Genomic DNA, 57,671 nt, shown 5'->3' with positions numbered 1-57,671 from the left:
TCTCGACCGGGACTCGCTCTGGCTCACCTTTCTCGACTCCTTTCCCACCGGCACCAATCTGCGGTTCCGTGAGCGATCCGAGTACGACTGCTCGACCTGCCGCGGTTTCATCAAGCACTTCGGCAACGTCGTCGAGATCCACGACGGGCGGGTCCGTACCGTCTGGTCCGGGGTGTCGGCATCCGACCCGGTCTTCTCCGTCGTCGCCGCCGCTCTGGACGAGTTCGTTCTTTCGCTGCCGTTGTCCACCATCTTCCGGTCCACCCAGGCGCAGTACGGGACGAAGACCACCCGAACGTTGCGCGACGGCCAGGTCGAGGTGTGGCACCACCTGCACGGCCGGGTGGAAGAGCGGCATCGCAGCGAGGACGTCGGCGCGGCACAGGGCAACTTTGACGCCGCGGTGCAGGTCTTCCAGCGTGGCCTGGCCGAGCTGACCCGGCACGCTCTGGACACCGTCGTCGACCTCGTCGACGACAACGCCCTCTACCGCGGCGCGGAGCATCGTCGGGCGGTGACCGAGTTCCGCTCACTGCAGAACTGGTGGACCCAGGCGACCGACCAACGTGCCTTCGTCTTCGCCAACGCCATGAACCCGGCGGCCCGGCTCCGCAACACGGTGATCGGCACCCTGGTTCAGGATCTCTCCGCGGGTGTCGACCTGGAGCAGGCGGTCCGGTCGTTCGAGGCGAAGGTGGCGCCGCAGAATTACCAGCGCCCCACGGCGTTGATTACTCCGGGCATGGTCAAGGCCGCCATGAGGACCATTGCCGAGCTGGGCATCGAGGAGTCGTTGCAGCGACGGTTCGCCCGGCTGTCCGACGTGTCGGTCACCAATGTGCTGTGGGTCGACAACGACACCCAGGCGCGGATGAAGGACGGCATCGAAGGGCTGCTCATGCAGGCGGCCACCATCCGGTCGTCGGGTGCGCTCCTTCGCGGCGCCAAGCCGGAGGAGGTTCCCGTGGTCTCCTTCATGAAGGACATCCTGCCCGGCGCCGCCACCATCGACCTGTGGGTCGCCAACACCTACGAGCCGCACCTCGTCAGCCTCACCACCGGCCGGAACCCGGCTGCTCCGCGGTTGTTCAAGTGGGACAACGATTTCGGCTGGTCGTACGGCGGCAACGTCACCGACTCGATCAGGGAGAAGGTAAAGCGGGCCGGCGGCAACGTCACCGGCAAGCTGCGGGTGAGCCTGTCCTGGTTCAACCACGACGACCTAGACCTGCACGTGTACGAACCCAACGGCGACCACATCTGGTACCAGGAGAAGCGCAACAAGCTGGACGTCGACATGAACGCCAGCGGGACGCTCTCCCGCGAGCCGGTGGAGAACATCACCTGGACCGACCGTGTCTCCGACGGTGAGTACCGGATCGAGGTGAACCAGTACCGCAAGCGGGACAGCGCCCAGGTCGGCTTCGTGATCGAGACCGAGAGCGACGGGAAGATCGAGCATTACAGCCACGAGCGCGCGGTCGGCCACAAGGAGACCGTCGAGGTGGGCCGGATGACGGTTGCCGACGGGGTGATCACCGCCTTCCGGCCGGGTAAGGACGTGCATCCGGGCAGTGCGGGCAAGGAGTTGTGGGGCATCACCACCGAACAGTTCGTACCGGTGTCCACCATCATGTACTCGCCGAACTACTTCGATGACAACGAGGTCGGCAACCGGCACTACTTCTTCATCCTCAAGGGGTGCGTCAACGACCAGCCGACGCGGGGGATCTACAACGAGTTCCTCCGCAGCGATCTGCAACCGCACCGCAAGGTGTTCGAGGTTCTCGGCGACCGCACCAAGTGCGAGCCGTCTCCGGATCAGCTGTCCGGCCTCGGCTTCAGCTCCACGGTCCGCAGCTCTGTGGTCGCCAAGGCGACCATGACCGGCGGCCGGCGCCGCCTCATCAGCATCCAGTTCTGATTCCTTAACCAGATATTCCGGAGAGGCTACCGTGACCATTTTTGAGAAGGCCACACGGGAGAAGTTCCGCTATCCGTCGGCCAAGGGACTGCTGACCACGGAACAGCTGTGGGAGCTTCCGCTGACCGCCAAATCCGGCTTCAGCCTCGATGATGTGGCCAAGGCGGTCAACGCCGAGCTCAAGGCCGTCGACACCGAGTCGTTCGTGGCCACCGAGGCCAATCCGGCCAAGGCAACCTTGGAAGCCAAGCTGGAGGTCGTCAAGCACGTCATCGCCGTCCGCCTCATGGAGGACCAGGCGGCGAAGGCGGCGGCGGCCAAGAAGCTGGAGAAGGAGAAGCTGCTGGCGGTCCTGGGCCGTAAGCAGGACGCGGTCCTGGAAAACCTGACCGAGGCAGACCTACTGGCCCGGATCAACAACCTGTAGCCCGCCGACAATCAGCGTCTGCCAGCGGGCCGGCACATCGCCGAGAAGTACGGTCGCCATGCAAGACCTGTGCGGCCAGGCCGGCGCTCACGCGCGCGGGTGGGTGACCGCGGTTCGGGTCGAGTTTCCGGAGGGAGGATCCGCTTTCGTCGGCGAGTCGTTGTAGCAGCCGTTCGGTTGCGGCGCGCACTTCGGTGGCGACACCGAGCGGGGTCTCGACCGGCGCACAGGACATCGACCCAGATCTGACCCGATCCCCCCTCGCCCGCCAGCATCGTGATCGGGAACTCCGATTCGGGCCCGAGCCGCTGATAGCGGAAGCGGTTCAGGGTGACGCCCCAGAGCTGGGCGTCGGATCGTGCACACCCAGCCGCTGCCCAACCCGGCGGCACACGGCATCACCATCCCACCGGCGACAACCCCACCCACGACCCTCGCCGCCCTTCGGGACCGGGTCCAGGCACAGACCGGCGAGGACAACAAGATCAAAACAACGTGTTAATGATCTGCAATCTCTTAGTCGAGTGACCAATTCCTCAATTTCAGCGGATTAAGCATCAGCCACACGTTCGTGACACATTCGGCACTGACGTCGAAGGTGGCCATCCCATATCGCCGCTCCTCGTTTCTAAGTATGTATCCGAGGCCGTCAGCCGTGTCTCGTCGCTCAAAACGGAGAGCGGGTTGCTTACGCATCACTCCCATGAGCCACCGCGCCACATGATCCGAACCGCGAATAACCTGAGGTGCGGCATTGACGAATCCGCCGCCATCTACTCGCAGTTCGACATCTGGGGCCAATACGCGCAACAGGTCTTCAATATTCCCTCCAACCGTTGCGTCGCGGAATGCCCGAACAACTTCATCATGCTGTTGAGGAGAAACTTGTGCCCGCCTTCCTCCTCGAACGTGCCGACGTGCGGACGTCGCCAATTGCCGTACGGCTCCTGGTGAACGGCCTACAACACTAGCAATCTCGCCAAACGGCACGCCGAATACATCATGAAGTACGAACGTCACTCGCTCCGCCGGGGTCATAGACTCGAGGACCGTCAACAAAGCCATACTGACCGTATCATCGAGGGAAACGCGATCGAGCGGATCGGCGGCGATATGGCTGGAACTCGTTGGCTCCTTCGCTGTGTCCGCGAAGAGGTCAGATGGGACTGGCTCCGGTAGCCATTGTCCGACGTACGTCTCCCGTCGTGCCCGCGCGGAGCCCAGCATGTCGAGTGAGATACGGCTCGCAACTCGCATCAACCACGCAGCGGGCGTGGCAATCGCTTCGCGTTCCTCGACCTCAAGGCGATACCATCTGACGTACGTCTCTTGCACAACATCTTCAGCATCGGCCAGAGTGCCCATCATACGAAACGCCAGCGACATCAAACGACGTCGCTCGGCCGCGACGGAATCGAGAATCTGCGATTCATCGCGCTCGACTCCTCCAAACCCTACGGATTCGGCAGGAGAATCGTCCGACATTGGGCACCCTTTCCGGTCCAAGCGCGGCATGCCTCACTATCACCCGACAGTCGAGCGTTCCATCGTCCTCCTATTTTGGTTTCAGGCGAGGGGGATTCCTGAAATGGGGTACCTCACAGTGCCTACCCGGTGAGCGCCACGTGGAACCATGGCATCGGTTGCCCCTTCCGCGTCCACGGTCACAACCTCGCGGTCGTCTTCGCGATCAGCCAGCGTGGCACGGAAAAGGTCATCGTGGTAGTAGCGGTCGGGTCCAGCGATCTCGACCTCGCTTCCCGGCTCCAAAGTCGTGGCAGCCTCGGCGAGCAGCTCGATGACCTCGTCCAGCTCGACGGGCTGGATGAACGATCTGGGAGCGAAAACCTTTCCGTCCACGGTGTGTTGGTCAATGAGGATGGGAATGTAGCTCTGGAACTGAGTGGCTCGGATGATGGTTGCGGGGATCGAACCGGATCGTGCGGCCTTCTCCTGCGCTACCTTTCCGAGGTAGTACCCAATCTCAGACGCGTCTCCTTGTCCGACGCCGACGATGGAGAGCAGGACGTGATGACGCACACCTGCCCGCTTGCCCTCCGCATTCAGATTGTTGATCGCTTCCTCGAAGAACGAAATGGCCCCCTCCGCATCAAAACGGGGGGTGTTCAGGACGTTCACGATGGTGTCGACTCCGACGAGGGCCTCGGCGAGCCCCTCACCAGAGATCACGTCGATCCCGTCGTCAAGTCCTCCCGAGACCACCTCGATGCCCCTGGCCTCCAGCTTGTCGGCAAGGGGGGAGCCGACACGGCCGCGCCCACCAGCGATGAAAACCTTCATTTCTCACTCCGTTCCGGGCCACCGGTCGCCGCCCTCACCAATATGACGACGCAGGCCAGGAAAATGTCAGGCTCCGAGAGATCTTTGCTCAGAACCCCTCAGCCGCTGCTTGATATGGGTAGATCGCGGGATGCCCGCAGACCGGCGATCGGGACGTGGCGCTGGGGAGTCGCTCGCCCACAAGGCGAGGATCCGCAACGACCACCGGACGCCCGGTGAACGTTGTGGACACCGCACTAGCGGACGCGAAGCCCGGCCACCAGGAGGTCGACCAGGCGGCGTGCGTCGTAACGGGGGTCGTTGCCCGCGCCGATGCAGAGATTGCCGACGCCGCGCAGCAGCCCGTAGGCGTCCAGGTCGGGGCGGATCTCGGCGGCGGTGACGGCGGCCTCGAGGAGCTGGTCGCAGACCGGGACGAGCCGGTCGAGGAAGTAGGAGTGCAGGGTCTGGAAGGCGGCGTCGTCGGACTGCAGAGCTGCGGCAAGACCGTGCTTGGTGACCAGGAAGTCGACGAACAGGTCGATCCACTGCGCCAGGGCAGCGTACGGCGTGCCGCTCTCGGCCAGTAGGGCCGGCCCCGCCTCGGCGCACGCCTCAATCTGGTGCCGGTAGACGGCGACGATGAGGTCGGCCCGGCTGGGGAAATGGCGGTAGATCGTGCCCACGCCGACGCCCGCCCGTACGGCGATGTCCCGCACGGGGACGTCGACGCCGGAGGTGACGAACGCCGCAGCGGCAGCGTCGAGCAGGGCCTTCTCGTTGCGCCGGGCGTCGGCCCGCTTGCGCGGGACCGGTTGCTCCACGCCGCTGTCGATGTCAGCCACGTCGCGTTACCTCCGTCACTCCACCTGGCATCCGGAACATAGTTCCGTATAGTGTTTACCGGAACGATGCTCCGCTTGCTCAGCATAATGAACCGGTCGCGCTACCACCAAACCGTGGACCGCCGGACGTCTGAAGGAGAACCAGCCATGCAGTACCGCACCTTGGGTCGCACTGGCGTGCAGGTCAGCGCTCTCGTGCTCGGCGCGATGAACTTCGGCAAGATCGGCAACACCACCCAGGAGGACGCCACCGCCATCGTCGAGGCGGCGGTCGACGCGGGGATCAACCTCATCGACACCGCCGACGCCTACAGCGGCGGCCAGTCCGAGGAGATGGTCGGCAAGGCCATCGCCAGCCGCCGCGACGACGTCGTTCTGGCCACCAAGGCGACCCTGCCAATGGGCGACGAGCGCAACCAGCGGGGCGGGTCGCGCCGCTGGCTGGTCACCGCGCTGGAGAACAGCCTGCGCCGCCTCGGTGTCGACCACGTCGACCTCTACCAGATGCACCGGTGGGATCCGACGACCAGCGACGACGAGACGCTGTCGGCGCTGACGGACCTGCAGCGCGCGGGCAAGATCCGCTACTTCGGCTCCTCGACCTTCCCCGCCTACCGCATCGTGCAGGCGCAGTGGGCCGCCCACGAGGGACGTCTGAGCCGTTACGTGACCGAGCAGCCGAACTACTCGATTCTGCAGCGTGGCATCGAGACCCACGTGCTGCCCGCGACGCAGGAGTACGGCATGGGCGTGCTCGCCTGGAGCCCGCTGGCATCGGGCTGGCTATCCGGCGCGATCCGTGCCGGCCAGGACATCAGCACGAACCGCTCGGGCTTCATGCAGCAGCGCTACGACATCAGTATCCCCGCCAACCGCGCCAAGCTCGACGCCGTCGAGCAGCTCGCCACAGTCGCCGACGAGGCTGGCCTCAGCATCATCCAACTCGCGCTCGGCTTCGTGACCGCGCACCCGGGCGTGACCAGCGCGATCATCGGCCCCCGCACGATGGACCACCTCCGCTCGCAGCTCGCCGCCGCGGACACGGTGCTCTCGGCCGACGTGCTGGACGCGATCGACGCGATCGTGGCTCCCGGCGTCGACCTCGCCGCCCACGAAAAGAACGACACCCCGCCCGCTCTGCTCGAGCCGGCGCTGCGCCGCCGCTGATCACTCGGCACGTCAGTGCCCGGGTGGCAGGCGGACGTGCGCCCGGGCTCACCCGGGACGCCATCGGCAGGGCGATCGGTGCCGGCTTCGGGCACATCGCGCTCATACTGCCGGCGCCCTACCCCGCTGGCGTCGCGCGTTGGGTCGCCGATGAGCTCATCACCCCGTCCACCGCATAGCTGCCCCGGCGGGTCGGTCTGAATTGTTCTCCGACCCGAGCGGCCGGGGTTGCGTCAGACGTGCCACTCCACCTCGTCCCCGCCGAGTCGTCGGCTGAGCGAGGGCCGATCACCTCGATGGTTGTCAGGGACTCTCGGTGGATCTTCGCGCCGGTGGTGGGTCAACGTTGCCGGGTGGTCGGCGACGGCGTCGCGTCGGTCAGCACCATCGCCGAACTTGATACCACGCCGACAGCTCAGGGTTGTTTCCCCCTTCGGGGGGTACGCCGTTCCGCCACGCGGGCGCCGCCGGATCAGCCGAGCGGGTCGTGTGCGCCGCGGACGCGCCGGGGGCCGGTACGGGATGGATCAGCGAGAGGCGGGCGGGCGCGCCGGGGATGTCGGTGTGGTGGAACTGCGGGTGCACGGGGTGTCCGCCATCGGCCCGGCTGAGCTGCTGGATCGGCCACATGTGAGACAGGTGGCGGGCGACCACCGGGGTGGCTTCTACCGGCCCGGGCCGGAATTTCACGAGGGCGGCGAGGCGGACGGAGTGACGCTCGAGGCCTACCGCTGGAACAATCTGCCGGCCGGCAACGCGGTGCGAACGCTGTCGATGGTGATCCTGTTGCCCTTCATGCTGATCAACCTCGCCATCTGGATGCGTCCGGCCGCAGCCGGCTCCGACCCGGTGATCAAGGCCCTGTGCCGGTTGCTGGCACTCACCCTGACCGGGATGTACGTGCTGAGCATCGTCGGGATCGCGCTGGACGTGATCGCCTGGAAATGCATGTCCTCACCGGAGTGCCTGGCGGGACGCAGTTGGCTCTCCTGGCTCGGAGGGCGTCCCGCCGGACTGCGTCTGGCGGTGCTCGCGCTGGTGCCGGTAGCGGCGATCGCCCTGGTGTGGAGGATCACCGCTCGCCCGGCACTGCCGGCTCACGTTCCCCGCGCGGCCAACCAGCCCCTTCCGACGCACCGACTCACCGCAGTCGGCCGATGGGACAATGAGCCGCTGGTCGGTCGACTGCGCTCGATTCATGTCGCGGCGGCGTTTGCCACGCTGGACCTCAGCCTGCTCGGTGCCCGGGCGGCACAGGGTCTGTCGATCGGCACCGTCGCGCTGGCGGCAACGTCCGGACTCTTGCTGATCATGTGTGTGGTTCTGCTCTGCACCCCACCCCTGACCACGCCCACTGAACGGCGGCTCGACCGGTTGGTCCGTGTGTTGCGCACGATCGCCCTCGGTCTGACCGTGCTGGTCTGGCTCCACATTCTGACCAGCTCCGCCTCCTGGCCGGAGCGCAACGGGCTGCCCGGCTACGAGCTGACCGTCGTCGGGCTGTTCATCGGTCAGGCGGTACTGCTGGTTGTCCTAGGGGTGGCGTTGTTCTCGCACCGGGATCGACAGCCGCATGTCGCGTTCTCGCTCAGGCTCGGCGCCCTGGCGGCCTCCGTCGCCGCGATCAATCTGGCGCTCACCTTCTCCGCGGAACTGGTCTACCGGGTGTCCGACATCCTGAACAGGGGGGCGCCGACCGCACAGGCGTCGATCAGCAGCCCACCCCACGCCTGCATCTGGGCGATCCTCGGCTTCTCACTGGCCGTGCTGGTGACACTGGCCGTCGCTGGCGTGGAATCGCTGGCGACCCGACCGGGACGGATCCGGGCCGCGTCGGCAATCGTCGCTCGTGACTTCCCAAACGCGCCTACCGATGCCACACCACGGCTGCGGCAGGTACGCAGAACCATGGCCCGTGCCCGGTTCACCGAGAAGCTGGTACCGCTCGCGGTTCTCTACACCTGCCTCGCCGGAATCGGCATCGCAGCAGTCACGCTCGGCCTGCTCCCGACGCCTCCCAGCGAACTGATCCAGCGCTACGTCGGCCTCCCCGCCGGCTTCGTCAACTTCGCCATCGGCGCCGGCAGCTACCTGATCGCCGCCCTCTTCCTCGGCCTGATCATCGGCGGAATCTTCGCCTACCGCACCCCCGGATTCCGCCGGTACGTCGGCGTGCTGTGGGACCTGGGCACCTTCTGGCCCAGAGCCGCCCACCCGTTCGCGCCACCCTGCTACGCCGAACGGGCCGTCCCCGAACTGACCTGCCGCATCACCCACCTCGTCGACTCCGGAAACACTGTGGTGCTCACCGGACACAGCCACGGCTCCGCCCTACTCGCCGCGACAGTGCTCCAACTGCCGCCACGGGTCACCGACCGGATCGCGCTGCTGACCCACGGCTCGCCGCTGCGACGTCTGTACGGCCGCCTCTTTCCCGCGTACGTCAGCGACGAGGTGATCCACGAGATCGCCAACCGGGTCGACTGGCGGTGGGTGAACCTGTGGCGAGACACCGACCCCATCGGCGGCCGTGTTTTCCCGCCTCAGCAACCCGACGCGGCACCCGGGACATTCGACCGAACGCCGTCGGTGGATCGACGGCTACGCGACCCACGGGACGTCACCGCCGCGCCCGGAGACATCTTCCCGCCACCGATCAATGGACACAGCCCCTGCGAAGCCGACCGGGTGTTCGATGAGGTCGTACGTGACCTCGCCGGACGCCTCCAGTGAGCGAGCGGGCCCCCTCCGCGTCGGTTGACGCGCGGGACGTACGACTCTCCCCACTGCCCTGGCCCACTTTCAGCTCTGGTCAGGCTCGCCGGGCAAACCGCCGGCAGCAACCGGTCGCCCGCCTCAAGGCCGCACCATTCCGGACATCTGCCGGCCGATGTAGATGACTGGAGCTCGCGCAAGTCTGGCTTTGATGGTGACCTCTGCTGAGAGCTTCAGCGAAGCTACCAGCGGTGGCAATTTGGTCCCAAGGTGCGAGTCCGGTGGACAGCAGACCGAGCCGGAATTCGTCACTGTGCAACTCGGCCGGTTGCTCAAGTGCTCGGTCTGCCAAACCGCCGTGGAGGTCCTTGGCCGGCTCGCGAAGGATTTCGAGTTCGAACAGACCTTCTCATGGGCAAACAGAGCGCCACAGCGGCTACGACGACCGCCAAGACGGCGCAGGCGAGCCAGACCGTCACGTAGCCGGCCTTACCCGTCACCGGCGTTGCGACCCCGGGCACGTGGCTCGACAGGGCCGCCATGACACGGCCGCGAAGGTGGCACCGGACAAAGCGCCTCCGACCGCCCGCGCGGTGTTGAACAAGCCGGAGCTGATGCCGGCCGCGTCCGCAGGCGCCCGAGTAACCACATACGTCGAGGGCGTGGCCAGCACCACGCCATTGCCGGCCCCGATCAGGACCTGCCAGACGACGAAGGTGGCTGCGGCGTCGTGAACCAGTGCCGTCGGCATGTACCCCGCCGCAGTCAGTACCGCCCCGAGGGCCACAGCGGTCCGGCTCCCGGCCCGTTCGGTCAGCCGAGGCGCCAGCCAGGTGCCGGCGAACACGGCGAGACCGAACGCGAGCAGCGCGAGCGATGGCCAGTAGAACCTGGGTACCAATGGCGGGCCGGAAATGCCGACCGCGGTACCACGATGGGGGCTGTGCCCGGACCTAGCGTGGTGAGCATGATTCAGGTACGCGAAGTAACCAAGCGATACGGTGCGAAGACGGTCGTCGACCGCCTGTCGTTCACCGCGAAGCCCGGACAGGTCACCGGCTTCCTCGGCCCCAACGGCGCCGGCAAGTCGACGACCATGCGGATGATCGTCGGTCTCGATGCCCCGACCTCCGGCGACGTGCTGGTCAACGGCAGGCCGTACGCGTCGTCGCAGGCGCCGCTGCGCGACATCGGCGTTCTACTCGAGGCCAAGGCCGCACACCCCGGCCGGACGGCGGTCAGCCACCTTCTGGCATTGGCTCGCACGAACGGCATCCCGCGCTCGCGCGTGGACGAGGTGCTCGACCTGGCCGGCCTCTCGGCCGTCGCCCACAAGCGGGTCGGTGCGTTCTCCCTCGGCATGGGCCAGCGGCTCGGCATCGCCGCCGCGCTGCTCGGCGACCCGGCCGTGGTGATGCTCGACGAGCCGGTCAACGGCCTCGACCCCGAGGGTGTCCTCTGGGTGCGCAACCTGCTCACCGGCCTGGCCGCCGAGGGCCGCACCGTGATGCTGTCCTCGCACCTGATGAGCGAGGTGTCGCTGATCGCGGACCACCTGGTCATCATCGGCCGGGGCAGACTGCTGGCCGACACCACAGTGGCCGACTTCGTGACAGTCGAGGGCGTCCGGATCGTCACTCCCGCGCCCGACGCGCTGCGCACGACGATTGCCGGCCCGGGCATCACGGTCACCTCGACCGGCGCCGAGGAACTGCTCGTCTCCGGCACCTCCGCCCGCGTGATCGGGCTGGCCGCGGCTGCTCGCGGCATCCCGCTGTTCGAACTCACCCCGCAGAACGCCTCCCTCGAAGAGGCGTTCATGGACCTGACCCGCGACGCTGTCGAATACGAGGCCTCCCGATGAAGATCACCCCTGGCGGCGTCGTCGCCGCCGAATGGACCAAGTTCTCCTCCCTGCGCTCCACCTGGATCACGACCGGAATCTCCGTCTTCCTCCTGATCGTCTTCGGCATGATCGCCTCGGCGTCCTTCTCCGGTGAGGGTCCGACCTCGGTCGATCTGGCCCTGTCGGGCAGCGTCCTGGCCGCCCTGTCCGTCGGTGTGCTCGGCGCGTTGCTGGGGGCGAGCGAATACACCACCGGCATGATCCGGGCGACTTTGGCCGCGGTGCCGCGCCGGTTGCCGGTGCTGTGGTCAAAGGGCCTCGTGGCCGGGGCGGCCGCCTTCGTGACGATGACCATCGGCGCCTTCGCCTCTTTCGCCGTGGGGTCGGCCGTGCTCAACGAGAAGGTCGACGGTCTGGGCCTCGGTGACGAGGGCGTCGTGCGGGCCCTGTTCGGCGCCGGCCTCTATCTGGGGCTGGTCGCGGTGCTCGGCGTCGCGCTCGGCATGATCGTCCGGTCCAGCGCCGGCGCCATCGCGATCCTGTCCGGCGCGCTGCTGGTGGTGCCCGTTCTGGCCCCGCTGCTGCCGGACTCGATCGACGATGCCGTCACCCCCTACCTGCCCAGCAACGCGGGCAGCGCCGTGATGGCACTGGCTCCCACGGACGGCACGCTGGATCCGTGGGCCGGTCTCGCGGTCTTCGCCGGGTACGTGGCCGTGACGCTCGCCGCTGCCGCCTATCGGCTCAAGAAGACCGACGCGTAAGGGAGACTCGGGCGATGAGCACGCAGGGATGGCTCGTGGACCGGCAGGCACGGCTGCGGGCGTTCGACCGGTGCCACCCGTGGGTGATGGACACCCTGGTAGCCGTCCCGATCGTGCTCTTCAGCATCCCGAACATCATCGAGAAACCCCTGTCGGCGACCATCGCGACCCTGGTGCTGCTGCCACCGCTCTACTGGCGGCGGCGGTACCCGTTCCCGGCGTTCCTGGCCACCGCGACCATCGAGTTGGTCGAGGGACTGCTGGACGTCGGCGTCGGCGCCGGAGTGATCCTGCTCGTGATGCTGTTCGGGGTGGCCTCCCGCGGTTCGTGGCGGGCGCTGGCCTGGGCCTCCGGGATTGCCCTCGCGCTGCTGGTCGCCGAGATCTACCTGATCAACCCGGTGACGGAGAACCGCGTCACCACCCTGCTCCTGGCGATCGGCACGGAGGCGGCCGCGGTCGCGTCCGGCGTCGCGGTGCGCACCCGCCGGGCGTACCTCATCGCCCTGGAGGACCGGGCCGCCCGCCTCGAGATCGAACGGGATCAGCAGGCCCGCCTGGCCGTCGCTGAGGAGCGGGCCCGGGTGGCCCGCGAGATGCACGACATCGTCGGCCATCACGTGTCGGTGATCGTCGGCCTCGCCGACGGCAGCGCCGCCCTCGCCAGATCGCGGCAGGAGCAGACCGCCGAACCGCTCCGGCTGATCGGCGAGACCGGCCGCCAGGCGCTCGCGGAGCTGCGCCGGGTGCTGGGCGTGCTGCGCGAGGGTGACCCTGGTCCGCAGTTGAGACCGCAGCCCGGCATCGACGATCTCGACCGGCTGCTGCCGAGTGTGCGGGCAGCCGGGCTGCCAGTCACCTACTCCACCTCGGGCGAGCTGCACACCCTCGGCAAGGGGCTGCAGCTAGCGGTCTACCGCATCGTCCAGGAAGCGCTCACCAACACCCTCAAACACGCGGGGCGCAGCGCGTCCGCGACAGTCACTCTCGCTGCCTGCCGCGGAGAGGTACGGGTACGCGTTCACGACAACGGCCGTGCCATACCGGCCCCTCCTAGCCACGGCCTGCTCGGCATACGCGAACGCGCCGCCATGTACAGCGGGATAGTGACCGCTGGCCCGGTGGAGAACGGCTGGCTCGTTGACGTAGTCCTCAAGGAGCCCTTATGACCACCGTCCTGATCGTCGACGACCAGCAGTTGCAACGAATGGGCTTCAAGATGCTGCTCGACGGCACCCCCGGCATCACCGTGGTGGGTGAGGCCGCCACCGGCGCCGAGGCAGTGCGGAAAGTCGATCAGACCCGGCCCGATGTGGTGCTGATGGATGTGCGTATGCCCGGCATGGACGGCATCGAGGCCACCCGCCGCATAACCGCGTCCGGTTCCCGCACCCACGTGCTGATCCTGACCACATTCGATCTGGACGAATACGTCTACGCCGGACTTCGAGCCGGAGCGAGCGGCTTTCTACTCAAGGACGCGCGCCCCGAGGAACTGATCGCCGGTATTCGCGCCGTCGCGAGCGGAGACTCAGTGGTAGCCCCCAGCCTGACCCGCAAGCTGATGGACGCCTACCTGCAGGAACCGGCGCCGGCAGCATCCGAGAATCCCCGCCTGAGCACGCTGAGCGAGCGGGAGCGCGAGGTGCTCGAGGCGATCGGCCAGGGCGCCACCAACACCGAGATCGCCGAACGCTTCACGCTGACCGAGTCGACCGTGAAGAAGCACGTCGGACGAGTCCTGTTCAAGATCGGCGCCCGCGACCGGATCCAGGCAGTGATCTTCGCGTACGACAACGGCCTGGTCCAGCCTCGCTGACGGGCGGAAGGGCAGGAATGTTCCTGGTGGAATTATCTAATTCGACCACCTGCTCGACGAAGGTGCGGGGATCCGGCGCTGCGGGTAGATTCGGAACATGTCTTCCACATCTGTCACAGATGTCGAAGGGCTGCGCGCGCTGGCCCATCCCGCGCGGCTCCGGATCCTGGATCTGCTCCGCGTCCACGACCGGCTGACCGCCTCGGAATGCGCGACGCAGCTCAATCTCTCTCCCAAGTCCTGCTCGTATCACTTGCACGTGCTCGCCAAACAGGGCCTGGTGGAGCAGGGCTCTCCACTTGCCGAAGACAACCGGCAGCGACCCTGGCGACGCCGTTTCGACGAGGTACGGATGCCCCTGCCAGGAAAGACCGGTGGCGCGGACTCCGACAGCGCCCGCACGGACGCGATCGGCGCCGCGGCCCGGCACGACCTCAGGCTCTTCCTAAGCTTCCTGGCGTCACCGCAGGCCGGGAGCGACGACTGGGCATCGAGTACCACCGTGTACACCCGGACCGTCCTCATGACACCCGCCGAACTCAGAGCCTGGGGCGAGGCGGTCGAGGAAATCACCCGCGGCCACGTGGAGAAGGCGGGCCGGACCCGCCGCGACGGACGCGGCCCGGTCCGGCTGGCCGTGCGCGGCTTCGCGCAGACCGCACCAGGGACGGAGACTGCCGAATGACCGGTAACGAGACGACGGGCCTGCGCCGCTACGCCGGAGTGGTCGCGAACCGGCAGATTCTGGCGGCCCTGATCGGCGCACTCGTCGCACGGCTAGCCCAGACGATGTCACCGCTGCTCATCCTGCTGCTGGCCAACCAGCGGTACGGCGGGTTCGCCATTGCGGGCGCGGCCGCCGCCACCTACGGACTCTGCGCGAGCCTGAGCGGGCCGCTGATCGCCCGGCTGGCCGAACGCTACGGCAACCTCGTCCTACTGATCGCCGGGATCCTGAGCAGCACCGGCCTGTTAGTCATCGTCCTGCCGTGGCAGTCGTGGAACTTCTGGGCCGGTGTCGTGCTGGCCGGTGCGGCGATCCCACCGCTGAGCGCAACGCTCCGAGCCACGATCGCGACTACCATCGAGGACCCGCAGGAACGCATCGCCGCGTACGGCCTGGACACCGTGGGCACCGAAGTGCTGTTCGTACTGGGGCCTGCCCTCGTCGGGCTGGTCGTGGCCTTGAGCAGCCCGACGGCTGCCCTGGCCGGAACCGCGCTGCTCCCGGTTGCCGGTGCCACCACCCTGCTGATCCAGCAGCGTCGCGTCCCGTCGCCGGAGTCGTCGCCGGACGCACCGGAGCAGGCTGCGGACCGCCGGATGCTGATCCGGCTTTCCCCGTGGCTGGGAGTGGCGGCGGTCCAGATGGCCGCGATCGGTCTTGTGGAGGTCGCGCTGATCGCGGTCGCGGTCACGTTCAGCTCCTCGGCCGCCAGCGGGGCAGTGCTCGCGACGTGGGCGGCGGGCAGTGTCGTGGGTGGATTGTGGTACGGGTCGCGGTCCTGGCGTGCACCGGTGCGCCGGCAGGTACGGCTGCTGCTGCTCGGCAGCGCTGTCGGGTTCGCCCTGCTGCTCGCCGCCCGGTCCGCTCCGGCCCTGTACCCGCTGGCGTTCCTCGCCGGCGTGTTCATCACCCCGTCGGCAGCGGCCCTGCTGACCGATCTGAGCGAGAACCTGACAGGCGGGCATCGGCTGACCGCGTTCGCTTGGCTGGCGTCCGCGAACGGGCTGGCTGGATCCTTGGCCTACGCCGCGGGCGGAGTGCTGGTCACCGGCGCCGGGCCGTGGGCGACGATCGCCGTCGCCGCCACCCTTCCCGCGCTCGCGGCACTACTGTTCCGTGGCCGTGGCACAGGTCCCGGCCTTCCACAATGGATCCGGCCGAGTCAAGGACCACCGCCAGTTGATCGAACCGGTCAACGACACCTCAAGGGCCAACTTGACCCGGAGAAGCATGGCGGGGCGCCGACTGGTTCAGGATCCCCCGCTACACCGGGCGGCAGGTGTAGACGAGCGTGACCGACGGATGCAGGGCCAGTACAACCACGGCGACCGCCGATGAGATCCGCCCCCACATGGACTCCCACGGGCTACTACGCGGGCGTCGGCAATCTCTGCATCGGCGCGGGCAACGATCCCCGTCACGACGCACGCCGCCTGGTCCACCTCCTCGTGGCCGAGCTTCGCGTCCGCTAGGTGTTCAACCCAGAGAGGTTGGGGACGCGGCTGGTAGACGACCGGGTCGAACGCGGGCCGCGCACCTGGACGTCCAGGTCGAGGCGTTCCGCGACCGGCCTCTCAATGCCGCCCACTACCCGTTCGTGCGAATGGACGCGTTGACGATAAAGGTCCGTGAGCACGAGCGGAGGGTCAACGTCCACGCGCTCGTCGCGGTCGGGGTCAATGAACCGCAACCTGCCGCCCTCGTCTGGCGTGACCTTCTTTTCCAACCGGCTTTAGCCCGGCGATAAGGCGATCACCTTGCATAAGCGCCCCGGTGGGCCGTCCGGACTCCGACGGCCCACCGGGGGTACGACGGGTCAGAGGCGGCCGGCCGGTTCCGGGTGCGCGTCTGGCTTGATCAGCGCCGGGAGCTTGCGCTCGAATCGGTTGAAGAGATTCATCGACGGCAGGATGGGCCGGATGCCCGTGGCCTGCTGGGCGATCTGGGCGCCCCAGACCGAGGCCCGCAGGCGCTGGTTCGGCGTGCCGTGGTGGCTGGGGTCGTCGAAGAAGCAGTCGCCGACCTCGTAGAACGTCTGTTGCGCCTGGTGGATTTGGACGCCGTTGAAGTTGAGCCCGCGCGGGTGGGTGACGAAGTAGGTGCCGAAGCCGTCGGCCATCAGTTCGGTGCGGCGGGTCGCCTCGGCGCCGGTCAGCGGGCTGTCGAACAGGCCCTGTTCGAATTGAACATGGTGGGCCATCTCGTGGGCGAGGATCGCGCGCGCGCCGGCTGTTCCCAGGCCGAGTGCGCCGATCGCGGTGAGCATGCCCTCGCCGAAGACGACCTTGTCCGGGACGTCACGCAGCAACGGGTCGACCTCACCCTCGGCGGTGAAGGCGAAGGCATTCAGGGTGAAGATCGGGTTGCGTCCTCCGTCGAGCGCGGGGACGGAGCCGATGATGCCCATGATCTCGGCGGCGGCTGCTGCCGCCTGATCCTCGTCCAGTCCCCAGATGAAGGCCACCATCCGAGCTACTCGCGCGGAATCCTGCAGCATGTCGTTCTGCATGGCCATGAGCTTGACGTCGAACAGGTTGACGTCCCAGAACTGCTGTGCGTCCTTGAAGGTCCGCTTCAACGTGCTCTTGTGGCTGGCGGGCAGGCCGTAGTCCGCCTCGTTGTTGGGCTGGCCGTAGATGAGCGCGTCGTAGGCCGCGTAATCCAGGACGCCAAAGATGAGCAGGACCAGCAGGGTGTCCAGGTCGACGCCTTCGAGCAGGCCCAGTGTGTACGTGCTGAACTGGGTGTCCTGGCACTGATAGAGCGACGGATCGATCGCGTCCGTGACCAACTGTTGCGCGAGGGACGGTTTCAGGCCCATCCTCTCCCGCTTGTCGGCAAGCATGGCCTGCCAGTTTTCCGGTAGCAGCGCGGCGATGGCGGCGATGCGTGCCTGGGTCTCCGGGTCCGCGGCGGCGCGGGCGGTCGCGAAGTCGAACCGCGGCGGGGCGACGATGCCCCCGCCCACGCTGACGCTCGCGGGTGGCGCCGCGTGGACGGGCCCCGGGGTCAGTCCCAGGCCGAGGACGATTGCCGCCAGCAGTGCGGGTATCCGTCGCCTCATGCACTCTCCTCGTTGTCCTGCGAGCCTCAGGTGTTGAGGCCACGATCAACTATCCGGTAGCGGCATTGAAGCACATGGGTGTGTAATTACACACCCTCCGAGATCAGATCGCCCCGCAGTCGATGCCCATGCCACCCGGGACGCCGTCAGCTGTAGCAGGCACGGAGGTAAGGATCTTCACCGTGGCCGGCGCACATACCGCGAACTAGGTAATTCTTGCCGATGTGCAGCGGTTGCCGTCTTGGCACGATCGCGTCTACCGGGTGTGGATCTAGCGGCTCGCTCATGCCCGGCGATCCGATGGTCAGTGACCGCAGAAAGGCTTCACGATGGAGAACATCACGGACACCGACGGGGCCGGCATTGACGTGTCGGCCCCGGTGGTCAGCCGCCACAGCGTCACGGTGACCGCGTCGGCGGACGTCGTGTGGCGGATCCTCACCGACATCGACGCATGGACGACCTGGCTGCCAGACATCGCGTACGCACGCGTGGAAACACCCGGTCCGCTCGCGCCGGGCTCCGTGTTCCGCTGGGCGGCCGCGGGCATGGAGATCGAGTCGACGATCGTTCAGGTACGGCTGCGGGAACGCCTCGTGTGGCGGGGATACGGTGACGGACCAAACGGGGTCCTCGGCGTCCACGTCTGGGCTCTCACTCCAGCCGGCGACGGTGTGGAGGTGTCGACCGAGGAGTCCTTCGCCGGCCCGCCTGTCGACGCCGACCCCGCGCCGTTCCAGGAGGGCCTCGACACGACCCTCGCCGGGTGGCTGGAACGACTCAAGGGTGCCGCCGAGGCGGTGACCGCATCGTGAAGAACCGTGTTTTCGCTGCCGCCGCGACGGCAGTGGTTGTGGCCGGCCTCGTGGGCGCCGCAGGTGCGCCGGCTCGGGCCGAGGTCGGGCGTGATGTCGGCTCCGACCGCGCGACGGTGCGCTGTGCGGGACGGACTGTCGACACCGAGGCGAAGATTCGCTATCGGACGGAGACGACGATCGACGCTCCGCTACGGACCGTCTGGAAGTTGCAGACCGACGTGGAACGCTGGCCGTCGTGGCAGACGCCCGTTTCATCCAGCAAGCGGCTCGATCGTGGCCCACTGCGTCCCGGTTCGTCGTTCCGATGGACGACACCGGTCCTCGAGACCGCGCTGAATCCCGCCACGACCCTCGTCGTCACGTCCACCGTCCGGCAGCTTCAGCAGCAGAGGTGCCTTCGGTGGGACGGCCCGGCGATCGGTGCGGGGCTGCGCATCGACGAGGGGGTGCACGTGTGGACGTTCACCGAGATCGACGGCCGGGTTCTCGTGCGTACCGAGGAGACGTGGCGCGGTAACCAGGTGGAGCAGGACGTCGATTTCTCCACCGTGGCTCTCGGGGCGGGCCTGGAGACGTGGCTGACGGAGCTGAAGACGCGTGCCGAACGGGAGTGTGATCGGGCCCGGCGCTGACGTGACCCAAGGGCCCCGCCGGTCTCGTACCGGCGGGGCCCTTTCGTCGCTCGGTGGGCCCTGCTCCGTCAGCGGAGTAGTTCTCGCAGTTGCCGGCGTGAGGTGATGCCCAGCTTGCGGTAGAGGTTGCGCAGGTGGGCATCGATCGTTCGCGGGCTGACGAACAGCAGTGCGGCGACCTCCTTGGTGCCCGCGCCGGAGGCGACCTTGCGGGCGACGAGTAGTTCGCGGGCGGTCAGCCCTGCGAGCGGATCGGCGTCGTCGGCCAGGGTCGGCTCGCCGATGGCGTCCAGTTCGCGGGCGGCGCGGCCGGCGAACCCGCGCGCGCCGATGGTGGAGAGCAGTTCGTGCGCGGCGCGCAGTTCCACCCGCGCCTCGGCGCGACGGCCGACCCGTCGCAGCCACTGTCCGTAGAGCAGTCGGGCACGCGCGTAGTGGACCCGCATCCTGCTCCCGGCGAACCGGCTGATCGCGGCACGGTAGTGGTCCTGCGCGCCGAGCCCCGGGTCGAGCAGCGCACACGCCAGCAGATGCGCGCCCGTCGTCCACGCGTTCGGGTTGACCCGTGCGACATCCCCGATCCAGTCAGCCGATTCCTTGGCTTCTTCGGCACGTCCGAGGTACGCGGCGGCTTCGACCAGCTCGTTGTGGAAGGCGGTGACGGCGTACGCGCCGCGCCGGTGCTGGTCCCGCACGAGCAGCAACGCGTCGAGCGCGGACTGGTGATCGCCGCTGCCGTTGCACAGCACGCTCTCCGCGTAGTGCAGGGCGGTGAAATTCACCCCCACCCAGCCGCGCAGCTTCTCCCGGATCTCGCGGAACCGGTCGACGTCCCCGCTCCATGCGGCAAGCATCAGGTCGGACCCGACGAGGTTGGACGTGCCGGCGGCTTCGTCGACCGCACGCGCCTCGATGATGCAGACCTGCGCGTCGGCGAAGCGGCCCACGATCGTCCGGGCTGCCGCCTGGAAGCGCAACGCATGGGGAAGGATCGCGTAGGCGCCCTGTGTCCGGGCGAGATCCACCTGACGGTCGGCGATCTCCTCCATGGCGTCGCTGTCACCGAGGTCGACGCTCAGCACGCAGGCGCGTTCCATCCACCACGGATCCGCGTCGGACGTGCGGGCGTGGTCCCGGAAGGCGTCGACCGTGCGGCGCATCAGGGGCATCGCCTCGTCCACCGGGCGGAGGTTCTGCTCGACCAACGCCTGCAGCAGCAGGTCGACCGGGCGTGGCGGCTGACGCTGGGGCACCCGTTCCCGGATGTGCAGGGCGAGCCGCCGCAACCTCCCCGGCTCGTCGACGCTGAACATAAGCGATGCGAACGCCTCCAGGTAGGTCTCGCGGACCTCGTCGGGCCCCACGCCGTCGGCCGCCTCGATGAGCGCGATCGTCGCCGGGATACTGCGCGCCACGTGATAGTCGATCGTCGCGCGCAGCAGTCGCGCGGCGCGGCGGTCGACGGGGTCCGGCTGGAGACGCTCGGCCTCGTCCACCAGATCCCGGGCGGCAGAAGGTTCCCCCGAACCCAACCGCGCTCTCGCCGCGGCCAACAACCGGCGGGCCTGCCCCGACCGGCCGGGGGTCAGTCGGGCCGCGCGCTCGAGGAACGCGGCCACGGCCGCCAATCCGCCGCGGCGCTGTGCCCGTCCGGCCGAACGCTCCAGCTCCGCAGCGGTCTCCTCATCCGGGCCGGTGATCGCGTTCGCCTGGTGCCAGGCGCGGCGGTCGGGATCGACGTCGACGTCGGTACCGGCGGCGAGCGCCGTGTGTGCCCGCCGTCGCAACCCGGCGCCGGTCGACCGGTACACCGCGGAACGCGCCAACGGATGCCGGAAGTGCACCCGGGGCCCGGTCACCAACAGGCCGCTGTCCTCGGCCGCGGTCAGGTCCACGGCGTCCAACCCCTGGATCGCCATCGCACGCCGCAGCAGCACGAGATCGCCTGTCGGCTCCGCCGCGGCCAGCGCCAGAACCGCGCGCGTGGGTGCCGGCAGCCGCAGGAACCGACTCACGAACCGGTGTTCCACGGCGCGGTGCCCGGCGTCCCCGGGTAGCCCGAACGGTCCGGCGTCGCGGGCGAACTCCACCAGGGCAAGAGGGTTGCCGGCCGCTTCGGCGAGGATCCGTTGCACGATCGCTGCATCGTGGCCGAAGGGTGCCCGATACCGCAGCAGGGTGAGGGCTTCCGAATCAGTGAGCCCGGTGAGAGTGAGGGCGGGTAGGCGACCGAGCTCCGACACCGAGTCGGCGTCGCGGGCAGCGAACACCATGGCGACCCGCTCCGCCGCAACGCGTGCCGCGACGAAGGCCAGTACCAGCCGCGAGCCGGCGTCGATCCACTGCACGTCGTCGACCGCGCAGAACACCGGCCTGCGCCGGCCTACGGCACTCAGCAGGCCCAGGACGGCCAGCCCGACGAGCATCGGAGTCGGCCTGACCCCGGCGTGCAGCCCGAACACCGCGTCGAGCGCGCTCCGCTGCGGTACGGGGAGCCCAGCGCGGTGGTCGAGCACGGGCGCGCACAACTGGTGCAGGGCCGAGTAGGGCAGTTCGCTCTCGAACTCGACACCACCGGCCCGCAGCACCTGCCATCCGTCGAGCCGCGAAGCGGCCGCACCGATGAGCGTCGACTTGCCGATCCCCGCGTCACCGAGAACGAGCATCGCCCCGCCGCAGCTCCGCGCCGCGGCTGCCGTCACCGAGGCAATCTCGCCCAGCTCCGCCTCGCGAGCGACGAACAATCCCGACCTGGTATCTGTCATCAGCTTCTGCGTGTCGCCGGACGAATGGTGCCCTCCGGTTGATCGGCCCCACCGATGGTAACCACAGCAGCGCACCGACCGGGACGGCCGCCGGGTCTGGAGTCGGCGCTCCTACGAGGGCAACTCGAACAGTTCCAGCTGGATGCCGTCGGGGTCACGTAGGTAGAGGATCTTCGTCCCGGCCAGCGCCCCCGCTTCGACGCCATCGCCGTCCTGGAGCACGACCGGATCGGCGTTGACGTGCACGCCCCGCCGCACCAGGTCGCGGTGCGCCGAGTCGAGGTCGTCGACCTCAAAACACAGGTGCATGACCCCGACGTCAGAGTTGCGCCCGGTGAAGGGCCTCGGCCGCGGGCTGTCGTACTGGATGAGTTCCAGCAGGACGTTGTCACCGGCCAACGCGAAGGATGCCCGCATCGACGCGTTCTCGACCTCGACAACCGCACCGATCGCCGGGTTCGTCGCCGAGATCGTCACACCGTTCGGCGCGATGCCGAGGGCGTCCTCGTACCACCTCACCGACCGCGCCAAATCGCTGACCGGCACTCCGATGTGATGCATTCTGGTCACTCTGCTCATGATCCCCATCCTCGACGGCGGAACCACCACTGTGGAAGCCACAGATCTTCCGCGTACCGCTGGTACCACCCAGTTCCCCGGACCAATGGCGGATCATGGGGTTCATGAATGACCTCGGAACCGCGCTGCGGGCCTGGCGGGATCGCACGGACCCGGCCGCAGTCGGTCTCCAGAACGCATCACCTCGGCGCGTCGTCGGGCTACGGCGCGGCGAGCTGGCAGCACTGGCCGGCATCTCCCCCGAATACGTGGCACGCCTCGAACAGGGCCGGGCCGCCACACCATCGGCGCAGGTGTGCACCTCCCTGGCTCGCGCGCTACGACTCTCCGACGACGAGGAGGCGCACCTGATGCGCCTGGCCGGCTTCGCCGCGGCCCCGGACCGGATACCCCACCTGATCCCCAGCAGCCTGCACCGCGTCATCGACCACCTCGGCGACACCCCGGCGGCCGTCTACGACGCCGTGTGGCGACTGCTGCACTGGAACCGGCTGTTCGCGGCCGTCTTCGGCGACCCCACCGGCGCCATCGCCGACGATCGCAACGCCTTGATCGTCCAGTTCGAATCCCGAAACCCTCGCGTCCGCCAGACCGACAGCGAGCGCGCCTACTTCGAGCAGTCGTTGGTGGCCGACCTGCGCGCGACCAGCGCCCGCTATCCGAACGACCCCGACGTGGCGGCCCTGATCTCGCGCATGGCCGGGAACGACAGGTTCCGCCACCTCTGGGCCCTCCGTGCGGTGGCCCATCACGAGAGCGCGCACAAGACAGCCGTCCACCCGGACGTGGGCGCCATCCCGCTGGACGCCAACGTCCTGACCACCCAGAACACCGACCTGCGCCTCGTGGTCCTCACGCCTCGGCCCGACACCACCGCTCGCGAGAAGCTGGATCGACTGGGTTGACGACATCGTTCCAGTCTGGACAAAGGAACCCCGGGAGGCAGCGGCGGAACGCACGCCGGCCAGATCCCCTGCCCGAATAGGCAATTTCCACCGATGCGGTGCGGGGCTCCGCTGCCGCATCGTCTCCGTGATCTCGGTGGCGGGCGACGAGGTCGGTCTGGAGGATTTGACGTGGGCGTGGTGCGCAGGCGACTGGCCGCGATCATCGCATTGACGACGGTGTCGACGGCTCTGTACGCCCTGGAACCGCCGACACCGGCGGCAGCGGTGGCGCGGGACCTGAACGTGGGGTCCTGGAACATGCAGGGCCAGCATCAAGGGGGCGGAGGGCCTCCGGAGTCGCGATGGCTGACCGCTGTGCAGCAGATGCTCAACCAGGAGGGGGTGCAGGTCGCCGCACTCCAGGAGGCGGGCAGCCAACCGCCCGACCGGGCGGTGTGGATGGATCGGCAATTCGCCGAGGCCGGCGTCACCGAGCATCTGTACAACATCGGCTCGGAAAGCCGCCCGGACCTGGTGCAGATCTACTGGGCCGACACCGGTCAACAACGCAACGGCCTGGCCATCGTCACCCGGGAGACGGTGACCGACGCCGTGATCTTGCCGGTGCATTCGCGGTTCAACTCGCGGCCGATGATGGGCGTCCAGATCGGCACCGACTGGTACTTCACCGCCCACGCGCAGTCCAACGGTCCGAACAGTGCCAACGACGCCCCCGACATCATCGAGACGGCGCGGCAGTTCATGGCCGGTCGCCCCACCGGCGAATGGATGGTGCTCGCCGACTTCAACCAGGACCCGGCACGGATGCCGGCCGCGTTGCAGAGCCACATCGTCGCGGCGGGCCAGCCCACCCACGAGGGCGGCGAAGAGCTGGACTTCGCCTATGCCAGCAACGGGAACAACAACACCATCAACGCCGAGGTTCGCGGCGGGAACTCCGACCACAGGTATGTCCGTTACGTCGTGAACGCCGGCTGTGGCTCCGGCGGTGGCCTCGCGCCCCGGACGACGACCGAGCGGGACTGTTACGCCCCGGTCCCCGGCGACACCTACCGCTTCTTCGCCCGCCACCTGGAGCACGCGGTGATCGCGTCGAAGACGAACGACGGCGACGACATCGGACCACACGTCAGGACGCCGCGCGGCAGCCTCGACGAGGCCCTCCAGGTGCGCTTCAGCACGGCTGGGGGTCAGTACCAGCTCGCCTGGCCGCAGGCCGACCCGGCGACCGAGCGGTGTCTGTCCTGGGACGCGAACTCCCGGAGCACCGGCAGCACCCTCTGCTCGGAGCAGGCAGATGTGTCCCGGTGGCAGTTCAAGGACGGGCAGATCTTCACGCCTGGGCTCGGCGGCTCCCTGCAACCCTCCGCCAACGCTCTCGGAGCGCGGTTGGTGGTCGCGCAGGACTTCTACCAGTGGCGACCGGAGCCCCGCAACGGCATCGGCCCGCGCTGGGACCCGATCGGTGAGTTCCGGGACGCCACCCCGGCCGGCTCGGAGACCCACTTCCCCGACCTCGACGGCGACGGCGACGCCGATCACGTCATCGTTCAGCCCGACGGTCGGATACCGGCGTGGCGCAACAACGGCCCCCGATCCACCTGGACCGCCCTCGGTGACATCAGCCCGCCGGACCGGGGTCTGCCCAGTACGGTGCACTTCGGCGACCTCGACGGCGACGACCGGGACGACTACGTCCGGTTGCAGACCGCTGACGAGTCGCCCACCGGGACCCGGGTCATCTGGATGTCCCGCAACGAGTCCGACGCCGCGCAGATCCGGTTGGGAGCACCCACCATCGTGGCCAACGACCTGCGCTACGAGAACCCGCGCTTCGTCGACATCGACGGTGACGGAGACGACGACCTGATCAACTCGGATCGGCTGAGCCACGCCAGCCTCTGGGAGAACCGGTCCCAGGGCCGGACGCCGGTGCCGGGCGACTGGCACTCGGTCAGTGGCTTCGCGACCCCCGCCGACGGCTATTACCAGACGTCGTTCACGGATGTCACAGGTGACCGCCGGGCCGACGTGCTGCGCGTCGACTACCCCAGCGGCAAAGTGCAGGCCTGGGAGAACACCGGCGCACCGTGGAGCGCGACGACCGGCTGGCGGTCACTGGGCCCGATCCGTGACGATGGCCCGTTCGCCGGCACCACCGGCCTGTTCGCCGACCTCGACGCCGACCTGATCAGCGACTTCGTCCTGGTCAGCGCCGCCTCCGGCGGCCTCGACGGTTGGCTGCTGCCCCGGTACGGCAGCGCGGATCCCGGCCCGGGACAGCCCGGCCAGGGCGGCGGGCAGGACCTGCCGGCGGGAACGCTGCCGGCGTACGGGGGTGGGCCACCCCGGCCGCAGCTCGACGGCCGGCTGTTGCAGAACAGCACGTTCACCGGCACTGACAAGCCGTGGTGGGTGAACGCCGGAATGACGCCGAAACTGGACGGCGGGACCTTCTGCGTGACCGCGCCCGCGTCCACCAACCCGTGGGACGTCCTGGTGGGCCACAACAGCATCTACCTGCCCGGCGGCGCCACGTACACGCTGCGGTTCCGCGCCCGGACGAACACGGCGGCGAGCCCGCTGGTCTACCTCGCGCCCTTCGACAACCCGACCAATGTCACGTACCTGAACAAGGGCTTCACCACCGGCACCGCCTGGAAGGAGTACGAGTACACCATCACCACGACCTACCCGGAGCCGTACCGGTTGGCCCAGCTCCAGTTCCGGCTCGGTAAGTCCACGGCGCCGTACGAGTTCTGCATGGACGACGTGACGCTCACCGGCGCCGAGTACGCGTACCGGGCCGACGCCGGGCCGGACCTCAAGGTGAACCAGCACGGCTACCTACCCAACGGACCCAAACGGGCGACGTTGCTGTACGGCGCGTCCCACGCGGTGCCGTGGACGCTGCGCCGGGTCGGCGGCGGTGCGACGGTGGCGACGGGTCGGACCACCCCGACCGGCTTCGACGCGTCGGCAAGCGCCAACACCCATGTGATCGACTTCAGCCACGTCACGACCACCGGCCGGTTCGAATTGGTGTACGACGGCTGGGTCGACCGCCCCAGTCACCCGTTCGACATCCGCGCGGACCTGTACGACCGGCTGCGCACCGACGCGACCCGCCTCTTCTACACCAACCGCAGTGGGATCGCGATCGACGGGGGCATCGCCGGGGCGGCGTACGCCCGCCCGGCCGGGCACGTCGCGGAGTCACCGAACGGTGGCGACACCCAGGTGCCCTGTCAGGAGCCGAAGTCGTTCCTGAACAACTGGACCTGCTCCTACCGACTGGACGTCACCGGCGGCTGGTACGACGCCGGCGACCACGGCAAGTACGTCGTCAACGGCGGCATCGCGACGTACCAGCTCCTGTCGACCTGGGAGCGCAACCGGCCGGCGGCCCTCGGCGACGGCACCCTGGCCGTGCCGGAACGCGTAAACGGTGTCCCGGACATCCTCGACGAGGCCCGCTGGAACCTCGATTTCATGCTGAAGATGCAGGTGCCCGACGGCCTCCCCCTGGCCGGCATGGTCCACCACAAGGTTCACGACGAGACCTGGACCGGGCCGCCGATGCTGCCACACCAGGACCGGAAACCCCGGGAACTGCACCGCCCGTCGACCGCGGCCACCCTGAACCTGGCCGCCGTCGCGGCCCAGGCAGCGAGGATCTACCAGGCGCACGACGCCGGCTTCGCCGCCCGGCTGCGGGCAGCGGCCGAACGCGCGTACGCCGCGGCCCGGGCCAACCCGGCGCTCTTCGCGCCGTACGAGGACCGCAGCGGCGGGGGGCCCTACAACGACGGGGACGTCTCCGACGAGTTCTACTGGGCCGCGGCCGAGCTGTACCTGACCACCAAGGACGCCACCTACCTCACCGCCGTCCGGGCCAGCCGGTTCCACACCGCCGGTACGGCCTTCAGCCAGAACGGCTTCTACTGGGGTTCGGTGGCCGCGCTGGCCCAACTCGATCTGGCGCGGCTCGGCACCGGGTTGAGCGACCGCGAACAAATCAAGGGATGGGTGGTCGCCGCCGCGGACCGGTTGATCTCGTTCCAGAAGGCCGAGCGCTTCGGGCAGACCTACACCCCCACCACGGGACGCTACGACTGGGGCTCGAACGCGTCCATGCTGAACAACCAGGTCGTCCTGGCCACCGCCCACGACCTCACCGGCGACGACAGGTACGCCGACGCCGTCTTCGAAGGGCTCGACTACCTGCTGGGCCGAAACGCCCTCGGGCAGTCCTACATCACCGGCTACGGCAGCAACGACGCGAAGAACCAGCACAGCCGGTGGTACGCGAAATCGTTCGACGCCCGGTTGCCGAACCCGCCGGTGGGATCGGTTGCCGGGGGGCCCAACTCCAGCCTCCAGGACCCGCTCTCGGCGAGTTGGCTGCACGGATGCGCCCCGCAGCTCTGCTACGTCGACAATCTGGAAGCCTGGTCGGTCAACGAGATCACCATCAACTGGAACTCCGCACTGACCTGGGTTGCCGCATTCGCCGCCGACGTGGCTGGCCGTCGATGACCGGGCCGACGGCGCGGGGCAGCCGATGGATCTGAGGCACGATGCTGACGTCCGTTAACTCTCCAGGGTTTCTGATCGGGCGTGGGCCCGAACTCACGGAGCTGTGGGACGCCGTGCAACGGCTGCGTCTCGGCGCCGGCGGCGTGGTCTGGATCGAGGGCGAGCCGGGGATTGGCAAATCATCCCTGATGGCGGCCGCTGCCCACGTTGGCAGAGAGCTGGGCTGCCAGGTGTCCGAGGGTGTCGCCGACCAACTGGCTCATCCGCCACTCCTGGGCGTGCTACTCGACTGCCTGGAGATCAGGCCGCGCTCGACGGATCCCCACCGGGCGCGGATCGCGGAGCTCCTGAGCGACAGGCGATCCGTCCTCGATCTGGCCGACGCCGGTCACGCCGCGGCGGCCGTGGAAATGGTCGTCGCTCTGGTCGACGAACTGTGCACCGCCGGCCCGATGATGCTCCTCGTCGACGACGTGCAGTGGGCCGATGACGCGTCCATCGATGTGTGCCGCCGGCTGGCCTCGGTCGCCGCGTACCTGCCGTTGCTGCTGGTCCTCTCCTACCGTCCCGGCGCTCACCGGTCGACAGTGCGGCGGTTGCGCGCCGTCGCACGCCGGCGGGCCGTGCTCCGCGTCCCGCTCGGTTCCCTCACCCCGGAGTCGGTCCGCGATCTGCTCGCCGCACTCGTGGGCGTGCCACCCGGGGACGGACTCGTCAGGCTCGCCGCTCAGGCGGCCGGCAATCCACTCTTCCTGCGGGAACTGGTCGAGTCACTGGTTCGTGAGGACCTGCTGGACATCGGCGCGCAGGCCGAGGTGCGCGACTCAGCTGCCGGCGTGGTCCCGAGATCGCTGGCCGCGGCCCTGGAAGGCAGGCTGAGTTCCGTCCCGGCCGGTACCGTCGAGTTGATGCGGGCGGCCGCGCTGCTCGGCGGCGAATTCGCGGTCACCGAACTCGCCGCACTGCTCGGCCGTCCGGCGATCGACTTCTCCGCCGACCTCCAGGAGGCGGTGACTGCGGGCATCCTGGTCGAGGCCGGCCCTCGGCTGCGATTCCGGCATCCGTTGCTCCGGCAGGCCCTGTACGACGGGATGCCGGCCGCGTTGCGCGCCGCACTGCACCTCGATGTGGCACGGGCCTTGGAGTCCACCAGCGTCGAACCGCAGCGTGTGGCTCAGCATCTCCTCGCCTCCGGCGTTGTCGGGAACCGCTGGGCGCGACGGTGGCTGGCCGGGGCCGGACCGGTGCTGGCGGGTTGGGCGCCGCATCTCGCGGCCGAGCTGCTCCGTCGCGAGGTGGACCACGACCCGGGTGACGAGGACGTACGGGTGGTGCTCCGCATGAACCTGGCGCGGGTCCTCATCGCCGCCGGCGAGCACGAGGAAGCCGCGCAACGGGTGCGGCAGACCCTGGGGTTGGTCGTCGACCCGGACGACCGGGGGCAGCTCCACTGGATGCTCGCCCGCGCGCTGTGCAGTGGCGGGCACAACGACGCGGCGGTGGCCAACCTGCACCGGGCCCTCGCCGGAGCTGACCTACCCGACGCCTGGCGGGCCCGGCTGCTCGCCTCGCTGGCCATGTTCCAGCGGGCGGGCTCCGGGGACCTGGCGGCGGCGGACGCCACCGCTCGGGACGCGCTCCGCACGGCAGCCGTGGCCGGAGACGCTTTCGCGACGGCGTACGCGCTGACGGGTCTCTGGGCCAGCCATTCCGTGCGACGGCAGCACCGGCTCGCCCTGCACAGCGCGGAGGCGGCGATCGAGGCGTTGAGCTTCGTCGCCGACCACGTCGACCTGAGGGCGTTCGCCCTGCACGGACGGATCTTCTCGCTCCAGAACCTGAGCCGATGGACGGACGCTGAGGCGGCGCTGTGTGAAGCCCGGGACTTTCTCCGCGCGGCCAACCGCATGGACGACACGACCGCCGGGGTGACCGCCGCCGTGTTGCTGTTCTGGCTGGGGCGGTGGGACGACGCCCTGGCCGAACTCGACGCGGTCGCGCAGGACACCTCGACATCGACATACCGTGGGCTGCGCGATGGCGGCCCGGGGCGGCTCTGGCACGGTGTGTCCGCGCTCATCGCTGGCCATCGGGGCGAGCGGGTCAGGGCCGCCGCCCATCTTCGCGCGGGACTCGACCGCCCGGTCGTGACCGTTGCCGATCGGGAAAACCTCGACTTCCTGCTAGTGGCGCGGTCCCTTGCCGCCGAGCAGGACGGCGATCTGCGGATGGCGTTGGACCATTTGGCCGCTCTTCTCGACCGACGGCCAGGGGAGATGACCCTGACCCACCAGTGGCTGCCCCGGTTCGTCCGACTCGCTCTCGCGGTCGACGACCGGTCGGCCGCGGAGGCCGGGGTACGCGCCTGCCTGGCGGAGGCGGCGGCAGAGCAGGTGCCGGCGCGAGCGGCCGCGTCCGCTGATCGGTGTCGCGGCCTGCGCAGCGGCGACCCGGCGACTATTCGTTCCGCCGTGGCGCACTACCGGGCGAGCGGGGTGCCGGTGGAACTCGCCGGGACGCTGGAGGATCTCGCCGTCGTCCTGGCGCAGCGGGGCGACATCGCGCAGGCACGGACCGCCCTGAACGAGGCGATCGACCTGTACGGCACTTTCGGCGCCACCTGGGATATTCGCCGTGCCGAGGCCAGGCTGCGCGGTCGCGGGATTCGTCGTGGGGTACGGGGTGCCCGGAGCAGACGGCCGGGGCACGGCTGGGACGCGTTGACGCCGACCGAGCGCAAGGTCGCCCTGCTTGTCGCGGCGGGTCGTTCCACGCCGGACATCGCACAGAATCTTTTTCTCACCCGCCGGACGGCCCAGACGCACATCTCGCGGATCCTGGCGAAGCTCAACATGCACAGCCGGGTGGAGATCGCGGGGGCGGTGCTGCGCCGGGCCTCGGAGGGCGTCGTCGAGCACTGACCGGTGCTGCGAGGGCGGTGGCATCCGGGCCGGACCTGGATGCCACCGCCTCCGCGTCAGCCGGCCGGGCCGATGAGCCGCCAGGGCTCCAGGTCCGAGTTGGCCCCGGTGCCGGGCACGTTGCCCTGGGTCCACCACTTGGCCTGCCAGACCTTGCCGGCGTACTTCACTGTGGTGTTCTCCACCGACTGGGTCGCCGGGTTGTAGACCTTGCCGGCGTCCCAGGCCGGTGCCGAACACCCGCCCGTCGCCGGGATCACCTTCGCGGCGCCCCGGTTCTGCTCCGGCACCGAGGCGAACGTGGTGCCGCCCAGCTTGACTGTGGTGTTCACCGGCCCGGTGGCCGGGATGTAGTAGATGATCGGCACGTCCAGGCTCTGTCCGGCCGGGATGATCTGGCAGTAGTCCAGGGTGAGGCTGACCCGGTGGAAGGCGCCGGACAGTCCGGTGCCTACGTTGGGGCCGGTGTGCCCGGCCTGCACCTGCCACCGGCCGCCCTGGGCGCCGGTCTGCCAGTTGCCGTCCTTGATCAGCGGGGGTGTCGAGGTCGGCAGGTCGAACGAGATGACGTTGCCCTTGCCGCCGCCGATGGTCACTCCGGTGTTGTTGCTGATCCGGACGGTCGGGGTCAGCGGCCATAGACTCGCCGTGTCGGTCGGGTAGCGGATCAGGTCGACTGTCACGTCGAGGGCCAGTGCCGGACGCTGCACCGAACTGCCGGCGCTGCGGCTGTCGCCGTACGCGGCGGCGCCCTGGAGCCGTTCGTGCAGCCGGTTGGTCAGGCTGTAGCCCATCACACAGGGGTTGTCGGCGGTCGCCTCGGCCGGGCACTCGTAGTCACCGGAGAGTTCCCACATCATCACGCCACCCGCGCCCTTGCGGTTGACGTAGTCGACGACCTGGTCCAAGGCCTCGGTGTCCTGGATGGAGAGATAGGTCTTCTTCTCTGGGTTCCACAGCCACGCGGTACGGGTCGTCGCGTCCCAGTGCCGGTCGTACGTGCCGGTGCGCCGATCGTTCGGGTCGCTGTCCGGCGTGAGGCCGACCGCCTTCGCGTAACGGGGGGTGAGGTCGCGTTCCAGGTTCTTGGCGTGCCACATCGGGTTGACCCCGGCGCCGACCTCCTGACCGCTGGCGTCGAGGTCGTGCCAGATGTTGTCGATGCCGAGCGCGCCGTTGCCGCACGGACGTACCAGGCCGGTACCCGGCTGACAGTTGCTGCCGACGGATCTGCCCCACATCCCGTTGCTGCCACCTGTGACGTTGCGCCAACCCCGGGTGTAGTACGGGATGCCGATGTTGATCCGCCCGGCCTGCATCGCGCCGCGCAGGTGGTGGAAGGCCCAGTCGGTGTTGAAGTAGCCGATCTTCTGATATTCCGGCGTGGAGTACAGGTCGCTCAGCTCCGGGTCCTTGCCGTCGTCGTGCAGGGCGGCGTTCGGACCGACCACGTCGTTCCAGGAGCCGTGGTAGTCGTACGCCATGAGGTTGGTGTAGTCCTGGTAGCGCAGCGCCTTCTGGTTCTCCATGCCCCGGACCAGGTAGCCGGAGGCCGACGTGGCGGAGGTGAGCAGGTGGTAGCGACCGTTGGTGGCAGACGCCCGGTCCAACTTCTCCCGCAACGTCTTCATGAGGGCCGTGTACGAGGTCGGCAGTCCCTTGCGGCGGGAGCGAGCATCGTTCCAGTCGTTCGGGTTGCCGGTGTCGTCCAGCACGGTCGGGTACTCGAAGTCGATGTCGACGCCGTCGAAGCCGTACCGGCCAAGGAAGTCGACCACCGAGTCGGAGAACGTGTTGATCCCGGCCTGGTTGGTCGTACCGTCGGCGTTTGTGGTCATGCCGTAGAAGCCACGGCTCTCCGCCCAGCCGCCCACCGAGATCAGCGTCTTCACCCGGGGGTGCTGACGCTTGTAGGTGGTCAACAGGTTGAAGTGCCCCCGGTACGGCAGGCTCTGGTCCATCTCGGTGCCGGGAACGTTCCAGGTCATGCCGGTTGCCGGGTTGTTCGGGCCATCCGCTCCGACCGAGATCCGGTTGTTCTCGACTCGGGCGAAGGCGTAGTTGATGTGGGTCAGCTTTGACCACGGCATGTTCTTGACCAGGTAGGAGGGCTTGCCGTCGGCCCCGGTACGGCTGCCGTTGAAGTAGCCGATCACCCGACGACTCCGGCCCTGGCCGAGCCACTCCCGGCCGTCGCCCTGGTAGACCCGGCAGTAGGGGGTGCTGGTGCCGGCGGTCGGGATCATGCCGTCCGGGCGGCACTGCGCGTGGTCCGTCGGCACCACCGGTCGGGTGCCTCCGTTGTCACCGCCGGCATGCTGCTCCATCGGGTCGCCGGCCCCGCCGTTGCGACTGCCGCCGGCCCGACCGGCGGGATTGCGGGCGACGATCTCGTCGATCAGCTTTCCGCCCGGGAAGTCCATCATCACGATGCCGAGCCGGTCCATGGTCTGGCGTCCACCGAAGTTGCCCGCCCGGTTCGGGTAGAACTCCGGGCACCTGTCGTTGCTGGCCCGCAGGCACTGGATGAGGAACTCGTTGACCCCGGTCGCCGTCGGGGTGCCACCGGCGACCGTGTACGGGTGGGCCAGGCCACCCGTGCCGCTGGTGAAGTTCATGTAGAGCGAGCCCGGCTCGTGGTCGTGTCGGGTCTGCTCGCCACGGTTGGCGTCCCACACCCCGTTGGTCTTGCGCAGGTGCGTCCGAACACTCTCCCACTTGTCGTCGATGTCGCTGACCTGGGTGACGGTGAAGTTGTCCTGCACGTAGCCCTCGTAGGAGCCGCCGGCGGGGTAGAGCTGCCCGATGCCGTAGCCGCCGTAGATGCCGCCGGCCGGTCCGCGGAACCCGAGCAGGACGATCTTCCCGCGTACGGCGCCGAGGGTCGGCGTGGTCGTCTGCTCGACACCGTTGACGGAGTTGCTCCAGAACAGGCTTCCCCAGGCTCTGCCCTGCCTCGTCTCGTCACCGTTGCCGGTGTGGTAGCGGCCGGTGAGGTACGAGTCGAACACCTTCCGGCGCCACTCGGTGCTGTCGTAGCCCTCCGCGTCGGCGCAACTTCCATCGCTGCCCAGGCACTCGGCCTTGAGGTTCAGCAGCACCGTCTCGGTCGGGTTCGCCCGCAGGAACGTCTCGATCTTCGTGAGCACGTCGGTGAAGTTGGCCCACTGGTAGTAGACACCGTGGTGGACGGTGAACGTCAGTCCGGCGTCGCCCCTGTCCACCCGGACCCTGATGTCGATCGACCGGATGCCGGCGTCCAGTTGGGTGGCCAGGGTCTCCGCGCTGTACCCGTGGCGTTCCTGCGTCTGGGTGAGGCTCGTCGAGATGAATTCGCAGTCGCCGTTGCCCGCCGACTGGCCGCAGAGCGCGAGGGTGTCGTGGGTGCCGGGAATCGACAGGTCGGCCAGGCTGGCGTCGTCCGACACCCGTGCCATCCAGTCCCGGTTCGCCTCGGCGGCGGATTCGATGCTGCCGTAGTGGTCGTTGGCGAAGGCCGGCGTGGCCGGACCGGCGACAGCTGTCGCGGTCGTCGCGACCAGGGTCATGACGAGCAGGGCGATCGCTGGCCTGGGCTGTCGGGAGCGCCGTGGCCACCGGAGAACCGGCTTCTTCGCCGGACCCGGTGGGGCGGATGCTGAGTGTGTCGTCGGCATGGCAGACCTCCGGCAGGCGTGATCGCGCGTGCGAGCACGCATCGATGGAACTACCCGCAGTCTTGGTGCCGCGCCGCGTCGAGACATCTGTCAGATGACGACGATCTACGCCGCCGGTGCCCGCCGAGGGCAGTAGGTTCCGTCGCTCAGCCGGCCTCGGCCGCACACGTGATGTCGTGCCGCGGACGCTGGCCGGTGGTGAGGAAGGCCGTCGCCGTGTTGTTGGCGCACATGTTCTTGGCGAAGAGCAGGTAGGCACCGTGGCCACCCTGGTCCACCGTCACCATCCGCGCCCGGTCACCGAACGCGTTCCTGAGTTCGCGGGCGCCGACCAGCGGGGTCCCGGGGTCGCGAAGGTTCTGCACCATCAGCACGTTCGACGGCCCTCGGTCACCAATTCGCACCGGCCGCTCGACCGGGGACGGCCAGAATGCGCACGGACCGATATTGGCCGCGGCGGCACCGACCATCGGGTACTTGACCCGGTGGACCGCGACGGCCCGCTGATAATCGCGGACGGAACTCGGCCACTTCGAATCGCCGCAGATGACATGCAGGCGGCCGGAGACGGCGTTGTCGATATTCGCGGGCGGCGGCTCGGGCGGCATCGACTCGTTCGTGTCGAGCGCTTTCCACACTGCAGCCAGGGTGGGCATGCTCACGTCGCTGTAGAGGTGGTCGAACGTGATCCCCCGGAACAACGAACCGTCCACGCCCTGCACCGGTGACTTCTCCAGCCGCGCGGCGAGGTCGAAGAACTTCGCGCGCACCTGCTTCGGCGTCGTGCCCAGTCCGTACTGGGGATTGGCGGCGGCGAACGTCGCGAAGTCCGGGAACCGGTCCTCCAGGCCGCGGCCGAGCCGTCGCATGGCGGTGAGGTCGTAACCACCGGGGCCGAGGTTGCTGTCGAGCACGAACCGGTCACTGTGCTGGGGGAACATCGTCGTGTAGACCGCACCGAGGTAGGTGCCGTACGACACACCGAGGTAAGAGATCTTCGGCTCGCCCAGCGCTTCCCGAATGCGGTCCATGTCCCGTGCGGTGTTCGCGGTGGTGATGTGGGGCAGCAGCGCGGCCGTCTCCGATGTCGCACACTGCCGGGCCATCGCCTTCGCGATCTCGGCGTCCTTCCGTACGCCGGCCGCGTCAGCCGGGTACCAAAGGTTGCGCCGGGCGATCTGCTCCGGCGTCACGTCACAGGTCACCGGCGAGCTGTGGCCCACACCGCGCGGGTCGAATCCGATCACGTCGTACTGGTCCTGGACGCTGCGCGGCAGCGGCTGCGGCGACAGATTGCCGGCGAGCAGGCCCGGGTAGATCAGTCCCCCGGCGCCGGGACCGCCCGGGTTGGTTACCAACACGCCCCGGCGCCGCGACGGGTCCTTGCTCGGCAGACGGGAGACCGCCACGTCAAGCTGCCGCCCCTGCGGCTTCCGATAGTCCAGGGGAACCTGGACCGTCGTGCATTCCAGTCCGGGCAGCGCGCTGTCGGCGGGGCACGGACCCCACTTCAACCCGCTTTGCGCCGTCGCTTGGGAAGCCCCCAGAACCGACACCAGCGACATCGCCGCGACCGCCGAAACGAGCACGACCGACAAGGTTTTTCGCATCTGACTCCCCTACTCAAGACTTGCCGCACCAGTGAAAACCCTGTCGCCGCCACACGGTCGAGGCAGTGTCCGCGCACGATCTACTGTCCGGCGGAGTCGCCCGTGATCCGCGTGGGCGGATCCGGGGTCTCCGCCCCACCGTCGACGAGTTCGTACTGCAACGCTCCGGAGGGACAGCGCCGGATCACTTCGGCCAAGCGCTCGGCCTCGGCAGCGTCGGGTCGGATCCACGGGCGCTGGCCCGGGTCGAAGACCTCCGGCAAGCTGCGGACGCACTCGGCGGCATGCAGGCAACGCGTGGCCTGAAAGGTCACGGTGATCGACTGGCCCTCGTATGCCTTCTTCGCGGTTCCGCTGCTCATACCGACCTCCATCTCGCTGACTTGCCCTGCTGTTCAGTCGCTGACTCTGCTGCGGGACTGGTACACCAGGTCCTGGTACTCGGGGTGCCGGGCGATCCACCCCGCGAAGAATGGGCAGGTGGGCAGGACCAGCAGGCCCGCGGCGCGGGCCTCGTCGAGGCCGGTGCGGGCCAGGGCCGCCCCAACTCCCCTGCCCTCGTACTCCGACGAGACCTCGGTGTGTACGAACGCGATGAGTTCCGTGGTGCGGATGTACTGCGCGATACCCGCGACCTTGGACTCTCCCTCGAACCGAGCCTCGTACTGTTTGGCCTCGGGGGCATCTTTCACATTCACTACCATGTGTCCTCCATCAGATTCATGTCCGATACGGGGCCGACCGGCGCGGCGGTCACCACCCCAGTGTTCGGCGCTCACCCGGCTACGAACAGTGACACCAGGTCACCAGCGATCGTGACACCGCGTCACTGACGCCTCGGGCGCGTCCACGCTGTCATGGAGGGACGCGCTCGTCGTGGTCCAGCAGGACACGTGCGTGCAACACCGCAAGCGGCACGGCTGCCGCGTCCAACGGCCAGACCGATTTCGTCCGCTGGCCGCGATGGGCCGTGCTCGCATCACGGCCAGGCGACACTGGGGTGAGACATGGAACTGTTCGGACGGCACGCCGAGACCGCGGCGCTGGACCGGCTGCTGGATCGGGCGGCGGATCGCGCGGGTTCCGGGCTCGTGCTGTGGGGTGAGCCGGGCATCGGCAAGACCACACTGCTCGAGTACGCCGTCAGTGCGGCATCCGACGCGACGGTGCTGCGGTGTCGGGGCACCCGGATGCTGCGGGTCTCGGTGCCGCGTGGGGTGCGAGCGCTCAGCGCATCGGCGTACTGGCTTCGTGGACGGGCAGCGCTGTTCGACGGCCGTCCACAGAAGGCGCTGAGTGACCTGCTGTGCCTCGTCGAGTCCGGCCACGAGGCATCCCACGCCACCATCGCGCTGCTCGCCGCCGTGGACACCGTCGAAGCGGCGGTGCAGGTCGGCAGCAGCGACGTCGCCGTGGCTCAGGTCGCCATGGTGCAGGAGTGGGCGCAGCGTACGGGTGCGACCTGGGCCCACACAGCCAGCCACCGTCTCCGGGCCCTCGTCCAGGGCGGATCGGCGGCCGAGGTCTCGTTCCGAGCCGCCCTGGACGTCGCGGGGGCGGGGGCGCATTCGTTCGAGTACGCCCGCACTCGGCTGCTCTACGGGGAGTGGCTGCGGCGGGCACGCCGCCGGGCCGACGCCAGTACTCAGCTCGCCGCAGCCGCCGAGACCTTTGACCGCCTGGGCGCGGACCCACTGCGGGTGCGGGCGCTACGCGAGCAGGCCCTGACCGACCCGGGCGGCACCCCCCGCGTAGCCGATCCTCCGACAGCAGCCGGGCTGACCGCGCAGGAGCTCCGGGTCGCGCAGCTAGCCGCGGACCGTCTGACCAATCGGGAGATCGCGGCGCAGCTGCTCATCAGCCCCCGCACGCTCGGCCACCACCTGGCCAACGTCTACCCCAAGCTGGGCATCACCTCCCGTAGGCAGCTGGCCAGGATCGACTTCGCTGGAGACCTACGGCTCAGCTAGGGCCTGTGTCGAAGTCCTCGGTCGAGCCGAGGCACAGTCCGGCCAGGGGCTTTGACACGGGCCCTAGACGCCCACGGGCGCACGACCGGTCCGCCCGTGCGCCCATTGATGCCGCGCCAGTCTCTGTCGTCACGATGCAGATTTTCGGTCCCAGCGAGATGGGTTGTCCTCCAGCGCGGAGCGGTCCCAGCGCCCGAGGTCCGCGGCGGCCTCGTAGGTGGTGCGGAGGAACTCGGCGACCGCGCGGTCCGGGTCCGGTGCCGCGCGTACGACCTCGTAGGGCAGGAGGAACTGCTGGAATTCGCTGCTGAAGTACGCGCCTTCGGGGCCGATCCGTTGCTCGGCGAACCCGTCGGGTGCGGGGTAGGCGTACGAGTAGAAGGCACCTTCCTCACCGCCGCCGGGCCAGAACCCGCAGCTGGACAGCTCGCGGGAGTAGCCCTCGACCATGACCCAGTCCCCGCAGTTGGGCACGCCCCCCGGGTGCGGCGGGGCCGACCGGCCGGAGAAGCGGGTGCAGGCGAGGTCCATCCCGCCCCAGAAGAAGTGCACCGGGCTGACCTTGCCCACGAAGTGTGAGCGGAACTCGCCCATCACCCGGTTCGCCTGCAACAGCTGTCGCCAGAACAGGGCGGCCGACTCACCGTCGTAGGAGGCGTGCTGGTGGTCCTCGGCGAACGGGATCGCCGGGTCGACCTCGTTGGGGCGCGGCCGGATCGGTGCCTCGATCCCGAGCTCGTCGAGCATGGCCATGACCCGCGAGTAGAACTCGGCGACCGGCATCGGCCGGAGCGGGAGGCTCTGCGCGCCGCCGTCGCTGGTGCGAATGTCGAGCCGATGATCGATGAAGTCGAACTCGATCTCGAAGGCTCCCGTGCCGTACGGGATGGCGGATGTCGTCAACCCGCGCGGGCTCACGTACAGGGTCACCTGCCACCAGTGGTTGAGAAACGGAGCGTGCGCCATGCGGATCTTGCCCACGATCTGGGTCCACATGTGCAGGGTGTCGCGAGTGGCGGTCCAGTCCGAGACCCGCAGGCTCGGCCAGCTCGTCGTCGTTGCCAGGCTTGTCATCGCTTCTCACATCCTTGGCGCTGTCACGAGAGGGTGACGGTCGCCGTGCTCGGGTGCTCGGGTGCTCGGTTCGGCCGGCCGCGCCCGTTGAGCGCACCCCGTGCGCAGGCGCGTCCGGTTGGGTTCTAGGTAACGAGTGTCGGACGCTACGGCCGGCACCGGATCGGCCGGTCAATCGGTCGGTTCCGGCGGTGCTACGTGAGGGATTCGTTGGCCAGTGCTCCTGGCCCCCAGGACAGCATGCCTGACCAGCTCGGACCAGGTTGACGATCGAGCTAGCGCGGCAGGTTGAGCAGCGCGACCGCGCCGATCTCGACGACCTGGCCCGGGAGCGCCAGTTCCACGGCCCCGAAGGTCGTGCTCGTCGGCCGGTGGTCACCGAAGTAGGCGCTGTGCGCGGCGGCGGCCGAGCCGAAGTTCTCCCGCCGGTTGGTGAGGATCACGGTGGTCCGAATGACCTGACGGCGCGTCGCACCGAAGTGCTCCAGCAAGCGGTCGAGGTGGGCGAACGTCATCTCGCACTGCTTGTGGATGTCGTTCTCACCCACGATGCCCTGGTCGTCGTGCGAGAGTTGGCCCGGAGACGTAGACCGTGTCGCCGACCCGGAGCGCCACCCCACGAGTGTCGGACGCTGCGGCGTAGCCCAGACCCCACGGGCTGCGGGCGATATGACGCACAACCTTCAGCCTCGGTGTCGAAGGGGACTCCTGATGACGGACCTGCCCGTGAACCGGAGGCGCCTGCTCGCCACCGCCGCTTTGACCACCGGCTCGGCGGTCCTGATCCCGGCCGTGGGCGCCGGACGGGCCACCGCCGCCGCGCCTCACGTCACCCTGCCCGAGCGCGGGATCCACGACGCGAGGGCGGCGACAACCTGGACGGACGGGTTCCTCACCGGCAACGGTGAGTACGGCGCGGTCCGGTACGGAACGCCGCCCTCGAGAAGGTGATTTTCGATAACCATCGTTTCGTGCTGCCCAACGGGAGCCGGGGTGTCACCTCGCCGGTACTCCAGGGGCGGCTGGCCGACGCGCGGGACAAGGCGCTGGCCGGGAACTACGGCGGAGCCAACACGGATTTCGCGGCCGGCTGGAGCCTGCGCTGGACCCAGACCTACCACCCCGGCTTCGAGTTGCAGATCAGCACGCCCGGCATGACCACGGCCAACGGGTACGCCCGCATCACCGACTTCCGGACCGGAGAGGTCACCTCCACCTGGACCGACAGCAACGGCACCTGGACCCGGCGCGCCTTCGCCTCCCGAGCCGACAACGTCGTCGTACACGAACTGACCCCGGCCCCAAGGCACCGGTACGCGGGCGGCACGCTCGCCGCCCGCGTACCGGACCGGGTCAGTTGCCGCCGATCACCACGACGGCATCCGTGGCCGCCTCGACGCGGTGGATGGGCGTGAAGTCCGCCCGGCTCGAGCTGTTGCTACAGGTGATGATGCCCTCGGCGGTGAGGTCGTTCGTCGCCGAGGTGGCGGTGTTCCATCGCGTGACCGGTCCGCCCGAGTCGCCACCGAGCACCGGACCGTCGCTCGGGTGCCCGGTGACCGTGTCGACGACAACCGTCGGCGTGCCGTTGCAGTCGGTGTTGTTGGTGTCCCGGACCAGGCCGTACACCAGACCACCGTTGGCACCGGACAGGTAGACCGCCGACCCGATGGCGGGCCATCCGGTCAACTTCGCCGTCACCGGGTGTGACGTGCTGGTGTCCCGCCCACCGAACCAGGAGTGCCGGCTGAAGTAGGCGCCGTTCTCCCCCGCCAGCATGGCGACGTCCGTGCCCAGGCTGTAGTAGTTCGAGCTGACCCGCAGGTTCCAGCCGCCGTGCCAGAAGTTGCGCTGGTTCGGGCCGCAGTGTCCGGCGGTGGTCACCCAGTTGCTGTTGGTCCCGCCGCGGGTCATCCGGAATCCGGTCGTGCAGAATGCGTCCGCGGTACGGGCGTTTCCGGGAACGCTGTTGAACAGTGCCAGCCCACCGTAGTAGGGGACGCTGTCGACCCGGCGGCTCGCCTCGACAGTTCCGGTCTTCGATAGGGACACCCTCGGAGTCAGGGAGGTGGCCTTGACCGCCGCCGCGACGAGGGCCTCGGCGTCGCCGGAGGCGTCGATGACAATCTGCGGTGTCAGGCGGTCCAGCCATACCTGGTGCACACTCCCGGCGCTGCCGCCGGCCCAGGCCCGGGAACTCTTCAACGCCTTCGTGGCGGTCTCCAGCCGCCGCATCGACACCGTCGTGGTCTCGAACCGGACCGGCACCTCGCCCGCCTGTCGCGAGCGTGCCGCCACCTCGGCCCGCAGTCGCGCGCCGTCGGCGTTCGCCACCTGCCGGACGACCAGTTGCCCGGTCTTCTCGTCGAAGTACGTGCCGCCCGAGCCCTCCGGACTTCCGGCGGCAATGGCTTCCAGGTGGTGGAACTGCCGGTTCATCGCGTCGACGTCGACGGCCGGGGCGAAACCGGCGAGCGACGGTTGTGCGGCCGCTCGGTCCGGGGACACCGCTGCCTGGGCTGCGGACGTCGTACCCGCGACCGCTACGAGTACACAACTCACAAACACCATGCGTCTACGCACGGAACCTCCTCTTGGGGCGATGGGCTCGATGCCGCTACCTTCGCGCGGGATGCCCGCAGTCCCCTTGCAATCCGCCTGCAGTCCGCCTACCGCCGGATCGCGGTGGCCCCACCTCGGCCTACGGAACGCACGAATGCGGGCCCCTCCCGTGGAGGGCCCGCATCCTTTCCATGTCCTCTTTGACGGGCGGTCGGGCAGCCGGGGCCGGCGACGGTCAGAAGATGTTCATGGCGATGCCGTTCGTCAATGAGGTCGTGCTCTGGACCCCGTCGATCTTGATCGGATTACCGGAGACGTGTTTCACGAAGATCCGCATGATGAAGGTCCGGGTTCCGCAGGTCGGGTCGATCGGCACGCCGGTGAGGGCGAAGTTCGCGACGTAGTGGTGGGCGTCGTCGCGAATCGTCTTGCGCGAGGTTGCGGTGCTCGTCGTGCGGCAGGTGTGGGCGGTCCGGTCGAGTTGGATGAACTCGAAACGCACGTCGACCACCGCATTCGTCCCGCGCGGCTGCTCGTACGCGTCGATGGCGCTCTTGCATGACGCGGTGCCCGTGTAGCAGGTGGTCAGTTCCAGCGTCGCCAGCGCCTGAGCCGAGGTCGCATTGGCGGCGGCGTTCCATTTGTGCACGGGGGTGCCGTCGTCGTAGAACACCCAGGCCGTAGACGTACCGGCGCCGACGTAAGTACAGGTGCTCGACGTGCCGGTGCTGCTGCACGCCGGGTTCTGCCACCACCGCGCACCCACCTGGCTGGTGTCGCTCACCTCCAGCCAGGTGTCTGTCGCGACGGCGGTCAGGTAGTAGCCGTCGAGCGAGGTGGAGGCCGTGTACCCGTACATGCCGCAGGTGTAGGTGCCCGCCGATGGCGCGGTGAAGAGCAGGTCGGCGTAGATCGGCAGGTGCCCAGGCTTGGCGTAATAGGTGGTGTCCGAGCCCTCGTGGTTCCGCGACGACGTTGATGTGGTGCCGACGACTGCGCCGGCTGGGTTCACACACTTCAGGGTGTTGTTCATCGACACGATCTGCTGCACGCTGCTGGTCGCCTGGAGGCGTCCGCGCACGTGCCGGGATTCACCGGCCGCGAGGGTGACCGTCCTGCTCAGCAGACGCTCCTCGACCCGCGAGTGGAAACTGTTCGCGCTGGTCAGCGTCACCCGGGTCACGGGCCCGTCGTCGGCATGCGCGACTGTCGCCGCGGACATGACGACTGACAGAACAGTCAAGACCAGGCTGAGGATTTTCCGCACGTATCGGCTCCTGCCAGTTGATGGGCCAGTCCGACCACTGTCACGTGACGCGCTTGCAGAACCCATGCACTCGTCCGGCTCGGCTCGCAAATCGACCTCGACCAGGGAGGACGGGCGACAGCGCAGGCGCGACGTAGTGAGCATCCCGATCCTTCTGAAGCGCGCCCCGTCCCATAGGTGCCCGGCCGAGCGGGAGAGGGAGTCGTCAAGGAGGGCCTGAAGCTCCATTGAGCTCATCCGGGGTTTCGCGCAAAGAGCTAGACGCCGCAGGGGCGTCGGATCGCGCCTTCACCTCGTCAGCAGACAACCGATATCCAACTAGGGCCTGTTTCATAAGGGCGGTCGAGCCGAGGCGGAGTCCGGGCCGCGATCCGGCAAGGCGCGGTGTTCGGATCTGATCATTGCGGCAGGCTATGGCCGCTGACGACCACGGTCTGGCCGGATTCTGCTGCGAGTTCGGCATCGTCTGGTCCTACGGCGACTGCGGACTGCGGTCTCTTGTCTGTGACGACGAGCTATTCGCGCTGTCGGCGTCGTTGCCACTCGCATCGGCCAACGTTTGCGCTGATGGTGGCAGCAACGGCAGCTGCACTGCTGTATCGATGATTGCAGCCTCAATACGCAGCCCGATCCCTGCCAGGACAAGGAGTCCCGCAATGACATACGTTTCGGCGTGCCCGGAGTCGCTCGCCATCGTGAGCACGCAGGCCAGGAAACCTCCAGCTATCGCCATGGTTCCAAGTACACGCTTGCTGGCAGCTCGCCGAGATCGAAGGTCCACAGGGCGACCGTACCCGGAGACTTCGCTTCTCACCCTCGCCTGCGCCATCACCTGCTGGCGCCGACTCGACCACTTCCAAAGAGTTAGGAGCTCTTAATGATGCTGGCCGTGTCCGGTCGAGGTGAGGACCGTTCTACCTGAACGTCGGGTGACACCAGCAGCCCTGCCCGGCTACTCCTCCACCGACTTGCGAGATGCCCCATTTAGCCTCGCCCGAATCTCGGCGAGGGCGTGCGATGCGCGGGCCTCGACGAGCCGGTACCCGGCCCGGTGAGCGAGGTCGATGGCGAGCGTGGCTCGGGCCTGGGCTTCGTCGAGGACATCGAGGTTCAGCAGCGCCATGGCCGAGCCGCGCAACGCGTCAGCCTCACACCAGCGGAAGCTGGTCGAGCGCGCCACCTGCAGGGCTCGGTTGTGATGGTCTGCGGCTTCGGCGGGCAGGCCCAACCGCAGACAGACATCACCGAGGGCGTTGAGCGCCCACGCTTCGGTGCCGCGGTCACTGATCTTCCTGGTCAGTTCGACTGCCGACCGGGCGTCGTCGAGGGTTTGCTCCGATGGGCCGGTCTGACAGTGCAGCAGCGCACGGCCGGACAGCGCGGTCGCTTCGCCGTAGTGATACCCGAGTTCACGGTTGGCGGCCAGCGCCCGGGCGTAGAACTCCTCGGCCGTGTCCGGGTTGCCGAGGTCACGGTGCACGTTCCCGAGATCCACGAGCAGGACGGCGACGCTGAAGCGGGCGCGTTGCCGCTCCCCCAGTTCCAGCGCCCGGCCGAAGTGCTCCAGCGCTTGGTCCAGCAGGCCCAACTGCCAATAGGCGAAGCCGAGATTCGCCAGTGTCATGGCGCTCCCGGCGCCATTCCCCAACTTGTGTTGAAGGTCCAGCGATTCCAGCCCGCAGTCGATCGACGCGTGGGGGTCACCGAGGCGCTGGTGCACCGCACTGAGATTGTTCAGCACGGCGGCGCGGCCTTCGTGCCAGCCGTCGGCCGCGTTCCGCCGTAGTGCACTGTCGAGATGGTCTTGTGCCTCGACGTAGTGGCCCATGTTGACGTAGGCGAGCGCGATGCTCTGGTGCATCGCAGCTTGCGCCCGTTCGTCGCCCTCGCCGTGCGCGGCTTCCAGCCCCAACGAGGCCATCTCCACCCATTCCGTCCGGTGACCGCGCTGGTGGAAATAGGCGCGGAGGGCGTCGACGATGTGCCATGCCAGCGGTCGTGGACCTCGCGCCGCTGCCTGACCGACCGCGGCGGCGAGAGTCGGCCACTCGGCGTCGAGCCAGGCGAGCGCACTGTTGTTGTCCGGGAAGCTGATCCCGTTCTCCACCTTCCTCGGCAGCCGCAGAAAGTGAGAGATGAGCTGCCTGCCCGCCGCGTCAGCCGTGTGCAGGTAATGGTCCAGGACGAGTCGGCGAGCGTGTTCGAGCTCGACAGCGGTGTCTTCTACCAGCGCCCGGCCGACCGCATACCTTCGGAGCAGGTCGTGGAGCCGGAAGCGCCCGCGTGTGTATTGCTCGATCAGGTGCGCCGCGGCCAGTGCCTTTATCAGTCGGTCAGTCCGAGCCGGGGGCAGCCCGGCGGCCACGCTCGCGGGCAGTGCAGTGAACGTCGGTCCCGGCAGCAGCCCGAGGCGACGGAAGAGCAGGCGATGCTCCGCCGGAAGCGCCCAGTAGGACGAGGCGAACGCTCTCGTGACGGCACTTTCCTCGGCGCCGTCCACGGTGAACCCGGCCAACCGGTCGCCATCGGAGAGTTCCTGCACCAACCCGGTGATCTCCGCCTTCGGAATAGCGACGATGTTGGCCACCGCGATCCGCAGTGCGAGCGGCAGGTGACCGCAGAGATCCGCCAGCTTCCCGGCTGCGGCTGCTTCGGTGGCGACCTGGTCGACGCCGAGCGAGGCCTCCAGCAGCCGGCGAGAGTCGGCGGCGGTGAGCACGGACAGCGACAGTGTTTGCGCGCCGGTGCGGGCGATCAGCTCTCCGAGCCGCTGCCTACTGGTGAGGATGACCGTGCCCGCCGACGGAATCAGCGCGTACACCTGGGCGGCGTCGCGCACGTTGTCCAGCACCAGCAGGACGCGGTGGCCGGCCAGCAGTGAGCGGAACAGGGCGGCCCGGCCCGCCGCATCCGCTGGGATCAGCCGGTGATCGACACCGAGGCTGCTGAGCAACTGGAGGAGTGCGGCGGACTCGCTGAGCGGGTCGTGCTCGGCGTCGAAGCCACGGAGGTCGAGGTAGAGCTGCCCACCCGGGAACCTCTCCCGGTGGCGGTGGGCCCAGTGGAGGGCGAGCGCCGTCTTGCCGACGCCGGCGGTGCCACTGATTACCCAGATCTTCGGGCCCGACGCGGATTCCAATCCGGTGTCGAGCCGGGCGAGTTCTTCTGCGCGTCCGGCGAACCCGTGGGCGGCGGGCGGTAACTGCGCCGGTCGTACCGGCTCGGGTGGTGATGTGTCGATGGGTCTCGCGGCCGGATCCAGAGCCGGGTCCGCGCGCAGGATCGCGGATTCCAACCGCACCAGTTTTGGTGCCGGATCGAGGCCGAGGTCGCCGGCCAGTCGCTTCCGCAGCGTGCGATAGACGTCGAGCGCGGCGGCGGTGCGGCCGTCGCGGTGCAGGGCCAGCATGAGTTGGCCCACGAGCCGCTGCCGCAGCGGGTGGTCGGTCACGAGCCGGGTGAGCTCGGCGAGCAGCCGTCGGCCGTCGCCCAGCCGTAGTTGGGCGTCCAGGCGGTCTTCCAGGGCGGTCCATCGGGCTTCATCGAGGTGACCGCACAGGCGTTCGGCCACTTCGGTGGACGCCACGCCTGCGAGTGCCTCGCCGTGCCAGAGGGCGAGCGCCTGGTCGATCAGCTCGACCGCGCGCTCGTCTTCCGACGAGCGAGCCGCGAGAATCAGGTCCGTGAACCGATGCGCGTCGATCACGAGCGGATCCACGTGTATGACGTAGCCCGCTCCCCGGCCGACGATGGCGGGCCCGTCGCCGACCTGCCGAAGCGCCGCACGTAGCCGGGATACGAGCGTCTGGATCGAGGCTCGTGCGGACGCCGGCACATCCTCGCCCCAGACGAGGTCGACCAGCCGGTCCAGCGGCACCATTCGGTTGGGTTCCAGCAGCAGGACCGCGAGCACCAGGCGCTGCTTGCGCGAACCGAGATCGACCTGTTTCCCGCCCGCCCATGCCTCGACTGTGCCCAGGATCCGAAACTCCACGATCCTAACCCCCCGACTGTTCGCCGTTATGCCGCGATCGATCAGATCGACCTGGCATTGGACACGCTGCAGGTTGCGATCCGGCGCAGGCGCTTCAACGTCCCACCAGCCGAATACGAAGCGTTACGCGCGATGACCAAACCCGCGCCGTCGTCGCGTGTTCGATCATGCGGTTTGGACGGTGAAGGCCAGCGTCGCCGAGCAGATGACCAACATGGCTGTCGCGTTCAGGAACAGGTTGCGGCCGAAATCGCGGGCGCGGACGTGCGCCGAGACCGCCACCGCGAAGTAGCAGACCAGCGCCGCAGACACGAACACCGCCAGCGGCGGAACCCAGATCCCGACGATGAGCCCAGCCGCTGCGGCAGCCTTGAGCGGGGGGAGAAACTTCCAGAAGCGTTCGGGGAACCGGACGTCGGTCAAACATTGCCGAATGAAGGCGACCGGCTTTACGCATAGCAGCGCGTCGCAGAGCTGGATCACTGCCAACAAGGCCAGCGGCCACCAGGGTTGCACCATCTCGAAGGACTCCTCAGGTAAGGGGTCACGATCAACCACACTGGACGTGAATGAAGCCTCACCATGTCGGACGACGGTGACCCGCCATCGTCTACGGCCCGTTCTCGACTTCTGCTGCCGTGCCGGTCAGCCACCCTGCCTCAGTGGAAAGGCTCAGCCCTCCTCGGTGTCTTGGCCTTCTCACGTGCCCGGCTGTCGTCGGGTGGCGGCAGCGGGTGGGGGGTGCGCGCCCGCGCCGAGGACGTGCTTGGCCACCGCGTCGGCGCAGGGGGTGTGCGCGCGCCAGTGGAGGTAGCCGTCCGGGCGAATGAGCAACGCTGTGCCGGGCTTTGCTCGGTAGGCCCGGCGAAACGTACGGTCGTGGTCGATGACCACCCGGCCGGAGAACGACGTCGACCGCGCGGGCGTGATCAAGCAGGTGTGCACCTCGTCGGGAAGAGCATCACAGTCGAGGCGGCCAGCGGAGGCGTCACCAACGAGGAGCAGCGTCCATTGTGGCCCGCGCAGTAGGTCGAACAGCCGCAGCGGCTGCCCGGTTGCGGTATCGACGAGGCGGGCGTCGGGGGCCCGATCGCCGGGTCGGACGCGGCCGCCGGACAGCTCGTCGTCCGCCAGGGGCCCGTCGTGGTAGCCAATGTCGATCTGGGACACACGTGCGGCGAGCCTGCGGTTGATCGAGGGTCGGCTGAGTAGCGGCAGGAGCAGGCGTTGCACGGCGAACCGGACGAGTGGATTGCGGTTGGTGACCACGTCGAGGATGTTGGTGCTTTGCGCCAACGCACGACGGGCGACGGGAAGGCGTTCAGCCTGGTAGGTGTCGAGCAGGGTGTCGTCGTGGCCGTTGAGGCAGGCGGCCAGCTTCCATCCCAGGTTGTAGGCGTCCTGGATGCCGGTGTTCATGCCCTGCCCTCCGGTGGGCGGGTGCACGTGCGCGGCGTCGCCGGCGAGCAGGACTCGACCGCGGCGGTAGCCCTCGACCATGCGGACGTTGACCCGGAAGTTCGACAACCAGGTCGCGTCGGACAGGCGAACCTGCGGGTGGCCGGTGCGTTCGTCCCATAGCCGCTGGAGGGCCTCCAGGGTGGGCTCGAGGTCGTCGCCGACGGCGATGCTCGCGCCGATCTGCCACTGCCCGGTCCCGGGCAGGCCAGCCAGACCGAGGAATGACCCGTCGGTGCCGAGCCATGCGTGTGAGCGAACGGCTCCGTCGACTTCGGGGCGCCAACCGGGAACTGTGACATCACCGAGCAGGTAGCGCTGCGTCTCGTCGGACGAGCCGGCGAACTCCAGGTCGAGTGTGCGGCGCACGGTGCTCTGCGCGCCGTCACAGCCGACGAGGTAGCGGACGGTCAGATCCTCCCGGCCGCCGTCGGGTGTAGTGACCACGGCGCGCACCGCGTCGCTACCAGCGGTGAACGACTCAAGGCGGGTGTTGAACCGAATCGCGGAACCGAGTTCGTGCAGCCGCCGTGCGAGCAGCGTGGTGGTGCGCCACTGGGGAATCATCACGATGTTCGGGTACGGCAAGTCCGCCCGCGGCTCGGCGAGACCGGCGGGTATCCGCGCAAGGCCCCGGCCATCGCGGTACAGGGTGATGTCCTGGCGCGACTGGCCGTGTCCCAGAACCGCGTCGATAACACCGAGATCGTCAAGCACCTCCAGGCTTCGAGGTTGCAGGCCCTTGCCTCGGGACTGACGAGGCAGTGCGGGCGCGGCCTCGATCAGCACCGCGCGAACTCCACGGCGGGCCAGATCGACAGCGAGGGTGAGCCCGGTCGGGCCGGCCCCGACGATCAATACATCGGCAGCGGGCATCTGTCTCCTCCTTCTAGGCGATGAACCCCGGTAGCAGTCACGATGCCCAGCGCGAGCGCAACAGCGACGGCAATCACGGCGCCCGTCCGCAGGCGGGGGCGCCCGAGTGGGACCTCAGACATGGGGAATCAGGTCTGGCAGTAGGTCGAACACCGCACGTCGACTGGCAGCGTCGAGCGGTGGGCGGATGGCGTTCGCTCCGATCAGGAGAAGATGCGGCAGCAGGGCGGCGGCACGCGCCCGGGTCGGGTCAGGCACAACGCGATTCCAGAGGGTCTCGAGGAAAGTGAGCCGTGCGCTGTCGACGCGTTCGACCACGCCACGCGCACCGTCGTTCCCGATCGCCCACGCCCGCAGCGCCCGATCCAGCTCGGCGTCGAACAGCTCGTCGAGCCGCGAGGGAAGGGCCCGCAGGGCATGGACCGGATCGACTGTCGCGAGCTCGCCTGACAGCCCATCCAACAGGTTGACCTGTCCATGCTCGATATGAGTCAGCAACGCCGCGTGGTAGTCGGCGACCCCCGTGAAGTGGTGATGGAACGACCCCTTCGTCAGGCCGAGGCGGGCAGCCAGACGGTCGATCCGCAGACCCGCCGGCCCCTCGTCGGTCAATACCACGACACCCTCGCCGAGCCAGAGTTCACGTGTTCCCATCAATCGACCGTACCATACGGTATGGTATGCAGCTTCGAGAATCACGTACCCCAGGCAGCGGGGAGGGACACGGACCCGCGCTCGTAGGGCGTGATGTCGATGCTCGTGACGAGGCCGTCGTGGACGCCGATCCGGATCAATGCGAATGGGTGGCCACCAGGGGCGATCACCGCTCCTGGGTGACCCTCAACGAGGACCGGGGCGGCGGCGGCGATGCGGTCCACGAACGCCCTGGTCTCCTTCGCGACCGGCCAGGCGCCCCGGACGACAGGCGCGGTGCCGTCCGCGAGGAATCCGAGGTCGGCCGTACGGACGACGTCAGGCGCCAGGAGCGTGACGAGCCGCGCGATGTCGCCGCCACGGGCCGCGGCGAGGAACGCGTCGATGATCTCCATCTGGTGGGCGGATCCCGGCAGGTCGATCGCACGAGCGTCCCTGAGCCGGATCCGCGCTCGACTCGCGAGCTTCTTCGCCGCGGCCACCGTCGTGTCGAGCACGGGTCCGATCTCGTCGAACGGGACGGCGAAGAGGTCATGCAGCACGTAGGCCACCCGCTGCGGGGGAGACAGCTCGTCGAGCACGACCAGCAGTGCCCGGGAGACGTCCTCACGACGGACGAACGCCTCGTCGGCCGCGAGCTGCTCGCCGGGGATGTCGTCGGCCGTGAGCGGGACCTCGCGCCGGCGATGGCGGGCGCGAAGCTGGTCGAGGCACAGGCGTGCCGTCACCGTGGTGAGCCAGCCCTCGGGGTTGACCAGTTGCGCCGGGTCGGCCGACCGCGCGCGCAGCCAGGCGGCCTGCACCGCGTCTTCGGCATCGTTGTGCGAGCCGACGATGCGATAGGCCAACGACATCAGTCGGGCCCTCGAGGCCTCGAAATGGTCGACGAGTTCCACGTCTGGTCACCTTTCCTGCGTGCCGGGCGTCAGTAGGGGCGAGAGACCACAACCTGATGAACCCACGCACGTGGAGGCACCTGTGAGTTTACCGATTACTCGATCGCGCCGGCGCGCGTCATGATCGCCGTACTGGAGGGCGTTCTGGTCGTCGCTACCATCCTTTGCGCCCTCGCCAACGCCATCGAGGTGACCGCCAAAGTGATCAGGGCGGACTTCGTGATGCGCAACTGCGCCGAGGTCGGGCTGTCCGCGCGGTGGATCCCCTACCTCGCGCTGGTCGAGGGGGCCGGCGTCGTGGGTCTGGTGCTCGGCCTTCTCGGCGTACGTCCCTTCGGATTGGCCGCAGCCCTCGGCCTCGTCCTGTTCTTCGTCGGCGCGCTCGTGGCTCACGCCCGCGCGCGGGTGTTCCACAACATCGCGTTTCCCGCGGTCTTCCTCGTCTTCGCCGTCGCCGCCGTGGGGCATTTCGCGTCGACGAGCGCCTGATCAATCGCCGACCGGCCTTTGCGGTGCACGGGCTGAGGGTCAGTGTGCCGGGGCCACCGATCCGTGCCGCCGAAGGAGATGAGGTGGCTGCACACCTCTACACATGACGCGCGTCACCCCGGGCCATGACGCCGCCGAACAGACGGTCCGCCGTGGCACTCACGGAATCCGGTTCCCGCCGTTGCCGGATTGGACGAGTCGGAAGAAGAGCCGGGCGGCGCTCCGCTGCGCTGCCCGTTGGAGGCGCGCGGCCACCCGGCGGTCCGGGTCTGGCGTGCTGCCGGTGGCCAGGCGTGGAAAGAGGGCTTCGGCGTTGGTGCGGTTGACCGCTCGCAGTTGCCCGAGTTCGAGGCAGGTGTCGATTCCGTTGGCGAAGTACTGCCCGGCCGGGATGGGCGCGAAGGGCCAGTCGCTGCCGAAAAGCACACGCCCGGGTCGGGCGAAGGCAAGCAGTGTGGGCAGGGCGGCAGGGCTTGAGGACAGGGCGGTGTCAAAGTAGAAGGTGCGGAAGTCGTCCAGGATGTCCAGCGGGCTGCGTGCGGTGTCGGCGGCGATGGCCAGGGCCATGCGGTGTGAGGCGTAGGGCAGAAAACCTCCGGCGTGGCTGAGGACGAACCGGATTCTGGGGTATCGCCGGAGAACGCCGGTTCGGACGAGGAGGTAGGCCGCTCGGGTGGTGTCGAGCAGGAAATCGGCGGCGAACGGTGGGATGCCGTCGATGGCTGGTCCGGGCAGGTCAGCGGGGTGGACGAAGACGACGGCGGCGCGCTCGTCCAGGGTCTGCCACAGCGCATCCTGGTCGGGGCCACCGAGGTAGTCGCCGTTGCTGTTGGCCAGCAGAGTGACGCCGTCGGCGCGTAGTTCGTCGAGGACGCGACGGGCCTCGGTGGTGGCGGCCGCGATGTGGGGCATCGGCAGGGTGGCGAAGAACCCGAATCGGGTTGGATGCTCGGCGGCCAGCCCCGCTGCGTAGTCGTTGAGCTGCCGCGCAAGGTCGCCGGCTTCGGTCGGGCTGGTGAGGAAGCCGGTGCCGGGATGCGCGGGTCGGAGGCAGCACGGCGATCGCACTCGACACACAACAATCGGCAGCCCGCGACGCCAAAGTGATCATCCCCGTCGTACTGATCGTGGTCTTCCTCATCCTCGCACTGCTGCTACGGGCGATCGTCGCACCGCTGCTGCTCATGGCGACGGTGGTGCTGTCGCTCGGAGCGTCCCTCGGCGTGAGCGCGCTGGTGTTCAACCACGTGTTCGACTTCGCCGGGGCAGACGCGAACTTCCCACTCCTAGTGTTCGTGTTCCTGGTCGCCCTCGGCATCGACTACAACATCTTCCTGGTCAGCCGGGTACGGGAGGAGACACAGCTACACGGCACCCGACAGGGTGCCCGGGCTGGACTGTCCGCCACCGGCGGTGTGATCACCTCAGCGGGTCTCGTCCTGGCCGGTACCTTCGCGGCGCTGGGATCACTGCCCTTGGTGTTCGCGGCGCAACTGGGGTTCACTGTGGCGTTTGGCGTACTACTGGACACGATGATCGTCCGCTCGGTGCTGGTCACCGCACTGACAGTGGACGTTGATCGATGGATGTGGTGGCCCAACGAACTGTTCACGCATCACGACGACCCCCGGCCGCCGGCGGGCACGCCCGAACCCGCTGCCCTGAGCGCACGCAGCTGACAACCGTCGGAACTGGGCCGTCCGGCGAGGGCTGGAACGGCCCAGTATGGCTGGAACCTGACCGCGTGGTTCCGGCTGAATTCGGTGGGTGACACGTTGACCGGGCCGGACGCAAACCGAGGGGAACGCGCCCAGCGGACAAGCGGCGGCGGCCGAAGGGCGCGCGCTTCCGCACCGATATCAGGCATGGACGCTCCTCCTCGACGGGTGGCTGGACAGGGGGGCAGCGGCCCCTGGGCAGCCCAGGTCTTCACGTATCTCCAGGAGCGGTAGGCCCGCCGCGTACCGCCGGAAGAAGCTGGCGGTCGGGGTGTCGGCTGTCGCGACGGCCTCCGGGGCGCCCGCCGCGACCACCGCGCCCCCATCCGGACCGGCTCCCGGCCCCAGGTCGATCACCCAGTCCGCGGACGCGGCGACAGCTATGTCGTGTTCGGCCACGACGACGGTGTTGCCCGAATCCAGCAACACGTCGAGCGCGTCCACCACACGCTGGATGTCAGACGGGTGCAGGCCCGAGACGGGCTCGTCGAGAACGACGAGACCAGCCTTGCGGCTCCCAGCACCGCGTTGGATGGCGGACGCCAGCTTCAGCCGCTGCGCCTCGCCGCCGGACAACTCTGTGGCGCTCTGCCCGAGTTGGAGATAGCCGAGCCCGACCTGGTTCAGAGCTCCCAGGGTTTCTGCGAGCTGTCGGGGCTCGGAGAACTGCTCCACGGCCTCGGCGACGGTGAGCTCCAGCACCTGATCGATGGCCAATCCCCGGTACGTAACCTCCAACGCATCCGGCTTGTAGCGCCGGCCCTCGCACCCGTCGCACACCACCCACACGTCCGGCAGGAAGTGCATGTCGACCAGTTTTCGGCCGTAACCGGTGCAGGTTTCGCAGCGGCCACCGCCTGCGGTGTTGAAGCTGAACCAGGAGGCGTCGACCCCGCGCCCGCGCGCGATGTCGGTCTCGGCGAACAGCTTGCGGACGATGTCGAACGCCTTGCTGTAGGTCGCCGGGTTGGATCGCGGCGTCCGTCCGAGCGGTTCCTGATCGACGACGGCGACCCAGCTGAATCCCTCGACGCCGGTCACCTCCCGCACCGCGTCGGTCGCCGTTCCGTCCAGGGCGGCCCCCACGCTCGCCCCGAGCGCGGCGAGGAGGCTGCTCTTGCCGCTGCCGCTCACGCCGGTCACGCAGGTGAGCCGACCAGCGGGGAACCTCACCAGGCTCGCGGTCACGTTGTGCGCACGCAGGCCGTGCAGCTCCACCCAGTCGGTGTCGTCCCCGGCGGGGCGGCGGGTCCGGTGCAGCCGCGGCCCTTCGCCGGCCAGATAGCGCCCGGTCAGCGACGTGGGATGAGCGGCCACGTCGGCGGGAGGCCCGGACACGAGGATCTCACCGCCGAATCGGCCGGCGCCCGGCCCCATGTCGATCACCCAATCGGCTCGGGCGATCAGCTCCGGGTCGTGCTCGACGAGGAGTACGGTGTTGCCGGCCTCGCGCAGCTCCAGGGCGATGTCGAGCAGGTGCGCCTTGTCCGCCGGATGCAGCCCGGTGCCGGGCTCGTCCAGGACGAAGATGATGCCGCTCAGTTCGGTGCTGAGCTGCGCGGCGAGTCGGGTGCGCTGCAACTCGCCCCCGGACAGTGTCGCTGCGCTCCGGGACAGTTGGAGACGGGCCAGGCCGAGCCGGTCAAGGATTCCGAGCCGGCGGCCGAGGTCCTGCAGCAGCGGTTCGCCCACCTCACGCTGCCGGGCGTCCAGCTCATCCGCGACGCGTTTAGCCCAGTCGCGTACCTCCCGCACCTCGACCTCGAGCAGGTCGGGGTAGGTCAGTCCGCCGAGCCGCACGGACCGGGCCACCTCGTCGTATCCGCTGCCGCCACAGGTGCCGCAGGGCTGCTTGCGCATGTACGGCAGGTAGCGCTGCTTGGCGCTGGACGTCTGGGCGTTCACGAACACCCGCTCCACCTCGGCGAGAGCGCCCCGCAGCGGCTGGCTCGAGGTGTAGGTCACCAGGGCCCGCTCATTCCTGTTCGTCATGTCGACGGTCGCCTCGATCTTCTCGTCACCTGTGCCGTGGAGCACGCAACGGCGGAACTCCTCGGGCAGCGACTGCCACGATCGGCCGAGGTCCACGCCCCGCTTCTCGGCAAGCGCCGGCACGAACGCGTGTTCCCCCGACCGCCATTTCGCGTACCAGGGCGAGGCCCCCTCGAACAGCGGAAGCTCCGGGTGGGTGATGACCAGGTCCTCCTGCGCCTGCCAGCGCCCGCCCACCCCGTGGCAGTCCGCACAGCTCCCCTCCGGCGTGTTGCGGTCGAAGTGAGCGGTCGTCAGATGCTCGTTTCCACTCTCCCCCGCCGGGTCTGCGCCGATCCCTGGAAGGCGCGAGTACAGCAGCCCCAGGTGCCCGTCGATGCCGGTGATCGTTGCGACGGTGGAACGGGGGTTACGGTTCAGGCGGCGTTGGTCGACAGCGAGCGTCGCGCCGAGGCCCAGAATGCGGTCGACCTTCGGCCGGTTGCGCTGCGTTATGTACTGCCGTACAAAGGGCGAAAGCCCTTCCAGATACCGTAGCTGGGCTTCGTTGTGCAGGGTGTCGATGGCCAGCGAGGTCTTGCCGCTGCCGCTCACTCCGGTGAAGGCGACGAGCTGTCCTTTGGGAATGCTGACGGACACGTCCCGCAGATTGTTGGTACGAGCCCCCACCACGTCGATGGTGTCGCGTCCCACCCTTGCGACGCCCGATCCGATTTCAGTCAACCTTCGTCCACCCTCTCGCCCACGAGGCAGGGCATGGGCGTGCAGCCCCTGCCCCTGCCCCTGCCGAACAAACCGAACACGCCCTTCGCCGCAGGTCGCCGTCCAGGGGACCTGCGTGGATGCCTCACCGATCTCCCATGACGTGGCTGGTCCCGATCCGGCCACTGCTGGGGGATCAGGGCTGGGACAGCGCAGTGAGCTTCGCGACGTCGGGCGCGTAGGCGGCCATCCAGTGCGGTTGCAGCCGGTAGTAGACAACATCGTTGTCCCAGTCGAAGAGCTCCTCGCCATAGAAGTCCTTGAGGTACGCGAGCAGGTCCGGCCAGTCATCCGCCGGCTCGCCGTCGTGGGGGTTGAGGATCTCGGCCCTGCCGTGCGTGAACACGCCCAGGTCCTCACCGCGCATGTGCGCGGCGCTCACTGCGGGCCGCGCCGAGAGGTGGCGCGCCTTGGCCGAGTCGCGCGCCGTGCCGAAGAGCCACTTGCCGTGCAGAAAATGCCCATCGACACCACTGATCCGCGGCTCGCCCTTCGCCGTCACTGTGGACAGGGCGAGGGTGCACATGCCAGTGAGGACGTGGGTGAGCTGCTGCGCGGTCAAGGTGCGCTCGGTGCTGATGATCGAGCGGAGGTGCGAGGTGGAACGGGACAGGGAGGCATCAAGGAGCGCCTGAAGCCCTGTGAGTTCTTCCGAAGTTTCGCGCACGAAAGTCCTTATCTGTTCGTATCTATCCGGGTTTCCGGTTTACGCCGCACCATCGGCGTCGACCAGCAACCCATGCTCGACCCAAAACCTGACACCTTGTGTCTTGATTTCTTCATCGGTTTCGCGCACACCACGTGAACGGCACACCCGAACTGACGGCGCTCGCAGGAAGTCCTGCCGGTCGACCTACCCACGTCGGCAGACCCGAGGCCCCGACGACGGCTCGCCGGGTGCGAGTGGGATGCGTCCGCCGCAGGGGTCGATCTGAGGGCCGCGGGCCACCTCGACGACGTGGCAATGGGTCACACCGGCGTGATGCGCTGGAACGTCCGCGGCAAATGGGTGGTCTCCAGAGGACATCACCCATGAGCCACTCATCGACGACGCGACCTTCGAGCAGGCCCAAGCGATACCGCAACGACGCGGACGGGGAACCGGCGGACAACACGTCCGACAGCGCACCCGCAACCCGTACGTCTTCCGGGGCATGATCTGCTGCGCCGCCTGCGGCCGACGCATGCAGGGCCAGTACAACCACGGCGAGCGCCTACTACCGCTGCCGCTTCCCGCAGGAGTATGCCCTCGCCAACCACGGTGAGCATCCGAGCAACGTGGACCTGCGCGAGGCTGCCCTCACCGACCTGATCGACAGCTGGCTGGCCTCCGCCTTCGCACCCCACCACATCGAATCAACGATCACCGCGATGACCGAAGCCCTGCCCTTAGATCATTCGCCCGCAGCGGGCACAGCAGCTCAGATGATCATCATCGAGTGCGACGCCAAGTTGGAGCGCTACCGCGCCGCCCTCGACGCCGGAGCCGACCCGGCGGTGGTCACCGGCTGATCGCGCAGACCCAGGCCGAACGCAGCCGTGCGGAGGCAGATCTCCGGCGAACACGGGCACCGCCCCGCGCAGGATGAGCCGAGCAGAAATCACGACCCTGGTGACCGCGCTCGGCGACATCACCACCGTGCTCCGCGACGCAGATCCCGCCGACAAGGCCGAGGTCTACCGACAACTCGGTCGCCGGATGAATACCAGCCTGGAACGCAAACGGTGCGCGCTGCAATCGATCTCAGCGCGCACCATGGGGCAATGGTTCGTGCCCGAGGGGCAACACGACCCATTGCCCCACCGCCGATGACGCACAGCGCAACTCTGAAGCTCGCGCAAGTCTAGCTGTGGTGGTGACCCCGCAGTACGGCGGCCCGGTCAGGATCGATCAGCTCGAACAGCCGCGACGGTCGAGACAGACCCCACACCGACGTGTCGACCAACTCGGCG

At 68.5% G+C, this 57,671-nt stretch carries 45 protein-coding genes and 3 pseudogenes (1 of these 48 running past the window's edge); 25 read left to right on the top strand and 23 right to left on the bottom strand.

The window, feature by feature from the left end; all coding sequences use genetic code 11:
* Nucleotides 1-1,924, top strand: partial view of a hypothetical protein gene (locus AB0C20_RS02920; RefSeq protein WP_357567134.1) — the 3' portion only. Its footprint begins 86 nt before the window's first position; 1,924 of the gene's 2,010 nt are visible here — the last part of the coding sequence; the start codon falls outside the window, past its left edge; its stop codon occupies nt 1,922-1,924.
* A gap of 31 nt (nt 1,925-1,955) precedes the next feature.
* Nucleotides 1,956-2,351, top strand: a complete 396-nt coding sequence (locus AB0C20_RS02915; protein WP_357177890.1) for a hypothetical protein — start codon at nt 1,956-1,958, stop codon at nt 2,349-2,351.
* Nucleotides 2,352-2,867: 516 nt separating this feature from the next.
* On the opposite strand, the gene sigJ is transcribed toward AB0C20_RS02915, so the two are convergent.
* The 3 genes from sigJ to AB0C20_RS02900 form a co-directional block, all read right to left on the bottom strand.
* On the bottom strand, nt 2,868-3,836 hold the full coding sequence (gene sigJ, locus AB0C20_RS02910) for an RNA polymerase sigma factor SigJ (RefSeq protein WP_357567132.1): 969 nt from the start codon (nt 3,834-3,836) through the stop codon (nt 2,868-2,870).
* An 81-nt stretch (nt 3,837-3,917) separates the two neighbouring features.
* Nucleotides 3,918-4,652: an NmrA family NAD(P)-binding protein gene (locus AB0C20_RS02905; RefSeq protein WP_357177896.1), complete on the bottom strand. Its 735-nt coding sequence runs from the start codon at nt 4,650-4,652 to the stop codon at nt 3,918-3,920.
* A gap of 236 nt (nt 4,653-4,888) precedes the next feature.
* A complete protein-coding gene (locus tag AB0C20_RS02900) occupies nt 4,889-5,467 on the bottom strand; it encodes a TetR/AcrR family transcriptional regulator (protein WP_357178260.1) in 579 nt (192 codons plus the stop codon).
* Nucleotides 5,468-5,623: 156 nt separating this feature from the next.
* Here AB0C20_RS02900 and AB0C20_RS02895 point away from each other — a divergent pair, with 156 nt between their 5' ends.
* Together AB0C20_RS02895 and AB0C20_RS02890 are read left to right on the top strand one after the other, a co-directional pair.
* Complete coding sequence (locus AB0C20_RS02895) at nt 5,624-6,643, top strand: aldo/keto reductase (RefSeq protein ID WP_357177899.1); 1,020 nt, start codon at nt 5,624-5,626, stop codon at nt 6,641-6,643.
* Between the two features lie 522 nt (nt 6,644-7,165).
* Nucleotides 7,166-9,376 (top strand): hypothetical protein, encoded by a 2,211-nt coding sequence (locus AB0C20_RS02890; RefSeq protein ID WP_357567130.1) that lies wholly within the window; start codon nt 7,166-7,168, stop codon nt 9,374-9,376.
* A 478-nt stretch (nt 9,377-9,854) separates the two neighbouring features.
* Here AB0C20_RS02890 and AB0C20_RS02885 read toward each other — a convergent pair whose 3' ends face one another.
* Nucleotides 9,855-10,259 (bottom strand): MFS transporter, encoded by a 405-nt coding sequence (locus AB0C20_RS02885; RefSeq protein ID WP_357177908.1) that lies wholly within the window; start codon nt 10,257-10,259, stop codon nt 9,855-9,857.
* A gap of 66 nt (nt 10,260-10,325) precedes the next feature.
* On the opposite strand from AB0C20_RS02885, the gene AB0C20_RS02880 reads away from it, so the two are divergent.
* From AB0C20_RS02880 to AB0C20_RS02845, 8 genes and pseudogenes are all read left to right on the top strand, one after another.
* The gene (locus tag AB0C20_RS02880; protein WP_357177911.1) at nt 10,326-11,222 is read left to right on the top strand and encodes an ABC transporter ATP-binding protein; all 897 of its coding nucleotides are present in this window, start codon (nt 10,326-10,328) and stop codon (nt 11,220-11,222) included.
* Nucleotides 11,219-11,968 (top strand): ABC transporter permease, encoded by a 750-nt coding sequence (locus tag AB0C20_RS02875; RefSeq protein WP_357177915.1) that lies wholly within the window; start codon nt 11,219-11,221, stop codon nt 11,966-11,968. Before AB0C20_RS02880 ends, AB0C20_RS02875 begins: the two co-directional genes overlap by 4 nt.
* Nucleotides 11,969-11,982: 14 nt before the next feature.
* Nucleotides 11,983-13,137: a histidine kinase gene (locus AB0C20_RS02870; protein WP_357177918.1), complete on the top strand. Its 1,155-nt coding sequence runs from the start codon at nt 11,983-11,985 to the stop codon at nt 13,135-13,137.
* On the top strand, nt 13,134-13,787 hold the full coding sequence (locus tag AB0C20_RS02865; protein ID WP_357567128.1) for a response regulator transcription factor: 654 nt from the start codon (nt 13,134-13,136) through the stop codon (nt 13,785-13,787). Before AB0C20_RS02870 ends, AB0C20_RS02865 begins: the two co-directional genes overlap by 4 nt.
* A gap of 97 nt (nt 13,788-13,884) precedes the next feature.
* Nucleotides 13,885-14,472: a helix-turn-helix domain-containing protein gene (locus tag AB0C20_RS02860; RefSeq protein WP_357177924.1), complete on the top strand. Its 588-nt coding sequence runs from the start codon at nt 13,885-13,887 to the stop codon at nt 14,470-14,472.
* Complete coding sequence (locus AB0C20_RS02855) at nt 14,469-15,809, top strand: MFS transporter (RefSeq protein WP_357567126.1); 1,341 nt, start codon at nt 14,469-14,471, stop codon at nt 15,807-15,809. Before AB0C20_RS02860 ends, AB0C20_RS02855 begins: the two co-directional genes overlap by 4 nt.
* A 29-nt stretch (nt 15,810-15,838) precedes the next feature.
* A pseudogene (locus tag AB0C20_RS02850) lies at nt 15,839-15,986 on the top strand (TetR family transcriptional regulator); the annotation flags it as partial.
* Between the two features lie 65 nt (nt 15,987-16,051).
* Nucleotides 16,052-16,195 (top strand): annotated as a pseudogene (locus tag AB0C20_RS02845) (transposase); the annotation flags it as partial.
* Between the two features lie 135 nt (nt 16,196-16,330).
* Here AB0C20_RS02845 and AB0C20_RS02840 read toward each other — a convergent pair.
* Nucleotides 16,331-17,578 carry a hypothetical protein gene (locus tag AB0C20_RS02840; RefSeq protein ID WP_357567124.1) on the bottom strand — a complete coding sequence of 416 codons (1,248 nt, stop codon included), beginning with the start codon at nt 17,576-17,578 and terminating at the stop codon, nt 16,331-16,333.
* Nucleotides 17,579-17,907: 329 nt separating this feature from the next.
* On the opposite strand from AB0C20_RS02840, the gene AB0C20_RS02835 reads away from it, so the two are divergent.
* On the top strand, nt 17,908-18,393 hold the full coding sequence (locus AB0C20_RS02835; RefSeq protein ID WP_357177934.1) for an SRPBCC family protein: 486 nt from the start codon (nt 17,908-17,910) through the stop codon (nt 18,391-18,393).
* A complete protein-coding gene (locus tag AB0C20_RS02830; protein ID WP_357567122.1) occupies nt 18,390-19,028 on the top strand; it encodes an SRPBCC family protein in 639 nt (212 codons plus the stop codon). The genes AB0C20_RS02835 and AB0C20_RS02830 overlap by 4 nt, the downstream gene beginning before the upstream one ends.
* A gap of 68 nt (nt 19,029-19,096) precedes the next feature.
* Here the strand turns inward: AB0C20_RS02830 and AB0C20_RS02825 are convergent, their stop codons facing one another.
* Nucleotides 19,097-21,793, bottom strand: a complete 2,697-nt coding sequence (locus AB0C20_RS02825; RefSeq protein ID WP_357567120.1) for an AAA family ATPase — start codon at nt 21,791-21,793, stop codon at nt 19,097-19,099.
* Between the two features lie 111 nt (nt 21,794-21,904).
* The gene (locus tag AB0C20_RS02820; RefSeq protein WP_357177944.1) at nt 21,905-22,354 is read right to left on the bottom strand and encodes a VOC family protein; all 450 of its coding nucleotides are present in this window, start codon (nt 22,352-22,354) and stop codon (nt 21,905-21,907) included.
* Between the two features lie 122 nt (nt 22,355-22,476).
* On the opposite strand from AB0C20_RS02820, the gene AB0C20_RS02815 reads away from it, so the two are divergent.
* From AB0C20_RS02815 to AB0C20_RS02805, 3 genes are all read left to right on the top strand, one after another.
* Nucleotides 22,477-23,277, top strand: coding sequence for a helix-turn-helix transcriptional regulator (locus AB0C20_RS02815; RefSeq protein ID WP_357177947.1), 801 nt, complete (start codon nt 22,477-22,479; stop codon nt 23,275-23,277).
* A gap of 171 nt (nt 23,278-23,448) precedes the next feature.
* Nucleotides 23,449-27,819 (top strand): glycoside hydrolase family 9 protein, encoded by a 4,371-nt coding sequence (locus tag AB0C20_RS02810; protein ID WP_357177950.1) that lies wholly within the window; start codon nt 23,449-23,451, stop codon nt 27,817-27,819.
* Between the two features lie 41 nt (nt 27,820-27,860).
* Nucleotides 27,861-30,740, top strand: a complete 2,880-nt coding sequence (locus AB0C20_RS02805) for an AAA family ATPase (RefSeq protein WP_357567117.1) — start codon at nt 27,861-27,863, stop codon at nt 30,738-30,740.
* A gap of 56 nt (nt 30,741-30,796) precedes the next feature.
* Here AB0C20_RS02805 and AB0C20_RS02800 read toward each other — a convergent pair whose 3' ends face one another.
* The 4 genes from AB0C20_RS02800 to AB0C20_RS02785 form a co-directional block, all read right to left on the bottom strand.
* Nucleotides 30,797-34,288 carry a phosphatidylinositol-specific phospholipase C domain-containing protein gene (locus tag AB0C20_RS02800; protein WP_357177956.1) on the bottom strand — a complete coding sequence of 1,164 codons (3,492 nt, stop codon included), beginning with the start codon at nt 34,286-34,288 and terminating at the stop codon, nt 30,797-30,799.
* 254 nt (nt 34,289-34,542) lie between these two features.
* Complete coding sequence (locus AB0C20_RS02795; RefSeq protein WP_357567166.1) at nt 34,543-35,985, bottom strand: alpha/beta hydrolase; 1,443 nt, start codon at nt 35,983-35,985, stop codon at nt 34,543-34,545.
* A gap of 101 nt (nt 35,986-36,086) precedes the next feature.
* On the bottom strand, nt 36,087-36,368 hold the full coding sequence (locus AB0C20_RS02790) for a (4Fe-4S)-binding protein (protein ID WP_357567115.1): 282 nt from the start codon (nt 36,366-36,368) through the stop codon (nt 36,087-36,089).
* A gap of 33 nt (nt 36,369-36,401) precedes the next feature.
* Nucleotides 36,402-36,710 carry a GNAT family N-acetyltransferase gene (locus tag AB0C20_RS02785; RefSeq protein WP_196925686.1) on the bottom strand — a complete coding sequence of 103 codons (309 nt, stop codon included), beginning with the start codon at nt 36,708-36,710 and terminating at the stop codon, nt 36,402-36,404.
* Nucleotides 36,711-37,013: 303 nt separating this feature from the next.
* Here AB0C20_RS02785 and AB0C20_RS02780 point away from each other — a divergent pair, with 303 nt between their 5' ends.
* The gene (locus AB0C20_RS02780) at nt 37,014-37,976 is read left to right on the top strand and encodes a LuxR C-terminal-related transcriptional regulator (protein ID WP_357567113.1); all 963 of its coding nucleotides are present in this window, start codon (nt 37,014-37,016) and stop codon (nt 37,974-37,976) included.
* Between the two features lie 129 nt (nt 37,977-38,105).
* Here the strand turns inward: AB0C20_RS02780 and AB0C20_RS02775 are convergent, their stop codons facing one another.
* Nucleotides 38,106-39,050, bottom strand: coding sequence for a DUF5996 family protein (locus AB0C20_RS02775; RefSeq protein ID WP_357177969.1), 945 nt, complete (start codon nt 39,048-39,050; stop codon nt 38,106-38,108).
* Nucleotides 39,051-39,325: 275 nt separating this feature from the next.
* Nucleotides 39,326-39,670 carry a RidA family protein gene (locus AB0C20_RS02770; protein WP_357177972.1) on the bottom strand — a complete coding sequence of 115 codons (345 nt, stop codon included), beginning with the start codon at nt 39,668-39,670 and terminating at the stop codon, nt 39,326-39,328.
* 91 nt (nt 39,671-39,761) lie between these two features.
* Here AB0C20_RS02770 and AB0C20_RS02765 point away from each other — a divergent pair, with 91 nt between their 5' ends.
* Complete coding sequence (locus AB0C20_RS02765; RefSeq protein ID WP_357177975.1) at nt 39,762-40,001, top strand: hypothetical protein; 240 nt, start codon at nt 39,762-39,764, stop codon at nt 39,999-40,001.
* A gap of 20 nt (nt 40,002-40,021) precedes the next feature.
* Nucleotides 40,022-40,465 carry a glycoside hydrolase N-terminal domain-containing protein gene (locus AB0C20_RS02760; RefSeq protein WP_357177978.1) on the top strand — a complete coding sequence of 148 codons (444 nt, stop codon included), beginning with the start codon at nt 40,022-40,024 and terminating at the stop codon, nt 40,463-40,465.
* Here the strand turns inward: AB0C20_RS02760 and AB0C20_RS02755 are convergent.
* From AB0C20_RS02755 to AB0C20_RS02725, 7 genes are all read right to left on the bottom strand, one after another.
* Nucleotides 40,404-41,633 (bottom strand): hypothetical protein, encoded by a 1,230-nt coding sequence (locus tag AB0C20_RS02755; RefSeq protein WP_357567111.1) that lies wholly within the window; start codon nt 41,631-41,633, stop codon nt 40,404-40,406. The genes AB0C20_RS02760 and AB0C20_RS02755 overlap by 62 nt on opposite strands.
* 214 nt (nt 41,634-41,847) lie before the next feature.
* Nucleotides 41,848-43,107, bottom strand: coding sequence for a hypothetical protein (locus AB0C20_RS02750; RefSeq protein WP_357567109.1), 1,260 nt, complete (start codon nt 43,105-43,107; stop codon nt 41,848-41,850).
* A 724-nt stretch (nt 43,108-43,831) separates the two neighbouring features.
* A complete protein-coding gene (locus AB0C20_RS02745) occupies nt 43,832-46,873 on the bottom strand; it encodes a tetratricopeptide repeat protein (protein ID WP_357567107.1) in 3,042 nt (1,013 codons plus the stop codon).
* Nucleotides 46,874-47,038: 165 nt separating this feature from the next.
* On the bottom strand, nt 47,039-47,392 hold the full coding sequence (locus AB0C20_RS02740; RefSeq protein ID WP_357567105.1) for a DoxX family protein: 354 nt from the start codon (nt 47,390-47,392) through the stop codon (nt 47,039-47,041).
* A 180-nt stretch (nt 47,393-47,572) separates the two neighbouring features.
* Nucleotides 47,573-49,207: an FAD-dependent oxidoreductase gene (locus tag AB0C20_RS02735; protein ID WP_357567103.1), complete on the bottom strand. Its 1,635-nt coding sequence runs from the start codon at nt 49,205-49,207 to the stop codon at nt 47,573-47,575.
* Between the two features lie 114 nt (nt 49,208-49,321).
* Nucleotides 49,322-49,861, bottom strand: coding sequence for a hypothetical protein (locus tag AB0C20_RS02730; RefSeq protein WP_357177993.1), 540 nt, complete (start codon nt 49,859-49,861; stop codon nt 49,322-49,324).
* Between the two features lie 41 nt (nt 49,862-49,902).
* A complete protein-coding gene (locus AB0C20_RS02725; RefSeq protein ID WP_357567101.1) occupies nt 49,903-50,757 on the bottom strand; it encodes a sigma-70 family RNA polymerase sigma factor in 855 nt (284 codons plus the stop codon).
* A 120-nt stretch (nt 50,758-50,877) separates the two neighbouring features.
* Here AB0C20_RS02725 and AB0C20_RS02720 point away from each other — a divergent pair, with 120 nt between their 5' ends.
* Nucleotides 50,878-51,246 (top strand): DoxX family protein, encoded by a 369-nt coding sequence (locus AB0C20_RS02720; protein ID WP_357567099.1) that lies wholly within the window; start codon nt 50,878-50,880, stop codon nt 51,244-51,246.
* A gap of 159 nt (nt 51,247-51,405) precedes the next feature.
* On the opposite strand, the gene AB0C20_RS02715 is transcribed toward AB0C20_RS02720, so the two are convergent.
* Entirely contained in the window at nt 51,406-52,314 is a 909-nt protein-coding gene (locus tag AB0C20_RS02715) for an amidohydrolase family protein (RefSeq protein WP_357567097.1), read from the bottom strand.
* Between AB0C20_RS02715 and AB0C20_RS02710 the strand changes: the two are divergent.
* Nucleotides 52,281-52,925, top strand: a pseudogene (locus AB0C20_RS02710) (MMPL family transporter); the annotation flags it as partial. The gene AB0C20_RS02715 and the pseudogene AB0C20_RS02710 overlap by 34 nt on opposite strands.
* 180 nt (nt 52,926-53,105) lie before the next feature.
* Here AB0C20_RS02710 and AB0C20_RS02705 read toward each other — a convergent pair.
* Both AB0C20_RS02705 and AB0C20_RS02700 read right to left on the bottom strand, forming a co-directional pair.
* Nucleotides 53,106-55,634: an excinuclease ABC subunit UvrA gene (locus tag AB0C20_RS02705; RefSeq protein WP_357567164.1), complete on the bottom strand. Its 2,529-nt coding sequence runs from the start codon at nt 55,632-55,634 to the stop codon at nt 53,106-53,108.
* Between the two features lie 220 nt (nt 55,635-55,854).
* The gene (locus AB0C20_RS02700) at nt 55,855-56,280 is read right to left on the bottom strand and encodes a pyridoxamine 5'-phosphate oxidase family protein (RefSeq protein ID WP_357567095.1); all 426 of its coding nucleotides are present in this window, start codon (nt 56,278-56,280) and stop codon (nt 55,855-55,857) included.
* Between AB0C20_RS02700 and AB0C20_RS02695 the strand changes: the two genes are divergently transcribed.
* The 3 genes from AB0C20_RS02695 to AB0C20_RS02685 all read left to right on the top strand — a co-directional run bounded on the left by AB0C20_RS02695 (nt 56,257) and on the right by AB0C20_RS02685 (nt 57,531).
* Complete coding sequence (locus tag AB0C20_RS02695) at nt 56,257-56,523, top strand: hypothetical protein (protein ID WP_357567093.1); 267 nt, start codon at nt 56,257-56,259, stop codon at nt 56,521-56,523. The two genes, AB0C20_RS02700 and AB0C20_RS02695, sit on opposite strands and share 24 nt — an antisense overlap.
* A gap of 473 nt (nt 56,524-56,996) precedes the next feature.
* Entirely contained in the window at nt 56,997-57,230 is a 234-nt protein-coding gene (locus AB0C20_RS02690; protein WP_357567091.1) for a hypothetical protein, read from the top strand.
* A gap of 100 nt (nt 57,231-57,330) precedes the next feature.
* The gene (locus AB0C20_RS02685) at nt 57,331-57,531 is read left to right on the top strand and encodes a hypothetical protein (protein WP_357567089.1); all 201 of its coding nucleotides are present in this window, start codon (nt 57,331-57,333) and stop codon (nt 57,529-57,531) included.
* Nucleotides 57,532-57,671: the final 140 nt, after the last annotated feature.

Origin of the sequence: Micromonospora sp. NPDC048843, assembly GCF_040649965.1 — a bacterium.
Lineage (GTDB): Bacteria > Actinomycetota > Actinomycetes > Mycobacteriales > Micromonosporaceae > Micromonospora > Micromonospora hortensis.
The sequence above is the reverse complement of the archived record's forward strand: the minus strand, read 5'-3'. Positions and strand labels throughout refer to the sequence as shown.

Coding starts and splice junctions, on each gene's coding strand:
- sigJ (WP_357567132.1), bottom strand. CDS start 3,836: ATGTCGGACGATTCTCCTGCCGAATCCGTAGGGTTTGGAGGAGTCGAG.
- AB0C20_RS02905 (WP_357177896.1), bottom strand. CDS start 4,652: ATGAAGGTTTTCATCGCTGGTGGGCGCGGCCGTGTCGGCTCCCCCCTT.
- AB0C20_RS02895 (WP_357177899.1), top strand. CDS start 5,624: ATGCAGTACCGCACCTTGGGTCGCACTGGCGTGCAGGTCAGCGCTCTC.
- AB0C20_RS02890 (WP_357567130.1), top strand. CDS start 7,166: ATGGATCAGCGAGAGGCGGGCGGGCGCGCCGGGGATGTCGGTGTGGTG.
- AB0C20_RS02880 (WP_357177911.1), top strand. CDS start 10,326: ATGATTCAGGTACGCGAAGTAACCAAGCGATACGGTGCGAAGACGGTC.
- AB0C20_RS02875 (WP_357177915.1), top strand. CDS start 11,219: ATGAAGATCACCCCTGGCGGCGTCGTCGCCGCCGAATGGACCAAGTTC.
- AB0C20_RS02870 (WP_357177918.1), top strand. CDS start 11,983: ATGAGCACGCAGGGATGGCTCGTGGACCGGCAGGCACGGCTGCGGGCG.
- AB0C20_RS02865 (WP_357567128.1), top strand. CDS start 13,134: ATGACCACCGTCCTGATCGTCGACGACCAGCAGTTGCAACGAATGGGC.
- AB0C20_RS02860 (WP_357177924.1), top strand. CDS start 13,885: ATGTCTTCCACATCTGTCACAGATGTCGAAGGGCTGCGCGCGCTGGCC.
- AB0C20_RS02855 (WP_357567126.1), top strand. CDS start 14,469: ATGACCGGTAACGAGACGACGGGCCTGCGCCGCTACGCCGGAGTGGTC.
- AB0C20_RS02840 (WP_357567124.1), bottom strand. CDS start 17,578: ATGAGGCGACGGATACCCGCACTGCTGGCGGCAATCGTCCTCGGCCTG.
- AB0C20_RS02835 (WP_357177934.1), top strand. CDS start 17,908: ATGGAGAACATCACGGACACCGACGGGGCCGGCATTGACGTGTCGGCC.
- AB0C20_RS02825 (WP_357567120.1), bottom strand. CDS start 21,793: ATGACAGATACCAGGTCGGGATTGTTCGTCGCTCGCGAGGCGGAGCTG.
- AB0C20_RS02820 (WP_357177944.1), bottom strand. CDS start 22,354: ATGCATCACATCGGAGTGCCGGTCAGCGATTTGGCGCGGTCGGTGAGG.
- AB0C20_RS02815 (WP_357177947.1), top strand. CDS start 22,477: ATGAATGACCTCGGAACCGCGCTGCGGGCCTGGCGGGATCGCACGGAC.
- AB0C20_RS02805 (WP_357567117.1), top strand. CDS start 27,861: ATGCTGACGTCCGTTAACTCTCCAGGGTTTCTGATCGGGCGTGGGCCC.
- AB0C20_RS02800 (WP_357177956.1), bottom strand. CDS start 34,288: ATGACCCTGGTCGCGACGACCGCGACAGCTGTCGCCGGTCCGGCCACG.
- AB0C20_RS02790 (WP_357567115.1), bottom strand. CDS start 36,368: ATGAGCAGCGGAACCGCGAAGAAGGCATACGAGGGCCAGTCGATCACC.
- AB0C20_RS02785 (WP_196925686.1), bottom strand. CDS start 36,710: ATGGTAGTGAATGTGAAAGATGCCCCCGAGGCCAAACAGTACGAGGCT.
- AB0C20_RS02780 (WP_357567113.1), top strand. CDS start 37,014: ATGGAACTGTTCGGACGGCACGCCGAGACCGCGGCGCTGGACCGGCTG.
- AB0C20_RS02775 (WP_357177969.1), bottom strand. CDS start 39,050: ATGACAAGCCTGGCAACGACGACGAGCTGGCCGAGCCTGCGGGTCTCG.
- AB0C20_RS02765 (WP_357177975.1), top strand. CDS start 39,762: ATGACGGACCTGCCCGTGAACCGGAGGCGCCTGCTCGCCACCGCCGCT.
- AB0C20_RS02750 (WP_357567109.1), bottom strand. CDS start 43,107: ATGGAGCTTCAGGCCCTCCTTGACGACTCCCTCTCCCGCTCGGCCGGG.
- AB0C20_RS02740 (WP_357567105.1), bottom strand. CDS start 47,392: ATGGTGCAACCCTGGTGGCCGCTGGCCTTGTTGGCAGTGATCCAGCTC.
- AB0C20_RS02735 (WP_357567103.1), bottom strand. CDS start 49,207: ATGCCCGCTGCCGATGTATTGATCGTCGGGGCCGGCCCGACCGGGCTC.
- AB0C20_RS02730 (WP_357177993.1), bottom strand. CDS start 49,861: ATGGGAACACGTGAACTCTGGCTCGGCGAGGGTGTCGTGGTATTGACC.
- AB0C20_RS02720 (WP_357567099.1), top strand. CDS start 50,878: ATGATCGCCGTACTGGAGGGCGTTCTGGTCGTCGCTACCATCCTTTGC.